General features: G+C 73.1%; 54 protein-coding genes (2 of these 54 only partly in view). 29 read left to right on the top strand and 25 right to left on the bottom strand.

The window, feature by feature from the left end; all coding sequences use genetic code 11:
* Window positions 1–1,467: the 3' portion of an alpha/beta hydrolase gene (locus tag AB0F77_RS24995; RefSeq protein ID WP_361952750.1), read on the top strand. The gene continues 129 nt to the left of window position 1, outside the view; only the last 1,467 of its 1,596 coding nucleotides appear in the window; the start codon falls outside the window, past its left edge; the stop codon is at window positions 1,465–1,467.
* A 67-nt stretch (window positions 1,468–1,534) separates the two neighbouring features.
* On the opposite strand, the gene AB0F77_RS24990 is transcribed toward AB0F77_RS24995, so the two are convergent.
* Together AB0F77_RS24990 and AB0F77_RS24985 are read right to left on the bottom strand one after the other, a co-directional pair.
* Window positions 1,535–2,563 carry an NAD(P)-dependent oxidoreductase gene (locus tag AB0F77_RS24990; protein ID WP_361952747.1) on the bottom strand — a complete coding sequence of 343 codons (1,029 nt, stop codon included), beginning with the start codon at window positions 2,561–2,563 and terminating at the stop codon, window positions 1,535–1,537.
* A gap of 90 nt (window positions 2,564–2,653) precedes the next feature.
* Window positions 2,654–3,379 (bottom strand): lysophospholipid acyltransferase family protein, encoded by a 726-nt coding sequence (locus AB0F77_RS24985; RefSeq protein WP_361952744.1) that lies wholly within the window; start codon window positions 3,377–3,379, stop codon window positions 2,654–2,656.
* A gap of 142 nt (window positions 3,380–3,521) precedes the next feature.
* Here AB0F77_RS24985 and AB0F77_RS24980 point away from each other — a divergent pair, with 142 nt between their 5' ends.
* Window positions 3,522–3,914: a DUF6153 family protein gene (locus AB0F77_RS24980; protein ID WP_361952741.1), complete on the top strand. Its 393-nt coding sequence runs from the start codon at window positions 3,522–3,524 to the stop codon at window positions 3,912–3,914.
* 91 nt (window positions 3,915–4,005) lie between these two features.
* The gene (locus AB0F77_RS24975; RefSeq protein ID WP_361952738.1) at window positions 4,006–4,677 is read left to right on the top strand and encodes a DUF305 domain-containing protein; all 672 of its coding nucleotides are present in this window, start codon (window positions 4,006–4,008) and stop codon (window positions 4,675–4,677) included.
* Here AB0F77_RS24975 and AB0F77_RS24970 read toward each other — a convergent pair.
* From AB0F77_RS24970 to AB0F77_RS24955, 4 genes are all read right to left on the bottom strand, one after another.
* Entirely contained in the window at window positions 4,622–5,263 is a 642-nt protein-coding gene (locus AB0F77_RS24970) for a GNAT family N-acetyltransferase (RefSeq protein ID WP_361952735.1), read from the bottom strand. The two genes, AB0F77_RS24975 and AB0F77_RS24970, sit on opposite strands and share 56 nt — an antisense overlap.
* Before the next feature lie 20 nt (window positions 5,264–5,283).
* Window positions 5,284–6,510, bottom strand: a complete 1,227-nt coding sequence (gene rocD / locus AB0F77_RS24965) for an ornithine--oxo-acid transaminase (RefSeq protein ID WP_361952732.1) — start codon at window positions 6,508–6,510, stop codon at window positions 5,284–5,286.
* On the bottom strand, window positions 6,507–7,319 hold the full coding sequence (ddaH, locus tag AB0F77_RS24960; protein WP_361952729.1) for a dimethylargininase: 813 nt from the start codon (window positions 7,317–7,319) through the stop codon (window positions 6,507–6,509). The genes rocD and ddaH overlap by 4 nt, the downstream gene beginning before the upstream one ends.
* 178 nt (window positions 7,320–7,497) lie before the next feature.
* The gene (locus AB0F77_RS24955; RefSeq protein ID WP_361952727.1) at window positions 7,498–7,983 is read right to left on the bottom strand and encodes an Lrp/AsnC family transcriptional regulator; all 486 of its coding nucleotides are present in this window, start codon (window positions 7,981–7,983) and stop codon (window positions 7,498–7,500) included.
* A 77-nt stretch (window positions 7,984–8,060) separates the two neighbouring features.
* Between AB0F77_RS24955 and AB0F77_RS24950 the strand changes: the two genes are divergently transcribed.
* The 4 genes from AB0F77_RS24950 to AB0F77_RS24935 are packed head-to-tail and all read left to right on the top strand — an operon-like array spanning window position 8,061 to window position 12,158.
* A complete protein-coding gene (locus tag AB0F77_RS24950) occupies window positions 8,061–8,816 on the top strand; it encodes a LytTR family DNA-binding domain-containing protein (protein WP_361952724.1) in 756 nt (251 codons plus the stop codon).
* A 9-nt stretch (window positions 8,817–8,825) separates the two neighbouring features.
* Window positions 8,826–9,179: a hypothetical protein gene (locus tag AB0F77_RS24945; protein WP_361952721.1), complete on the top strand. Its 354-nt coding sequence runs from the start codon at window positions 8,826–8,828 to the stop codon at window positions 9,177–9,179.
* Window positions 9,180–9,184: 5 nt separating this feature from the next.
* The gene (locus AB0F77_RS24940; protein WP_361952719.1) at window positions 9,185–10,894 is read left to right on the top strand and encodes a cation acetate symporter; all 1,710 of its coding nucleotides are present in this window, start codon (window positions 9,185–9,187) and stop codon (window positions 10,892–10,894) included.
* Between the two features lie 58 nt (window positions 10,895–10,952).
* On the top strand, window positions 10,953–12,158 hold the full coding sequence (locus AB0F77_RS24935; RefSeq protein WP_361952716.1) for a histidine kinase: 1,206 nt from the start codon (window positions 10,953–10,955) through the stop codon (window positions 12,156–12,158).
* Window positions 12,159–12,161: 3 nt separating this feature from the next.
* Here the strand turns inward: AB0F77_RS24935 and AB0F77_RS24930 are convergent, their stop codons facing one another.
* The 5 genes from AB0F77_RS24930 to AB0F77_RS24910 form a co-directional block, all read right to left on the bottom strand.
* Window positions 12,162–12,332 (bottom strand): hypothetical protein, encoded by a 171-nt coding sequence (locus tag AB0F77_RS24930; RefSeq protein ID WP_361952713.1) that lies wholly within the window; start codon window positions 12,330–12,332, stop codon window positions 12,162–12,164.
* A 124-nt stretch (window positions 12,333–12,456) separates the two neighbouring features.
* On the bottom strand, window positions 12,457–13,407 hold the full coding sequence (locus AB0F77_RS24925) for a cytochrome c oxidase assembly protein (protein WP_361952710.1): 951 nt from the start codon (window positions 13,405–13,407) through the stop codon (window positions 12,457–12,459).
* A gap of 126 nt (window positions 13,408–13,533) precedes the next feature.
* Window positions 13,534–14,559, bottom strand: a complete 1,026-nt coding sequence (locus AB0F77_RS24920; protein WP_361952707.1) for a 6-phosphofructokinase — start codon at window positions 14,557–14,559, stop codon at window positions 13,534–13,536.
* 212 nt (window positions 14,560–14,771) lie between these two features.
* Window positions 14,772–15,500 (bottom strand): glutamine amidotransferase, encoded by a 729-nt coding sequence (locus AB0F77_RS24915; RefSeq protein ID WP_361952704.1) that lies wholly within the window; start codon window positions 15,498–15,500, stop codon window positions 14,772–14,774.
* Between the two features lie 20 nt (window positions 15,501–15,520).
* Window positions 15,521–16,759: a MurT ligase domain-containing protein gene (locus AB0F77_RS24910; RefSeq protein ID WP_361952701.1), complete on the bottom strand. Its 1,239-nt coding sequence runs from the start codon at window positions 16,757–16,759 to the stop codon at window positions 15,521–15,523.
* Between the two features lie 150 nt (window positions 16,760–16,909).
* Here AB0F77_RS24910 and def point away from each other — a divergent pair, with 150 nt between their 5' ends.
* Window positions 16,910–17,446, top strand: a complete 537-nt coding sequence (gene def / locus AB0F77_RS24905; RefSeq protein ID WP_361952698.1) for a peptide deformylase — start codon at window positions 16,910–16,912, stop codon at window positions 17,444–17,446.
* Between the two features lie 43 nt (window positions 17,447–17,489).
* Here the strand turns inward: def and AB0F77_RS24900 are convergent, their stop codons facing one another.
* Window positions 17,490–18,131, bottom strand: a complete 642-nt coding sequence (locus AB0F77_RS24900; protein WP_361952695.1) for a TetR family transcriptional regulator — start codon at window positions 18,129–18,131, stop codon at window positions 17,490–17,492.
* 169 nt (window positions 18,132–18,300) lie between these two features.
* On the opposite strand from AB0F77_RS24900, the gene AB0F77_RS24895 reads away from it, so the two are divergent.
* Window positions 18,301–19,527: an acyl-CoA dehydrogenase family protein gene (locus AB0F77_RS24895; RefSeq protein ID WP_361952692.1), complete on the top strand. Its 1,227-nt coding sequence runs from the start codon at window positions 18,301–18,303 to the stop codon at window positions 19,525–19,527.
* 79 nt (window positions 19,528–19,606) lie between these two features.
* Here the strand turns inward: AB0F77_RS24895 and AB0F77_RS24890 are convergent, their stop codons facing one another.
* From AB0F77_RS24890 to AB0F77_RS24855, 8 genes are all read right to left on the bottom strand, one after another.
* Window positions 19,607–20,128 carry a cupin domain-containing protein gene (locus tag AB0F77_RS24890; RefSeq protein WP_361952689.1) on the bottom strand — a complete coding sequence of 174 codons (522 nt, stop codon included), beginning with the start codon at window positions 20,126–20,128 and terminating at the stop codon, window positions 19,607–19,609.
* A gap of 7 nt (window positions 20,129–20,135) precedes the next feature.
* Window positions 20,136–21,350 carry a cytochrome P450 gene (locus tag AB0F77_RS24885; protein WP_361952686.1) on the bottom strand — a complete coding sequence of 405 codons (1,215 nt, stop codon included), beginning with the start codon at window positions 21,348–21,350 and terminating at the stop codon, window positions 20,136–20,138.
* A 7-nt stretch (window positions 21,351–21,357) separates the two neighbouring features.
* Window positions 21,358–22,410, bottom strand: coding sequence for a type III polyketide synthase (locus AB0F77_RS24880; protein ID WP_361952683.1), 1,053 nt, complete (start codon window positions 22,408–22,410; stop codon window positions 21,358–21,360).
* A gap of 157 nt (window positions 22,411–22,567) precedes the next feature.
* On the bottom strand, window positions 22,568–22,801 hold the full coding sequence (locus tag AB0F77_RS24875; protein ID WP_361952680.1) for a DUF6213 family protein: 234 nt from the start codon (window positions 22,799–22,801) through the stop codon (window positions 22,568–22,570).
* A gap of 25 nt (window positions 22,802–22,826) precedes the next feature.
* Window positions 22,827–24,212, bottom strand: a complete 1,386-nt coding sequence (locus AB0F77_RS24870; RefSeq protein ID WP_361952677.1) for an NADP-dependent succinic semialdehyde dehydrogenase — start codon at window positions 24,210–24,212, stop codon at window positions 22,827–22,829.
* A 75-nt stretch (window positions 24,213–24,287) separates the two neighbouring features.
* The gene (locus tag AB0F77_RS24865; RefSeq protein WP_361952674.1) at window positions 24,288–24,755 is read right to left on the bottom strand and encodes an NUDIX domain-containing protein; all 468 of its coding nucleotides are present in this window, start codon (window positions 24,753–24,755) and stop codon (window positions 24,288–24,290) included.
* A complete protein-coding gene (locus tag AB0F77_RS24860; protein ID WP_361952671.1) occupies window positions 24,752–26,290 on the bottom strand; it encodes an ATP-dependent DNA ligase in 1,539 nt (512 codons plus the stop codon). The genes AB0F77_RS24865 and AB0F77_RS24860 overlap by 4 nt, the downstream gene beginning before the upstream one ends.
* 26 nt (window positions 26,291–26,316) lie before the next feature.
* A complete protein-coding gene (locus tag AB0F77_RS24855) occupies window positions 26,317–27,258 on the bottom strand; it encodes an NAD(P)/FAD-dependent oxidoreductase (RefSeq protein WP_361952668.1) in 942 nt (313 codons plus the stop codon).
* A 79-nt stretch (window positions 27,259–27,337) separates the two neighbouring features.
* On the opposite strand from AB0F77_RS24855, the gene AB0F77_RS24850 reads away from it, so the two are divergent.
* The 6 genes from AB0F77_RS24850 (at window position 27,338) to AB0F77_RS24825 (ending at window position 32,560) form a co-directional block, all read left to right on the top strand.
* Entirely contained in the window at window positions 27,338–27,910 is a 573-nt protein-coding gene (locus tag AB0F77_RS24850; protein WP_361952665.1) for an XRE family transcriptional regulator, read from the top strand.
* A gap of 78 nt (window positions 27,911–27,988) precedes the next feature.
* Window positions 27,989–28,957 (top strand): NADPH:quinone oxidoreductase family protein, encoded by a 969-nt coding sequence (locus AB0F77_RS24845; RefSeq protein WP_361952662.1) that lies wholly within the window; start codon window positions 27,989–27,991, stop codon window positions 28,955–28,957.
* Entirely contained in the window at window positions 28,954–30,135 is a 1,182-nt protein-coding gene (locus tag AB0F77_RS24840) for an acyl-CoA dehydrogenase family protein (RefSeq protein ID WP_361952659.1), read from the top strand. The genes AB0F77_RS24845 and AB0F77_RS24840 overlap by 4 nt, the downstream gene beginning before the upstream one ends.
* Window positions 30,132–31,205 (top strand): acyl-CoA dehydrogenase family protein, encoded by a 1,074-nt coding sequence (locus AB0F77_RS24835; RefSeq protein ID WP_361952656.1) that lies wholly within the window; start codon window positions 30,132–30,134, stop codon window positions 31,203–31,205. The genes AB0F77_RS24840 and AB0F77_RS24835 overlap by 4 nt, the downstream gene beginning before the upstream one ends.
* 183 nt (window positions 31,206–31,388) lie before the next feature.
* A complete protein-coding gene (locus AB0F77_RS24830) occupies window positions 31,389–32,252 on the top strand; it encodes a phosphatidylinositol-specific phospholipase C/glycerophosphodiester phosphodiesterase family protein (protein ID WP_361952653.1) in 864 nt (287 codons plus the stop codon).
* A 113-nt stretch (window positions 32,253–32,365) separates the two neighbouring features.
* On the top strand, window positions 32,366–32,560 hold the full coding sequence (locus AB0F77_RS24825) for a hypothetical protein (protein WP_361952650.1): 195 nt from the start codon (window positions 32,366–32,368) through the stop codon (window positions 32,558–32,560).
* 47 nt (window positions 32,561–32,607) lie between these two features.
* Here AB0F77_RS24825 and AB0F77_RS24820 read toward each other — a convergent pair whose 3' ends face one another.
* Both AB0F77_RS24820 and AB0F77_RS24815 read right to left on the bottom strand, forming a co-directional pair.
* Complete coding sequence (locus tag AB0F77_RS24820; protein WP_361952647.1) at window positions 32,608–33,846, bottom strand: phosphodiester glycosidase family protein; 1,239 nt, start codon at window positions 33,844–33,846, stop codon at window positions 32,608–32,610.
* A 154-nt stretch (window positions 33,847–34,000) separates the two neighbouring features.
* Entirely contained in the window at window positions 34,001–34,453 is a 453-nt protein-coding gene (locus AB0F77_RS24815) for a PaaI family thioesterase (protein ID WP_361952644.1), read from the bottom strand.
* A gap of 66 nt (window positions 34,454–34,519) precedes the next feature.
* Here AB0F77_RS24815 and AB0F77_RS24810 point away from each other — a divergent pair, with 66 nt between their 5' ends.
* The 5 genes from AB0F77_RS24810 (at window position 34,520) to AB0F77_RS24790 (ending at window position 42,845) form a co-directional block, all read left to right on the top strand.
* Window positions 34,520–34,948: a MarR family transcriptional regulator gene (locus tag AB0F77_RS24810; protein ID WP_361952641.1), complete on the top strand. Its 429-nt coding sequence runs from the start codon at window positions 34,520–34,522 to the stop codon at window positions 34,946–34,948.
* A gap of 797 nt (window positions 34,949–35,745) precedes the next feature.
* The gene (locus tag AB0F77_RS24805) at window positions 35,746–37,824 is read left to right on the top strand and encodes a SpoIIE family protein phosphatase (protein ID WP_361952638.1); all 2,079 of its coding nucleotides are present in this window, start codon (window positions 35,746–35,748) and stop codon (window positions 37,822–37,824) included.
* 88 nt (window positions 37,825–37,912) lie between these two features.
* Window positions 37,913–40,372, top strand: a complete 2,460-nt coding sequence (locus AB0F77_RS24800; protein WP_361952635.1) for a SpoIIE family protein phosphatase — start codon at window positions 37,913–37,915, stop codon at window positions 40,370–40,372.
* Window positions 40,373–40,735: 363 nt separating this feature from the next.
* Window positions 40,736–41,494, top strand: a complete 759-nt coding sequence (locus AB0F77_RS24795) for an IclR family transcriptional regulator (RefSeq protein ID WP_361952632.1) — start codon at window positions 40,736–40,738, stop codon at window positions 41,492–41,494.
* An 88-nt stretch (window positions 41,495–41,582) separates the two neighbouring features.
* Window positions 41,583–42,845, top strand: a complete 1,263-nt coding sequence (locus AB0F77_RS24790) for a PP2C family protein-serine/threonine phosphatase (RefSeq protein ID WP_361952629.1) — start codon at window positions 41,583–41,585, stop codon at window positions 42,843–42,845.
* Here the strand turns inward: AB0F77_RS24790 and AB0F77_RS24785 are convergent.
* Window positions 42,814–43,227: an ATP-binding protein gene (locus AB0F77_RS24785; protein ID WP_361952626.1), complete on the bottom strand. Its 414-nt coding sequence runs from the start codon at window positions 43,225–43,227 to the stop codon at window positions 42,814–42,816. The genes AB0F77_RS24790 and AB0F77_RS24785 overlap by 32 nt on opposite strands.
* Window positions 43,228–43,407: 180 nt before the next feature.
* Between AB0F77_RS24785 and AB0F77_RS24780 the strand changes: the two genes are divergently transcribed.
* From AB0F77_RS24780 to fdhD, 4 genes are all read left to right on the top strand, one after another.
* The gene (locus tag AB0F77_RS24780) at window positions 43,408–44,175 is read left to right on the top strand and encodes an IclR family transcriptional regulator (protein WP_361952623.1); all 768 of its coding nucleotides are present in this window, start codon (window positions 43,408–43,410) and stop codon (window positions 44,173–44,175) included.
* A 38-nt stretch (window positions 44,176–44,213) separates the two neighbouring features.
* Window positions 44,214–45,728, top strand: a complete 1,515-nt coding sequence (gene glpK, locus AB0F77_RS24775) for a glycerol kinase GlpK (RefSeq protein WP_361952620.1) — start codon at window positions 44,214–44,216, stop codon at window positions 45,726–45,728.
* 247 nt (window positions 45,729–45,975) lie between these two features.
* A complete protein-coding gene (locus AB0F77_RS24770; protein ID WP_361952617.1) occupies window positions 45,976–48,264 on the top strand; it encodes an FdhF/YdeP family oxidoreductase in 2,289 nt (762 codons plus the stop codon).
* A gap of 152 nt (window positions 48,265–48,416) precedes the next feature.
* Window positions 48,417–49,259, top strand: coding sequence for a formate dehydrogenase accessory sulfurtransferase FdhD (gene fdhD, locus AB0F77_RS24765; RefSeq protein ID WP_361952614.1), 843 nt, complete (start codon window positions 48,417–48,419; stop codon window positions 49,257–49,259).
* Window positions 49,260–49,290: 31 nt separating this feature from the next.
* Here fdhD and AB0F77_RS24760 read toward each other — a convergent pair whose 3' ends face one another.
* Window positions 49,291–50,211, bottom strand: coding sequence for a LysR family transcriptional regulator (locus tag AB0F77_RS24760; RefSeq protein WP_361952611.1), 921 nt, complete (start codon window positions 50,209–50,211; stop codon window positions 49,291–49,293).
* A gap of 162 nt (window positions 50,212–50,373) precedes the next feature.
* Here AB0F77_RS24760 and AB0F77_RS24755 point away from each other — a divergent pair, with 162 nt between their 5' ends.
* From AB0F77_RS24755 to AB0F77_RS24735, 5 genes are all read left to right on the top strand, one after another.
* Window positions 50,374–51,360 carry a Dyp-type peroxidase gene (locus AB0F77_RS24755; RefSeq protein ID WP_361952608.1) on the top strand — a complete coding sequence of 329 codons (987 nt, stop codon included), beginning with the start codon at window positions 50,374–50,376 and terminating at the stop codon, window positions 51,358–51,360.
* Window positions 51,357–52,187, top strand: coding sequence for a family 1 encapsulin nanocompartment shell protein (locus AB0F77_RS24750; RefSeq protein ID WP_361952605.1), 831 nt, complete (start codon window positions 51,357–51,359; stop codon window positions 52,185–52,187). The genes AB0F77_RS24755 and AB0F77_RS24750 overlap by 4 nt, the downstream gene beginning before the upstream one ends.
* 73 nt (window positions 52,188–52,260) lie before the next feature.
* The gene (locus tag AB0F77_RS24745; protein ID WP_361952602.1) at window positions 52,261–52,452 is read left to right on the top strand and encodes a hypothetical protein; all 192 of its coding nucleotides are present in this window, start codon (window positions 52,261–52,263) and stop codon (window positions 52,450–52,452) included.
* 305 nt (window positions 52,453–52,757) lie between these two features.
* A complete protein-coding gene (locus AB0F77_RS24740) occupies window positions 52,758–53,168 on the top strand; it encodes a VOC family protein (protein WP_361952599.1) in 411 nt (136 codons plus the stop codon).
* A 121-nt stretch (window positions 53,169–53,289) separates the two neighbouring features.
* Complete coding sequence (locus tag AB0F77_RS24735) at window positions 53,290–55,671, top strand: excinuclease ABC subunit UvrA (protein WP_361952596.1); 2,382 nt, start codon at window positions 53,290–53,292, stop codon at window positions 55,669–55,671.
* A gap of 70 nt (window positions 55,672–55,741) precedes the next feature.
* On the opposite strand, the gene AB0F77_RS24730 is transcribed toward AB0F77_RS24735, so the two are convergent.
* Window positions 55,742–55,932, bottom strand: the 3' end of a protein-coding gene (locus tag AB0F77_RS24730; RefSeq protein WP_361952593.1) for a sigma-70 family RNA polymerase sigma factor. Its footprint extends 823 nt past the window's final position; the window shows 191 of its 1,014 coding nt (coding positions 824–1,014); the start codon falls outside the window, past its right edge; its stop codon occupies window positions 55,742–55,744.

Genomic DNA, 55,932 nt, shown 5'->3' with positions numbered 1-55,932 from the left:
CGCGAGGCCCGCGGCGCGGCGATCGCCGCCGACCGGGCGTCGAAGGCCGGCATCAACTGGCAGGACTGCCCCGCGGACTGGGGACTGGTCAAGCCGATCCAGTGCGGCTGGGTCAGCGTGCCGCTCGACTACGCCAAGCCGAACGGCAAGCAGATCAAGCTCGCCGTCGACCGCATCGGCAACACCGGCACCCCGCAGGAGCGCCAGGGCGCGCTCGTCTACAACCCCGGCGGTCCCGGCGGCTCCGGCCTCCGCTTCCCGACCCGGGTCACCGGCAAGAACCCCGTCTGGGCGAACACCGCGAAGGCGTACGACTTCGTCGGCTTCGACCCCCGCGGCGTCGGCCACTCCGCGCCCATCTCCTGCATCGATCCGCAGGAGTTCGTGAAGGCGCCCAAGGCCGACCCGGTGCCGGACGACGAGGCCGACAAGCGCGCGCAGCGCAAGCTGGCCAGGGAGTACGCCGACGGCTGCTACGAGCGCAGCGGCGACATGCTGCCCCAGATGACCACGCCGAACACCGCCCGCGACCTGGACGTCATCCGTGCCGCGCTCGGCGAGAAGAAGATCAACTACCTGGGCGTGTCCTACGGCACCTACCTCGGCGCCGTCTACGGCACCCTCTTCCCGGGCCACGTCCGCCGCATGGTCGTCGACAGCGTCGTCGGCCCTTCGCGCGACAACATCTGGTACGAGGCCAACCTCAACCAGGACATCGCCTTCGAGGGCCGCTGGAAGGACTGGGAGGACTGGGTCGCCACCAACGACGCGACCTTCCACCTCGGCACCACCCGCGCCGCCGTCCAGGCCCAGTGGCTGAAGCTGCGCGCCACCGCCAAGAAGAGCCCCATCGGCGGGGTCGTCGGCCCGGCCGAGCTGATCGGCTTCTTCCAGAGCGCCCCGTACTACGACTCCTCGTGGGTGCCGGTCGCCACGGTGTTCAGCCAGTACGTCGCCGGTGACACCCAGGCGCTGGTCGACGCGGCCGCCCCCGACCTCTCCGACACCGCGGGCAACGCGGCCTCGGAGAACGGCAACGCCGTGTACACCGCAGTCGAGTGCACCGACGCCAAGTGGCCCACCAGCTGGCAGAAGTGGGACCGGGACAACTCCCGGCTGCACAAGGACTACCCGTTCATGACCTGGGCGAACGCCTGGCTGAACCTGCCGTGCGCCACCTGGCCGGTCAAGCAGCGCACCCCCGTCGAGGTCAAGACCGGCAAGGGTCTGCCGCCGGTGCTGATCGTGCAGTCCACCCGTGACGCCGCCACGCCGTACGCCGGCGCCGTCGACCTGCACAAGCGCTTCAAGGGCTCCCGCCTCATCACCGAGCGCGACGCCGGTTCCCACGGTGTGACCGGCCTGGTCAACCCGTGCATCAACAACCGGGTCGACACCTATCTGCTCACCGGTCGGGTGGACCGCGCGGACGTCACCTGCGCCCCGCACGCCACGCCCAAGCCGTAGCAGCCACCACCGGGTACGACACCCGAAGGGCGGCCGGGACCTCACGGTCCCGGCCGCCCCGTCGTGTTCAGCGGGCGGCCAGCCAGGCGTCCTCCGCCGCGTAGTCGAAGACACCGGGGTAGGACCTGACCAGGGCGGGGAAGCGCTCGCGCCAGTCCCGCCCGGTCAGTTCGGCGGTCAGCCACTCGACCGTCCCCGGCAGGCTCCCGGCGTAGGACACCACCGGCTGGTAGCCCAACTCCCGTGCGGCGGCGGCCATGTCGAGGACGACGGGCAGCGGTACCGCCCACGGTGTGTCGCCCACGCCGGACTCCGTCGGCGGACCGTCCAGCAGGACCGTCCGCGTCCGTACGCCCATCACCTCGTCGACCGCCGCGCCGATCTCCGCCGTCGTCGGGGCCTCGGGATCGACGGCGTTGAGGACCCGCGACCCCGGCCGGGCCGCCGCCAGCCGCACCAGTTCGGCGATGTTGCGGGCACTCGCGGTGTGGAACCGGCTGCGCCCGCCGTACGCCAGCACCCGCGTTCCGCGCCCGTCCAGGTTCCGCTTGACGAAGTACAGCTCGCGGGGCGAGGGGCTGTGCGGGCCGTGGACGGCGCCCGCGCGCAGCAGGGTCGCCGGCAACCGGTCGCCCGCGCCGAGGAGTTCACGCTCCAGGGCCACCTTGCCCGTGCTGTACGTGGCCTCGCCCGGGGCCACCGTCGGCTGGGTCTCCGGGACGGGCACCGGGTACTCGGGGAACCCGTTCGGCTCTTGCTGGGTGTCGAAGCCCCGACCCTTCCCGTCCTCGTACACCGCGGCGCTGGAGATCGCCACCGCCGAGCCGATCCGGCCGGCCAGGCCGGTCAACTGCCGTGCGTGCGCGGCGCCGTAGGCGACCACGTCCACCACCACGTCACAGCCGTCGCCGATCACCGCGGCCAGCGCGGCGTCGTCCGACCGGTCCAGCTTCACCGCCCGGACCTCCGCGGGCCAGCCCGCGTCCCGGCCGCCGCCGCGCGAGGCGGCCGTCACCTCCCAGCCGTCCCCGGCCAGCGCGTCCACCACCGGACGGCCGATCTGGCCCGTCGCCCCGATCACCACAGCACGTCTCATACGGCGACCCTAGGCGGCGCAGCCGCCGGGGCGGCCGTCGTTCTGCCGACGGGAGACACGGCTCGACGACACGGACGGCTCGACACCGGTTCAGCTCAGCGGCGTCCGCGGGAACCGGCGCTCCTTGGTGCCGCTCGCCCCGGCTTCCTCCGCCTTGACGACCGCCGCGTACCGGTCCACGTACTCCTGCTCCGACAGCGTCAGGATGGCGTACATGATCTCGTCGGTGATCGCGCGCAGCACGGCCTTCTCGCTCTCCATCCCGGCGTAGCGGGAGAAGTCCAGGGGCTCGCCGAAGCGGATGACGACCGGGTGGACGTTCGGGATGACCTTGCCCGGCGGCTGGGCCTCGAAGGTGCCGATCATCGCGCACGGCACGACCGGGACGCCGGCCCTGAGGGCCATGACCGCGACGCCGACCTTGCCCTTGTAGAGGCGGCCGTCGTGCGAGCGGGTGCCCTCCGGGTAGATGCCGAGCAGTTCGCCCTTGCGGAGCACACCGAGACCTTCGCGGATGGCCGCCTGCCCGGCATCCTTGCCGGAGCGGTCCACCGGGATCTGCCCGGCGCTGCGGAAGAAGAACGCGGTGAGCCGGCCCTTGACCCCCGGTCCGGTGAAGTACTCCGCCTTGGCGAGGAACGTGATCCGCCGTCTGAGGATCGCCGGCATCAGGAAGTGGTCCGAGAAGGACAGGTGGTTCCCGGCGACGATGGCCGCGCCTGTCATCGGAACGTGCTCCAGGCCCTCGATACGGGGCCGGAAGACCAGTCTCAGCAGCGGTCCCAGCAGCACATATTTGAGCAGGTAGTAGAACAAGACAGGTCGCTCCTCGCTAGGGCGGGCCGGCCAAACCGCCGCGTTCTCGCAGCTCAACGGATGTGTCGCGGGCTGCCAGTGTAGATCCGCCCCCGCCCCCGCGATACGTCTCGAACAGGGTGCGTCATCTACGATGAGGACGATGATCCGAGCCGAGCAGTCGCCGGGGGTGCCGTCCGTGGGGCGGTGGCGCGGCACGCTGGTGCTCGGGTTGCTGCTCGGGCTGCTCGGCATGCACGCCCTCGCCCCCGGTGGCGGTGCCATGGGAGCCGTGCCGCACCCGCCCGCGCACACCGCCGCCCTGTCCGCGGTCGACGACTGCCCCGACGGGCACTGCGGCGGGGACCATCTGCGGCACGCCGACGCGACCTGCGCCTCCGCCGCCGTGGGCGGGGGACCGAACCTGCCCGGTCCGGCGCCCGGCCCGGTCGGTGCCCCCGTACCGGCCGACCGCGCCGGGTCCCCGCCGGCCACCACGCCGGACGGCGCCCGTGCGCCGCCCTCCCTCGCCGAACTCCAGCTCCTGCGGATCTAGAGGCACCCGCCGCACCCGGCCGCCGAACGTCGCCGGTGCGGTCCTCGACGTGCCCCGGATCGAGCACCCTTCACCCAGCAGGAGCAGACGCATGACCATCCGTACCCTGACCCGCGCCGCCCTCGCGGCGGTCACCGCGACGACCGCCGCGCTCGTCCTCACCGCGTGCGGCGGCGACGGCGCGGCCCAAGCCGGGCGTACCGGGCCCGCCGCCTCGGCCGACCCCTCCGTCACCGCCACGGGCGCCGCGCACAACGCCCAGGACGTGTCCTTCGCGCAGGGCATGATCCCGCACCACCGGCAGGCCCTGGAGATGGCCCGGCTGGCCGCCGACCGCGCCTCCTCCCCGCAGGTCAAGGACCTCGCGTCCCGCATCGAGAAGGCGCAGGACCCGGAGATCACCGAGATGACCGGCTGGCTGCGCTCCTGGGGCGAGGACGTGACCGTGCCCGGCACGGACCACTCCGGTCACGCGGGCGCGAAGGACATGAAGGACATGAAGGACATGAAGGGCGGCGGTACGGCGGGCATGAAGGGCATGATGTCCGCCGGTGACATGGACGCCCTGGAGAAGGCCGAGGGCGAGGACTTCGACCGGCGGTTCCTCACCATGATGGTCGGCCACCACCGCGGCGCCGTGGAGATGGCCACCACGGAGCGGCGGAAGGGCGCCTACGCCCCCGCCACGGCCCTCGCCGACGCCGTCGTCACCGGCCAGAGCGCCGAGATCGCGGAGATGCGGAAGCTGCTCGACCGGGGCTGACCACCAGGCCGGGGCCCGGCCGCTCGTGGAGGTGCCCCTCCAGCGGGAGGCCGGGCGGCACCGGGGGCAGGACGGCGGTCAGGCCGTAGCCGCACTTGTGCGCGACGCGGCAGGACGCCGTGTTGTCGACCTGGTGCACCAGCCGCAGCCGGGACGGCCCGCCGCCGGGGAACGCGCCGGAGACGCCGGACCCGGCCGGGGCGGTGAACGCCCAGACGCTCACCGCCTCCAGGGCCCGCGGCGCCACCCCCCGGCCGCGCGCGTGGGCGGCGGTCCAGTACCCCACCTCCGCGGTGGTGGTGCCGGGCCCGCCGCCCTTGAGCACCACGTGCCCGGCGAGCCGGGGACCGTCCGGTCCGTCGGCGCCCTCCAGCACCGCGAACGCCCGCCGGTCCCCGTCCCGCCAGCCGCGCATCTGCTCCCGCACCCAGTGCCGCGCGTCCGCGAGGTCGGCCACGCCCGTGCTCGTCCACCGGCGCATGGCCTCGTCCTCGCCCAGTCCGGCCAGGGCGGGCGCGTCGGACGGCCGCCACGGGCGCAGCAGCAGGGCCGGTGCGGTCGCGGTCGCGGGGGCGGTGAGTTCCACGGGCGGTGGCCTCCGTGCGGTCAGTTCTCCTCGGTCAGCACCTTCTCCAACGCGCCGAGCGCCGACCGGAGTTCCTCGGCCGTGATCGTCAGGGGCGGGGCCAGCCGGATCGTGGAGCCGTGGGTGTCCTTGACCAGGACGCCCTCGCGCATCAGCCGCTCGCCGATCGCGCGGCCGGTGCCGACGGTCGGGTCGACGTCCACGCCCGCCCACAACCCGCGCGAGCGGAAACCGACCACACCCTTGCCGATCAGCGCCGTGAGCCCGTCCCGCAGGACGACGCCCAGCTCGGCCGCCCGGCGCTGGAACTCGCCCGTCTCCAGCAGCTCGACCACCGCCGTGCCGACCGCGGCGGCCAGCGGATTGCCGCCGAACGTCGAGCCGTGCTCGCCCGGCCGCAGCACACCCAGCACCTCGCGCCGGGCCACCACCGCCGACACCGGCACGATGCCGCCGCCCAGCGCCTTGCCCAGCAGGACGACGTCCGGGACGACCCCCTCGTGGTCGACGGCGAGCGTGGCACCCGTACGGCCGAGGCCCGACTGGATCTCGTCCGCGACGAACAGACAGCCCGCCCGCCGGGTCAGCTCGCGCACCCCGGTCAGATAGCCCTCGTCCGGGACGATCACGCCCGCCTCGCCCTGGATCGGCTCGATCAGCACGGCGGCCGTCGTCTCGTCGACCGCCGCCTCCAGCGCGGCCAGGTCGTTGTACGGCACGATCCGGAAGCCCGGGGTGAAGGGGCCGAAGCCCGCGCGGGCGGTCTCGTCCGTGGAGAAGCTGACGATCGTCGTCGTACGGCCGTGGAAGTTGTCCGCCGCGACCACGATCGTGGCCCGGTCGGCGGGGACGCCCTTCACCTCGTACGCCCACTTGCGGGCCACCTTGACGGCGCTCTCCACCGCCTCGGCGCCGGTGTTCATCGGCAGCACCATGTCGAGACCGGTCAGCGCGGCCAGCCGCTCCGCGAAGCCGGCGAGCCGGTCGTTGTGGAAGGCGCGCGAGGTGAGCGTGAGCAGGTCGAGCTGGTGGTGCGCGGCCTCGACCAGCGCCGGATGGCGGTGGCCGAAGTTGAGGGCCGAGTAGCCGGCCAGCATGTCGAGGTAGCGGCGGCCCTCGACGTCCTCCACCCAGGCGCCCTCCGCGCGGGCGACGACGACGGGCAGCGGATGGTAGTTGTGGGCCAGGACCGGTTCCTCCGCCGCGATCAGGTCGGCGGACGTACGGGTGCGCGCGGGTGCGGTCATCGGCGGATCTCCTGGGTGCAGCACTTGATGCCCCCGCCGGCCTTGTGGAACTCCGACAGGTCGACGGGGACGGGGACGTAACCGCGGCCGGCGAGCCGGTCGGCGAGCGCCTCGGCCCGCGGCGCGATGAAGACGTGGCGTCCGTCGGAGACGGAGTTCAGGCCCCAGGCCAGCGCGTCGTCACGGGTGGCGAGCACCGCGTCCGGGTACAGCCGCGCGAGCACCTCGCGGCTGCCCGGCGAGAACGCCTCCGGGTAGTACACGATGTCGGTGTCGTCCAGGACGAACAGCGCTGTGTCCAGGTGGTAGAAGTACGGGTCCACCAGCGTCAGGCTGATCACCGGATGGCCGAAGAACTCCTGCGCCTCGTGGTGCGCCTCCCGGGTGGTGCGGAACCCGGTGCCGGCGAGCAGATGGCGGCCCGTCCACACCAGGTCGCCCTCGCCCTCGCTGACCGACTCGGGGCGGTGCACGTCGTAGCCCGCGGTCTTGAACCACAGGTCGTAGTGGGTCGACTCGGGGCGTCGCTCCGGGGCCCGGAACAGCGAGCCGAAGACCCGGCCGCCGACCACCACGGCCGAGTTCGCGGCGAAGACCATGTCCGGCAGGCCGGGGACCGGCTCGACGGACTCCACGGTGTGACCGTGCTCCCGGTAGGCGTCGATCAGGGCCCGCCACTGCCGGTGGGCCAGGTCGACGTCGACCCGGGTGTCGGGATGCATCCAGGGATTGATCGCGTACTGCACGGCGAAGTGTCTGGGTTCGCAGACGAGGAATCGCCGGGAGCGCGGCACACGGCTGTCGGACACAGAGGGGTTCCTCCGCTTTCCTGCGGTGTCACTGGGGATGGGCACCAAGGTAGGAAACGACCGATACGCGCGACAAGTGCGAATGACTGCGCGTTCACGCAGGAACACTGCGTCCTGACCAGGCAGGACGCACGAGTGCTGCGCCCGGAACCGTTTATTCCGGCACCGGCGCCACATGTCATTCGGGTGCCGCGTGGGTCGCTCCCGCCTCCGGAGCCTCCGGCAGCAGGTGCGACAGCACCATCACGCTGATCGTCTTGCGGATGAACGGCTCCGTACGGATGCGCTCCAGCACCTCCTCGAAGTGCTCCACGTCCCGCGCCCGCACGTGCAGCAGCGCGTCCGCGCCGCCCGTCACCGTCATCGCCGCCGTGATCTCCGGATGGTTGCGCACCACCTCCGCCAGCCGCCGGGGCGGCGCCGCACCCTCGCAGTACACCTCCACGTACGCCTCCGTGCGCCAGCCCAGCGCCGACGGCCGCACCGTGGCCGTGAACCCCGTGATCACACCCGTCTCCCGCAACCGGTCCACCCGCCGCTTCACCGCGGTGGCCGACAGGCCGATCGCCGCGCCGATCTCGGCGAAACTGCTCCTGGCGTTGGCCACCAGCGCGGTGGTGATCTTCCGGTCGAGGTCGTCGAACGACGCGGTCCTGCTGTGCATGCGGGCACTGTATCCAGCGCGAACGTCCACGCCCGGCACATGTCCAGACGTACGGATTCCTCCTACACTCCACCTTCATGCTGCGCGCCCTCGCCGTCGACGACGAACGCCCCTCCCTGGAGGAGCTCTTGTACCTGCTGAACGCGGATCCGCGCATCGGCAGCGTCGAGGGTGCCGGGGACGCGACCGAGGCGCTGCGGCGCATCACCCGCGCCCTGGAGTCCGGCCCCGACGGGCCCGAGGCCATCGACGTCGTCTTCCTCGACGTCCAGATGCCGGGCCTCGACGGCCTGGAGATGGCCCGCCTCCTCACCGGCTTCGCCCGGCCCCCGCTCGTCGTCTTCGTCACCGCCCACGAGGACTTCGCCGTCCGCGCCTTCGACCTCAAGGCCGTCGACTACGTCCTCAAACCCGTCCGCAAGGAACGCCTCGCCGAAGCCGTGCGCCGGGCCGCCGAACAGCGCGGCACCGGACCCCGGATACCGGTGCACGAACCCGACCCCGACCACATCCCCGTCGAACTCGGCGGCGTCACCCGGTTCGTGGCCGTCGACGACATCACCCATGTGGAGGCCCGGGGCGACTACGCCCGGCTGCACACCGAGCGCGGCAGCCACCTCGTCCGCATCCCGCTGTCCACCCTGGAGGAGCGCTGGCGCTCCCGCGGCTTCGTCCGCATCCACCGCCGCCATCTCGTCGCCCTGCGCCACATAGCCGAACTCCGCCTGGACGCGGGCACCGTGAGCGTCCTGGTCGGCGCGGAGGAACTCCAGGTCAGCCGGCGCCACGCCCGCGAACTGCGCGACCTGCTGATGCGCCGGACCGCGGGATAGGGGGCCGCCGTGGAACCCACCGAACGCCGCGTCGTCGTCACCGGACCGCCCCGCCGCACCCGCCGGACCTCCGGCTACTACCGGCCGCGCACCGAGATCGACGAGCAGACCACCCTCGGCCACACCTACGTCCGCTCCCTCATGCGCACCCAACTGCGCGCCGCCCTCGCCGTGTTCGCGGTCCTCGTCCTCCTCGTCGGCCCGCTCCCGCTGGTCTTCGCCGCCGCCCCCGACGCCCGCCGCCTCGAATGGCTCGTGCTCGGCTTCTGCCTCTACCCGCCCCTCATCCTGCTCGCCCGCTGGTACGTGCGCCGCGCCGAACGCAACGAACGCGACTTCGTCCGCCTCGTCGAGGACCGCTGACGGCCGTGAACTCCAGCTACGCCGTCCCCGCCGTCGCCCTGGTCGTCGTCGCCACCGTCCTCGTCGGCGCCTTCGGCCTGCGCATCTCCCGCACCACCTCCGACTTCTACGTCGCCTCGCGCACTGTCGGCCCCCGCCTCAACGCCGCCGCCATCAGCGGCGAATACCTCTCCGCCGCCTCCTTCCTCGGCATCGCGGGACTCGTCCTCGTCCAGGGCCCCGACATGCTCTGGTACCCGGTCGGCTACACCGCCGGCTACCTCGTGCTGCTGCTGTTCGTCGCCGCCCCGCTGCGCCGCTCCGGCGCCTACACGCTGCCCGACTTCGCCGAGGCCCGCCTCGCCTCCCCGGCCGTGCGCCGGCTCGCCGGGGCCTTCGTCGTCGGCGTCGGCTGGCTCTATCTGCTGCCCCAACTCCAGGGCGCCGGGCTGACCCTGGCCGTCCTCACCGACGCGCCCGACCCGCTCGGCGGGATCATCGTCGCCGTCGTCGTGGTCGCCACCGTCGCCGCCGGCGGCATGCGCAGCATCACCTTCGTCCAGGCCTTCCAGTACTGGCTCAAACTCACCGCCCTCCTCGTCCCCGCCCTCTTCCTCGTCCTCGCCTGGCAGGGCGACGGGGCACCCCGCCACGCCTTCGACGAACCGGCCACCTTCCGCGAGCAGCGCAGCGTCCGCATCGAGGACACCGTCGACCTCCGCATCGACCGGCCGCTGACCGCCACCGTCACCGGCACCGTCGACGGCCGCCCCCACCACGGCGTCCGCGTCGCCCTCCCGGCCGGCGTCCACCACATCGAGCGCGGCACCCGCCTCACCTTCGGCCCCGGCAGCGCCGTCCCGGTCGCCGAGGGCAGCGGCGGCGGCATGTCCGGCTCGCTCGCCGAGGGCCGCGAGGACCGCCCGCTGTACGCCACGTACGGACTGATCCTCGCCACCTTCCTCGGCACCATGGGCCTGCCGCACGTCGTCGTCCGCTTCTACACCAGCCCGCACGGCGTCGCCGCCCGCCGCACCACCGTCGCCGTCCTCGCCCTGATCGGCGGCTTCTACCTGCTGCCACCCGTCTACGGCGCCCTCGGCCGGCTCTACGCCCCCGAACTCACCATCAGCGGCGACGCCGACGCGGCCGTCCTGCTGCTGCCCGACCGGATGATCGGCGGCCTCGGCGGCGACCTGCTCGGGGCACTGGTGGCGGGCGGCGCCTTCGCCGCGTTCCTGTCCACCGCCTCCGGACTGACCATGGCCGTGGCCGGCGTCCTCACCCAGGACGTGCTGCCCTCGCGCGGCGTACGGCACTTCAGGCTCGGCACCGTCCTCGCCATGGCCGTGCCGCTGGCCGCCAGCGTGCTCGTCGGGGGACTGCCGGTGGCCGACGCGGTGGGGCTCGCCTTCGCCGTCTCCGCCTCGTCGTTCTGCCCGCTGCTCGTTCTCGGCATCTGGTGGCGCCGGCTCACCCCGCCCGGGGCCGCCGCCGGGATGCTGGTCGGCGGCGGCTCCGCGTTCGTCGCCGTCGCCGCGACCATGGCGGGCTTCCCCGGCAGGGGCCCGTTGCACTCCCTGCTCGCCTGGCCCGCCCTGTGGTCCGTCCCGCTCGGCTTCCTCACGATGATCCTGGTGTCCCTGGCCACCGCGGCCCGCGTCCCGCCCGGAACAGCCGCGATCCTGGCGCGGTTCCACCTCCCGGAGGAACTGCGGGCGGAGGCCAAGGCATGACCGGGGGAAGCCGAGGCGCGAGCGGCGCAGGACAGGACACCAACGGCGGGGGGACGGTTTGAGCGGGTTCCTCGCCGGGCTGTGCGTCGCCGTGCTGCCCCTGCTCGCCGCCGGGTTCTGGCTCGGCCGCCGCACCGCGCGGCCCGAGAGCCTGGGCGGGCTCGGCACCGCCGTCGAGCACGCCACCTTCCGGACCCTGCACACCGCCTCCCTCGCCGCGCCCCCGCTGCGCGCCGGGCTCACCGAGGAGACCGCGCGCAAGTCCGCCCGCAGACTGCGCACCCTGCTCGGCACCGACGCCCTGTGCCTCACCGACCAGAAGGAGGTGCTGGTCTGGGACGGCGTCGGCGGGCACCACCGCACCGAGATCATGGAACTGCTCGCAGGACCCCTGGAGACCGGACGCGGCGAGGCGTTCCGGCTGAGCTGCGCGACCCCCGACTGCCCGGTCCGCTGGGCCGTGGTCGCCCCGCTCACGGTGGACGACCGGGTGCACGGCGCCCTCGTCGCCTGCGCCCCGCGCGAGTCCGCCGTGCTGGTCCGCGCGGCCGGCGAGGTGGCCCGCTGGGTGAGCGTCCAACTGGAGCTGACCGACCTCGACCGGTCCCGCACCAGGCTGATCGAGGCGGAGATCAAGGCCCTGCGCGCCCAGATCTCCCCGCACTTCATCTTCAACTCGCTCGCGGTGATCGCCAGCTTCGTGCGCACCGACCCCGAGCGCGCCCGTGAACTCCTCCTGGAGTTCGCCGACTTCACCCGCTACTCGTTCCGCAGGCACGGCGACTTCACCACCCTGGCCGACGAACTCCACGCCATCGACCACTATCTGGCCCTCGTGCGCGCCCGCTTCGGCGAGCGCCTGGCCGTCACCCTCCAGATCGCCCCCGAGGTGCTGCCGGTCGCCCTGCCCTTCCTGTGCCTCCAGCCCCTCGTGGAGAACGCCGTCAAGCACGGCCTGGAGGGCAAGTCCGGTGCCTGCCACATCCAGATCACCGCACAGGACGCGGGCGCCGAGGCCCTGGTTGTCATCGAGGACGACGGCGCCGGCATGGACCCCGAGCAGCTGCGCCGCATCCTCGCGGGCGGCACCAGTCCCTCCGGCGGCATCGGCCTGTCCAACGTGGACGACCGGCTCCGCCAGGTCTACGGCGACGACCACGGCCTCGTGATCGAGACCGCCGTGGGGGCGGGCATGAAGATCACCGCCCGGCTGCCGAAGTACCAGCCGGGCGTGCACTCGGCCGGGCGCCTCACGACCGGGTGAGCGTCACGGGTTCTGGGTGACCACCATGGCGAGCGTGAGCAGCCCCAGGACGACCCAGCCGAACCACAGCCAGCCGTTGCTGCCGAGCGCCACCGTGTACGCCGTCACCACGACGAGTCCGCCGACGGTGAGCACCCCCATGGCCTTCGTGGAACCGTTCGTGGAACCGGGCATCGCGACACCCTCCTCATGGTTCGTCCCTCACCATGGTGCCCTGTCGCGTCCCGGAACGGCAGTCGCGGGAGGGCGGACGGCTCCCCGGGGTCACGGACGGCCCCCCGGGGTGTCCGGCGCCCGGTCAGCCCTCGCGGGCGTTCAGCGAGGCCAGATAGGCGTTGTACGCCGCCAGCTCCTTGTCGCCGTCCCGGTCGGCGGCCCGGTCCGTGCGGCGGGCCTGGCGCTGCTCGGAGCCGTACCACTGGAACAGCAGGGCGATCAGCACCAGCACGGAGGGGATCTCGCTGAACGCCCAGGCGATGCCGCCCGCCGCGTTCTGGTCCGCGAGCGCGTCGATGCCCAGCGAGGCCGGCGGGTGTGCGAACGTCCCGACCATCGGCGAGGACCCCATCATCAGCGCGATGCCGAAGAACGCGTGGAACGGCATGCCCGCGAACAGTTCCAGCATCCGCATCAGATGGCCCGGCCGGTGCGGGCCCGGGTCCACGCCGATGATCGGCCAGAAGAACACCACGCCCACGGCGAGGAAGTGCACCATCATCGCCACATGCCCGGTCCTGGAGCCCATGAGGAAGTCGAACAGCGGGGTGAAGTACAGCGCGTACAGGCTCGCCACGAACATCGGGATCGTGAACGCCGGGTGCGTGATCACCCGCATGTAGCGGCTGTGCAGCAGCATCAGCAGCAGTTCGCGGGGTCCCTTGCGGCCCCTCGGGGCCGTCGGCAGCGCCCGCAGCGCCAGGGTCACCGGGGCGCCGAGCAGGAGCAGGATGGGCGACAGCATGCTGATCACCATGTGCTGCACCATGTGCACGCTGAACATGACCATGCCGTAGTCGTTCAGCCGGGTGCACATCACCAGCCCGATGGTCAGCACGCCCACGACGTACGACACGGTCCGCGCCACCGGCCACGCGTCACCGCGCCGCCGCAGCCGCACGACGCCCCACCCGTACAGCGCGAGCCCCAGCAGGCAGGCGACGAGGAAGAACGGATCCGCCGACCACTGGAGCCCCCGCCCGAGCGTGAAGGGCGCCAGATCCATGGTCGAACCATGCCCGCCGTGATCCATTCCGCAGGCTCCTGTTTCGTGGGGGTAACGCGCTTTCTGTCCCCACACAGACTAGAACCGCCCCGGCCCGCTCCTGCGACCGGGGTCGGTGTCAGCGCCCCGAAAGGGCCCCTACGGCAGGGCCTCCTACAGCACGCACTCCGCCTCGGCGTACCGCTCCGCGGGCACCGTCTTCAGCGTCTCCACGGCCTCCGCGAGGGACACCATCACTATGTCGGTCCCCCGCAGCGCGGTCATCATCCCGAACTCCCCGCGGTGCACCGCCTCCACCGCGTGCCACCCGAACCGCGTGGCCAGCACCCGGTCGTACGCCGTGGGCGTCCCGCCCCGCTGCACATGCCCGAGGATCACCGGCCGCGCCTCCTTGCCGAGCCGCTCCTCCAGCTCGATGGAGAGCTGCCGGGCGATCCCCGCGAAGCGCTCGTGGCCGTAGACGTCCTTGCCGCCCTCGTCGAACGTCATGGACCCCGGCCGCGGCTTCGCGCCCTCCGCGGCGACGACGATCGCGAACCGCTTGCCCGCCTCGAAGCGCTCGCCGACCCGGGCCGCCAGCTCGTCGATGTCGAAGGGCCGCTCCGGCACGACGATGGCGTGCGCGCCGGCCGCCATGCCGGAGTGCAGCGCGATCCAGCCGGTGTGGCGGCCCATGACCTCCACGATCAGCACCCGCTGGTGGGACTCGGCGGTGGTCTTGAGCCGGTCGAGGGCGTCGGTGGCGACACCGACGGCCGTGTCGAAGCCGAAGGTGACGTCCGTGACGGCGATGTCGTTGTCGATCGTCTTCGGCACGCCCACGATCGGCAGGCCGCCGTCCGACAGCAGCCGGGCCGCCTTCAGGGTGCCCTCGCCGCCGATCGGGATGATCGCGTCGAGCCCCAGCTCCTCGACGTGGCCCAGGGCGCGCTCCACGCCGTCCCGCAGGTGCTCGGGACGCACCCGGGAGGAGCCGAGGATGGTGCCGCCGCGGGCCAGGATGCCGCTCACGGCGTCGAGGTCGAGTTTGAGGTAGTCGCACTCCAGGAGGCCCTTCCAGCCGTCCCGGAAGCCGATGACCTCGTCGCCGTGGTCGACGACGGCGCGGTGCACGACGGACCGGATGACGGCATTCAGACCGGGGCAGTCGCCGCCGGACGTGAGGACACCAATGCGCATAGCCCGAATACCTTCTCGACGTGGGCCGGGGGCCGGACCTCTTCGTCCGGCTTGATCCCGGCCAGCCTACCGGCGTCAGGGGGTCCTTCCGCAGCAGGCGTCCGCCTGCTGGACCAGCCCGCACATGTGAGCGGACAGGCTGTCAGGCGGGCCCGTGGACGACCGTGCCGGAGCACGCTTGGAGGCGGCTTCGGCGCCGCTGGACGGCGGCTCTACGCGGGCTGCTGCGCGGCGGCGATGCGCTCGCCCCGCAGCGCCTCGTACCAGCGGTCGTCGATCGGCGGCAGGGCTTTGACGTCCAGCGCCAGCTTCAGCAGTAGATCGGCGATCAGCGGGTTGCGGGCGAGCACCGGCCCGTGCATGTACGTGCCGAAGACGGTGTCGTTGTACGCGCCCTCCGTGCCGTCCCCGGTGCCGTTGCCGCGGCCCAGCTGGACCTTCGCGAACGGGCGTGCCGTCGGGCCCAGCTGGGTGACGCCCTGGTGGTTCTCGAAGCCGGTCAGCTGGGGCAGGCCCAGACGGGGGTCGATGTCGCCGAGGACGTCGCCGACGCACCGCTCGCCCGTGCCGCGCACCGTCGTCACGTCGAGCAGGCCGAGGCCCGGCTCGCGCTGCCCGAGGTCGTTGACGAACTCGTGGCCGAGGATCTGGTAGCCCGCGCACACGGAGAAGACGATCGCGCCGTTCTCCACGGCCCGGTAGAGGTGGCCGTCCCGGCGTAGCCGCTCGGCCGCGAGCCGCTGCGGACGGTCCTCGCCGCCGCCGATCAGGTAGATGTCGCCGGAGGTCGGGATCGGCTGGTCGCTGCGCACGTCCAGCCGGGCCACGTCCAGACCGCGCTGCCGCGCCCGGCGCTCCACCACGAGGGCGTTGCCCTGGTCGCCGTAGGTGCTCAGCAGGTCGGGGTAGATCCACACCAGCCGCAGTTGGTTGTCGCTCATGAAGTGATCGTCCTTCGGGGTCAGTTGCCGACGCGGCGGCGCAGGTCCTGGAACGCGGTGTAGTTCGCGATGACCTCGATGCGGCCGGGCGGTGCCTGCTGCACGGCCTCGTCGAGGCTGTCGCAGACCTCGAAGTGCTGGTTCGCGACCTCGAGACGCACCGCGAGGTCCAGCTTCCGGTCACCGAGAACGAAGATCGGGTGGCCGGTCAGCCGGGTGTAGTCGACGTCCCACAGCCAGGAGGTGTCGGTGCCGTCGGCGCCGCGGGCGTTCACGGAGAGGATGACCGGGGTGGGCGGCGGGTCGATCAGGGAGAAGGTCTCCAGCCAGCCCGCGGGGTTCTTCGCCAGCAGCAGGCGCAGGTCGCGGCCCTGGAACTGGACGACGTCGTAGCGGCCGGCGACGGCCTGCACCTGGTACATGCGCTCCAGGGCGACCTGCGGCGGCACCCCGAAGACGGCGGCGACGGCGGCGGAGCTCGCGGCGTTGGCCTTGTTGGCGCGGCCGGGCAGCTGGAGGTGGATCGGCCAGGCGGAGCCGTGCGGGTCGATGACGTGGTCGCCGGACAGGGCCCAGCTCGGCGTGGGCCGGCGGAAACCGCACTCGCCGCAGAACCAGTCGTCGCCGGGGCGCTGCATCACACCGCCGCAGGACGGGCAGGACCAGGCGTCGTCCTTCCACATCTGACCCGCGGCGACCCAGACGACGTTGGGGGAGGAGGAGGCGGCCCACACCACCAGCGGGTCGTCGCAGTTGGCGACGACCACGGCCTTGGAGCCGGCCAGGCCCTCGCGCCAGTTCTCGGCGAGCATCCGGGTCTCGGCGGCGCGGTCGAGCTGGTCGCGGGAGAGGTTGAGCAGCGCGATGCACTTGGGCGCGGTGTCCCGGGCGACCCCGGCGAGGTATTTCTCGTCGACCTCGATGACACCGAACTTGGCGTCCGAGCCGCCCGCGAGCGCCGAGGTGATGCCGGCCGGCATGTTGGCGCCTAGCGCGTTCGACACGACGGGGCCCGCGGCGCGCAGCGCCTCGGCGATGAGCCGGGTGGTCGTGGTCTTGCCGTTGGTCGCCGAGACCAGCGTCACGTCCAGGTGCTGGGCGAGGCGGGCGAGCAGGTCGGGGTCGAGTCTGAGGGCCACCTTGCCGCCGATCACCGATCCGCTGCCGCGTCCCGCCGCACGTGACGCAGCCGCGACCGCCTTGCCCGCGGTCACGGCCAGCTTGGCCCGTGGCGTGAGCGGGTCCGAGTTGCCTGCCATCAGTTCTCGATCCTCCTTGCGAACGCGCCGCGCCCGAACCGTCCGGCAACGTAATGTGAACCTCAGCCTATCCAGATCCATTCGCACACCCGAATCCCGGCCCACGGCTGCGCGGCGGTGGTGGGCCGAGGGAACCGTACCCTTGCGGCCATGCGACACGGTTCGATTCCGGGCGCCCGCGGGCGGGTCCGGCCCCTCACCCTGCTCGGCGACGCGTCCCTGCGCGAGCGATGCGCCGACGTGACCGACTTCGGCCCCGCACTGGCGGAGCTCGTGGAGGACCTGTTCGCCACGATGTACGCGGCCCGGGGCGTGGGCCTGGCGGCCAATCAGATCGGCGTGCCGCTGCGGGTGTTCGTCTACGACTGCCCCGACGACGAGGACGTGCGCCGGCTGGGCCACGTGGTGAACCCGCGGCTGGTGGAGGCGGACGGCGTGGTGGTCCGCGGCCCGGAGGGCTGTCTCTCCCTGCCGGGCCTGGAGGCGGGCACGGAACGGTACGACCACACGGTGATCGAGGGCCGCACGGTCACCGGCGACCCCGTCACGGTCCACGGCACGGGCTTCTTCGCCCGCTGCCTCCAGCACGAGTACGACCACGTCGAGGGCCTGCTGTACGTGGACCGCGTCACGGGGTGGCGTCGACGCAGGGTGATGCGGCAGGCCGCGCGAGCGCCGTGGGCGTGACGGTTCGTGCGCGGCCGCGCCCCCGGGCCGGCTTCACGGCCCTTCAGAAACCGGGGCCCCCGACCCGGTCGCCCGCCGCGGCAAGGCGGCCCCACAGCAGATCCGCCAGACTCTTCACCAGTTCCGCACGTGGGCAGGGCCGTTCGCCGAGCCACCAGTCGCCCGCCGCGTGCATCATGCCGACGATCCCGTGGCCCCACACCCGCGCGAGCTGCTGGCTGCCGGGCCCGAGGTCCAGCCGGTCCTCGATGACCTGGGCCAGTTCCTCGCCCATCCGGCGCAGCAGGGGCGCGCTGTGCTTGCCGACGTCGAACTCCTGGTCGCTCTGCGAGCCCTCCGCCGGATGCATCAGGAAGCGGTACACCTGTGGACGTGCCTCGATGGCGGCCAGATAGGTGTCGAGGGTGGACTCGACGCGTTCCCGTCGTTCGGCCGGGGCGTCCAGTGCCGCCCGCAGCGAGTCGAGGAGCGCGTCCGTGTGCCGCTTGGCCAGGGCGGCGTACAGACCGCCCTTGTCGCCGAAGTGGCGGTAGAGGATGGGCTTCGTGATGCCCGCCTCCGCGGCGATCGCGTTCATCGACGCCTTCGGGCCGTCACGCAGCACCACTCTGTCCGCGGCCTCCAGCAGCTCGCGCCGTCGGCGGTCGGCGGACCGCTGCTGATCGGTCCGCTGCGTGGTGTCCATGTGATCTCCCCACCCGTGCTGTTTCGGTGACGCCTACGCAAAGTAACACTGACCGCGCCCCGGACATCGAACGGGATACCGACCCGACGTCGGGAGTTGACTTTTCCTACTGACTGGTAACAGACTCGGGTTACCGCAAGTAACACGTACGTGCCGCGCTGGAGGGGACATGGCCGAGTTCACCATGGAGCTCAACGACGAACAGAAGGAGGTCAGGGACTGGCTGCACGGCTTCGCCGCCGACGTGATCCGCCCCGCGGCCGCCGAATGGGACGAGCGTGAGGAGACTCCCTGGCCGGTCATCCAGGAGGCGGCCAAGCTCGGCATCTACTCGCTCGACTTCTACGCCCAGCAGTACTTCGACCCCACCGGCCTCGGCATCCCCATGACCATGGAGGAGCTGTTCTGGGGCGACGCGGGCATCGCGCTGTCCATCGTCGGCACCGGCCTCGCCGCCGTGGGCGTCCTCGCCAACGGCACCGAGGAGCAGATCGGCACCTGGATCCCCCAGATGTACGGCGACGCGAACGACGTCAAGGTCGCCGCCTTCTGCTCCTCCGAGCCCGACGCCGGCTCCGACGTCTCCTCCATGCGCACCCGCGCCGTGTACGACGAGGCCAAGGACGAGTGGGTGATCGACGGCACCAAGACCTGGGCGACCAACGGCGGCATCGCGGGCGTCCACGTGGTCGTCGCCGTGGTGGACCCGGAGCTGGGCTCCAAGGGCCACGCCTCCTTCATCGTCCCGCCGGGCACCCGGGGCCTGTCCCAGGGGCAGAAGTTCAAGAAGCACGGCATCCGCGCCTCGCACACCGCCGAGGTCGTCCTCGACGACGTGCGGGTCCCCGGCTCCTGTCTGCTCGGCGGCAAGGAGAAGCTCGACCAGCGCCTCGCCCGCGCCCGGGAGAAGGCGAGGGCGGGCGACGAGCGGGTGAAGAACGCGGCGATGGCGACCTTCGAGGCGAGCCGCCCCGCGGTCGGCGCCATGGCGGTGGGCACGGCCCGGGCCGCCTACGAGGTCGCCCTCGACTACGCCACGACCCGCGAGCAGTTCGGGCGGCCCATCGTCGACAACCAGGGCGTCGCCTTCCAGCTCGCCGACATGCGCACGGCCGTCGACGCGGCGCGGCTGCTGGTGTGGCGGGCGTCGTGGATGGCGGTCAACGGCAGGCCGTTCACCGCGGCCGAGGGGTCCATGTCCAAGCTGTTCGCCAGTGAGACCGCCAAGCAGGTGACCGCGCAGGCCATCCAGATCCTGGGCGGCAACGGGTACACGCGGGAGTACCCGGTCGAGCGGATGCACCGGGACGCCGCGATCTACACGATCTTCGAGGGCACCAGTGAGATTCAGCGGTTGGTGATCGCCCGCACGCTGACGGGGGTGCCGATCCGGTAGCGCCGTTCGGGGCGCGGGTGCGTCGCGGTCTGCCGTCCGCGTGTTGGCCGGTCGCGCAGTTCCTCGCGCCCCTGGGAGATCACCTGTGCCTGAGTGGAGTCAGTTGCCGGATGTCATATTTCTCCCTCAGGGCCTCGATGGCCTCCTGGTCGGGCGGACCACCGTCCCGGAGGATCTCCAGGAGTTCCTCGAAGTAGCGTTCGTGGTCGGGGGGCGGGGACGCCTGGAAGAACATGCGTGCCGGGGCGTCCGTCGGGTTCGCGAAGGCGTGGGGGCAGCCGGGGGGTACGACGATCAGGGTGCCCGGTGTCGCCCGTACCACCCTGTTGCCCGAACTCGACTCCCAGCACTGCCAGTTGTCGGGGGTGCGGATGCGCGGCTCGAAGGCGAGCACGTCCAGCTCGCCGTCGAGCACGTAGAACAGCTCCTCGCTGCGCGTGTGCACATGGGCGCCGACGTCGAAGCCCGGCGGGACCTCCACCTCGAAGGTGGAGGCCGTCCGCGAGTGCGCGCCGGTGACCTTGAACGTCACGCGCTGGGCGGGAGTCTGCACCACCCGGCCGTGGCCGGGCGGTACGAGCAGGCCCTCCGTCGCCGTCATCGTGGCCTCACCACGTCACCGGCAGGGCCTCGGGTCCCCGGATCAAGGCGCCCTTGCGGAAGGGCACCTGATCCGGGGACACGGCGAGCCGCAGGCCCGGCACCCGGTCGAGCAGGGTGTCCACCAGCAGCTCGGACTCCAGCCGGGCCAGCATGCCGCCGGGGCAGTAGTGCGGGCCGAAGCCGAACGCCACGTGCGGGTTGGGGCTGCGGTCGAGGTCGATCGTCTCCGGGTCGGGGAAGACGTCCGGATCGCGGTTGGCGGCCAGGTACGACACGTAGACCGAGTCTCCCGCGCGGATCCGCACGCCCCGGATCTCCACGTCCTCCAGGGCGATCCGGGAGAGGCCGACCGCGTTGCGGTGCGGGATGTAGCGCAGCAGCTCGTCGATGGCCCGCGGTCTGATCCCCGGTTCCGTGCGCAGCCGTTGGACCAGGTCAGGGCGGGTCAGCAGCAGGTAGAACAGCTGCCCGCTGTTGTTGGTGACCGCCTCGCCGCCGATCTGGAGGAGCACGGCCAGGCCGACGGCCTCCTCCGGCGTGACCTCGCCGCGGCCCACGGCGGCCCCGAGCAGCGAGGCGACGTCCTCGCCCGTGGCGCCCTCGCGCAGGGCGATCAGATCGGAGAAGTAGGCGCCCATCTCGTGCTTGGCCCGCTCGCTGACCTCCTTGCCGTGCGAGGACGACAGGATGAACTGGGTCCAGGTGTGCATGCGGTGCCGGTCGGCGGCCGGGACGCCCATCAGCTCGCAGATCACCGCGATGGGAAAGGGGCCGAGCAGCGCACTTGTGAGGTCGGCGGGCGGACCGTCCCGCAGGAGCCCGTCCACCAGTTCGTCCAGCATGCCGCGGGCCTTCTCGCGGACGCGCTCCACGCCCTTCGAGGTGAACGCGGCGGCGACCGAGCGGCGCAGCCGGGTGTGGTCGGGCGGGTCCAGGAAGCCGACCGCGCCGCGCTCCGGGACGAAGTGCGGGGCGAGCCGGGTGACCGGCCGGTCCATGACCGCCGCACGGCCGAACCGGGGGTCGTTGGCCACCGTGCGCACGTCGTCGTACCGGGTGACCAGCCAGGCCCAGCCCTCTCCGTTGGGCAGCTGGATGCGGGTGACCGGGCCCTCCTCCATCAGCTCGGTCAGGACCGGGTCGAAGTCCGTCCCGGCCAGGTCGAGCGCCGGCCAGTGCCGGACCGGGGGCAGGGTCTCGGTGAGCGTCCTGTCGGTCATGGTGTCGTCACCGCCCCTCGGTCCAGCTGCCGACGGTCATCTCGGCGGTGATGCCGGGACCGAACCCGGCGAGCAGCCCGCGCGCCCGGTCCTCGGCGCCGCCCTCGTCGAACAGCCGGCGCAGCGCGTCCAGGACGACGGCGCTCGCGATGTTGCCGTACTCGGTGAGCGTGGCCCGGCTGAACCGGAACGCGTGCGGCTCGACCTTCAGGAACTTGCTGAGGTCGTCGAGTATGCGGGGGCCGCCCGCGTGGATGACGTAGAAGTCCAGGTCGGCGGCGTTCCAGCCGTGCGTCCCCGCGAGTTCCTGGAGGGCCGGGGCCAGCGGCTCCATCGTGGCGGGCACCCGCTTGTCCAGCAGGAAGTGGAAGCCGGTGGCCCGGACGTCGTACGCGATCCAGTCCTCCGTCTTGGGGATCAGATACGACCCGTTGCGCTCCAGGCTCACGCCCCGGCCGCCCCGGCCGCGGACCACGGCGGCCGCGATGCCGTCGCCGAACAGGCCGTTGGACAGGAGCGAGCCGACGCCGAGGTCGGTGGGCTGGTAGCACAGCGAGCAGAACTCGCAGGCCACGATGAGGACGTTGGCCTCCGGGTAGGCCGTGCAGAAGTCGTGCGCCCGGTTGATCGCCGCACCGCCGGCCGCGCAGCCCAGCTGGGCGATGGGCAGCTGCCGGGTGGTGCTGGAGAAGTCCATCTCGTTGATCAGCCACGCGGTGAGCGAGGGCATCATGAAGCCCGTGCACGACACGTAGACGATGACATCGATGTCGGTGGTCAGGAGTTCGGCGTCGTCGAGCGCGTGCTGGATGACCGCGGGAACCCTGGCCTTGGCCTCCGACTCGTAGAGCTTGTTGCGCTCCTCGAAGCCGGGGTGCTTCAGGGTCTCCTCGATGGGCTGCACGATGTGCCGGGTGCGCACTCCGGTGTTCTCGATCAGCCGGAGGGCCAGCGGGAGCTGTGGGTGGCCCTCGTGGTGCGAGCGCGCGAGCTCCAGCGTCTCCTCCATCGTGATCACGTGCTCCGGTACGGACACCGAGGGTCTGCACAAAGTCGCCATGAGCCGTCCCTGCTTTCTGCCGTGCGGCAGGCGTGCGCCCGCCGGTCAGAAGGTGGTCCATTCAGGCTCACCCGACAGGGCGACGATCTCGCGCGGGACTACTCCGAATCGGGGACGTCACGGGCTGTGACGAGGGGGCGGAGCGGTGCCGGTGCCCTTACGGCGCACCGCTGCTGTGGGCGATGCACGCCACGTCGATGCGGTCGGCCAGCTTCGCCAGCTCGATGGTCAGCGCGGCGACCGTGTCCTCGTCGAGCCCGTCCTCTCCGGCCTCGACGAGCGACAGCCAGCGGCCTCCCACCGTGCGGAGCAGCTTGCTCACGTCGGCCGCGGCCACCCGCAAGGACCCGCGGTCGTCGACGATCAGAGGCAGAGTCACTTCGCGGTTCACACAGCGGATGGTAGTCGCGCGGTGCTCACGCGCCGTGCCACACGGTGGTGATGTTGCAGAACTCCCGGATTCCGTGCCCCGACAGCTCACGCCCGTACCCGGACCGCTTCACCCCGCCGAAGGGGAACGCCGGGTGCGAGGCCGTCATGCCGTTGAAGAACACCCCGCCCGCCTCCAGGTCCCGTGCGAACCGGTCCACCTCGGCCTCGTCCCGGGTCCACACGTTCGAACTCAGGCCGAACGGCGAGTCGTTGGCGATCAGCACCGCCTCGTCGACGTCGGCCGCCCGGTACACCGTCGCCACCGGCCCGAACGCCTCCTCGCGGTGGATCCGCATCTCGCGCGTCACGCCGGACAGGACGGTCGGCGGATAGAACCAGCCCGGCCCGTCGGGCCGTTCACCGCCGCACAGCACGGCCGCCCCGCTGCGCCGCGCGTCGTCGACCAGCTCCTCCAGGTCGGCGCGGCCCTGTTCGGTGGCGAGCGGGCCGACGTCGGTGGCCGCCAGCAGCGGGTCGCCCACCTCCAGCGCGCGCATGCCCGCGACGAACCGCTCGGCGAAGGCGTCGTGGACGTCCGTGTGCACGATGAACCGCTTGGCGGCGATGCAGGACTGACCGTTGTTCTGCACCCGCGCGGTCACCGCGACCTTCGCCGCCCGGTCCAGGTCGGCGGAGGGCATCACGATGTACGGGTCGCTGCCGCCCAGCTCCAGCACCGTCTTCTTGATCATCTCCCCGGCGACGGAGGCCACGGCCCGGCCGGCGGGCTCGCTGCCGGTGAGGGTCGCCGCCCTGACCCGCTCGTCGCGCAGGACCTCCTCGACCGCGCCCGAGCCGATCAGCAGGGTCTGGAAGCAGCCTTCCGGGAAGCCCGCCCGGTGGAAGAGGTCCTCCAGGTACAGCGCGGTCTGCGGCACGTTGGAGGCGTGCTTGAGCAGTCCGACGTTGCCCGCCATCAGGGCCGGCGCCGCGAAGCGGACCACCTGCCACAGCGGGAAGTTCCAGGGCATCACCGCGAGCACGGGCCCGAGCGGCCGGTGGCGCACGGTGACCCGGGAGGCCCCGGAGTCCCGCACGTCCGCCTCGGCGGGCTCCTCGTCGGCGAGCAGCGCCTCGGCGTGCCCGGCGTACCAGCGCATCGCCCTCGCGCACTTCGCGGCCTCGGCGCGCGCCTGCTCGATCGGCTTGCCCATCTCCGTGGTCATGACCCGGCCGATGTCGTCCCGGTCTTCGTCGAGGAGGTCGGCGGCCCGGTTCAGCAGCCGGGCGCGTTCGGCGAACGGCGTGGTCCGGTACGTGCGGAACGTCGCCTCGGCGAGCTGGAGCCGGCGCTCGATCTCCTCGTCGCCCATGGCCTCGTACGTCTTGAGCGTCTCGCCGTTCGCCGGGTTCACCGTCGCGATGGGCATGGCTGACCTCCCTGGGAGCGGGCTTGCTACGACCTTCCCGCGCGCCGCCGTCGACCGCAACGCGTGTGCGGCTGTTCAGCCGTGGTGTGCGGCCAGCCGGTCGAGGAACGCGGTCTGGGCCCTGACGATGAGTGCGGCTGCCCGGTCGAGGCCGAACCATGCCACCCGGTCCAGTTCGGGGAACTCCTGGATCCGGCCGGACCGCGGCGGCCACTCCATGCGGAAGGTGCCGGGCGTGACGTCCGCCGGATCGAGGTCGGCCTCGACCGCCCACGCGGTGACCGTCTTGCCGTTGGTCTGCGTCACCTCGCCCAGCTCCAGGGCCTCGCCGTCGGGCGGTGCCACGCCCAGCTCCTCCCGGAACTCCCGGCGGGCCGCCTCCCAGGCGGTCTCACCGGGCTCGTACTCGCCCTTGGGCACGGTCCACGCCCCGGCGTCCTTCTTCGCGAAGAAGGGGCCGCCCATGTGGCCGAGCAGCACTTCGAGCCCGTCGTCCGCGCGCCGGAACAGGAGCAGTCCCGCGCTCCTCCGCCGCGCCGTCACGCGGTCACCTCCGGGTGGGCGGCCAGCAGGGCCTCGACGGTGTCGGCCTCCTCGGGCCGCTTGTCCTCGCGGTAGCGCACGACCCGGGCGAAGCGGAGGGTGACGCCGGCCGGGTAGCGGGAGGAGCGCTGGAGTCCGTCGTACGCGATCTCGACGACGAGTTCGGGGCGGACGGTGACCACCCGGCCGTCGTCCTCGACCGCCAGTTCCCGCAGCCGTCCGGTCTGCCGGGCCAGCGTCTCGTCGGTCATGCCCTTGAAGGTCTTGCCGAGCATCGCGAAACCGCCGTCGGCGGCACGGGCGCCGAGATGGAGGTTGGAGAGCCTGCCGGTGCGGCGGCCGTGGCCCCACTCGGCGGCCAGCACGACCAGGTCCAGGGTGTGCACGGGCTTGACCTTGAGCCAGGACGCGCCGCGCCGGCCCGCGCTGTAGGGGGCGTCCAGGGCCTTGACGACCACCCCCTCGTGGCCGCGGGCGAGGGTCTGCGCGAGGAACCGTTCCGCCTCGGCGACGTCCCGCTCGCCCGCCACCAGGGTCCGGCGCACCCGCATCGGCCCGGGCACCAGCCGGGCCAGCTCCGCGTGGCGCCGCTCGAAGGGCAGGTCCAGCAGATCGCGTCCGTCGACGGAGAGCGCGTCGAAGAAGACGGGGGAGACCGGCACCTCCCGGGCGGCCCGCGCCACGTCCGTGCGCGAGCCGACCCGCCCTGCCGTCTCCTGGAACGAGCGGGGCCGGCCGGCCGCGTCGAACGAGATCACCTCGCCGTCCAGGACGAACCGCTCGCCCGCCAGCCCCAGCGCGGCGGACGTCACCTCGGGCAGCCGGCCGGTGATGTCGTCCAGGGTGCGGGTGTGGACGCGCACCGTGTCACCGTCGCGGTGCACCTGGACGCGGATGCCGTCCAGCTTCTCCTCGACCGCGCAGGCGCCGAGCCGGGCGACCGCCTCCGCGACGGAGGAGGCGGTGCGCGCCAGCATCGGCTGGACCGGGCGGCCGACGGTGAGCCGGAACCGGACGAGCGCCCCGGGCCCTTCCGCCAGCAACGCCTCGGCCACCGCCGTCGTCGAACCGGCCAGCATCACCGCCCGCCGGACGTCCGCCGCGTCCGCGCCGGTGGCCAGGGCCAGGCCCTCCACGGCGACCGCGTCCAGGGCGCCCTGGCGGACCTCGCCGGTGAGCAGCCCGAACAGGAACCGCTGTTCGTCCTCGGTGGCCGCGCCCATCAGCTCGCCCACCAGCCGGGCCCGTTCCGCCTGGGAGCCGGGGCCCGAGACCTTGCCGAGGGCCGAGAGCAGGGCGTCCGTCCCGCGCACCGTGAGCGACGGCCGCGGCGCGGGCGGGACCCCTCTGCCCAGCACCTTCCAGCCGATGCCGAGCCGGCCCTGCGGCAGCCGCCCGGCCAGGTAGGGGATGACGACGGGCACGTCGTCCGGCTCCGTCTCGCGGAACAGCTCGGCGAGCAGCGCCGTCTTGCGGGAACGGGCCGTGGTGGCCGCGACCTCCCGGGACACCTCGGCGAGCCGGCTCAGCAGCATGCAGCCATGGTGCACCGCGCCCGCGGCTACGACACCCGCACGGCCGCGTCGAGATCGACGAACAGGAGTTCGCCGTTGATCGCGGCCCCGGCGCGGTAGCCCCGGCTCGCCGCGTTGACCACCTGCTCGGCGAAGCCGCTCGCGTTGCCCGCCGCCCACAGGCCGGGCACGCTCGTCAGCCCCCGTTCGTCGGTCACCGGGTAGGTGCCGAAGGGGGTCTCGCGCATCTCGGCGCCCAGGCGGGTCAGCAGGTCGGTGCGGGGCAGCGGGCGCGGCGCGACGAACAGCACCTCCCGCGCGTGGACCGTGCCGTCCGCCAGCCGCACCCCGGTCAGCCGGTCGCCCCCGGTCTCCAGACCCGCGACCCGTCCCGGTACGACACGGACGCCCGCCGCCGCCAGCCGGCGCAGGTCGTCGTCGGCGAGGTCGGCCTCGGCGACCTCGTGCAGGAACAGGGTCACGTCCTTGGACCACTGGGTCACCATCAGCGCCTGGTGCGCGCTCGCCACGGTGCCGGCGAGCACGCCGAACGCCCGGTCGCGCACCTCCCAGCCGTGGCAGTACGGGCAGTGCAGCACGTCCCGCCCGAAGCGTTCGGCGACGCCCGGCACGGCGGGCAGCTCGTCCTCCAGGCCGGTCGCGACGACCAGGTGCCGGGCGCGCACGGTCCGCCCGCTCTCCAGCGTCACCGCGAAGTCCGTGTCCCGGGCCGCGTCCACCGCCCGGTCCCGGACCAGTTCCACGCCGTAGCGCGCGATCTCCTCGCGTCCGGCGGCGAGGAACTCGGCGGGCGGCATGCCGTCCCGTGTCAGATAGCCCTGAAGACGCGCGGCCGGTGCGTTGCGCGGCTCGCCCGCGTCGACGACCAGGGTGCGGCGCCGGGCGCGGCCCAGCACCAGCGCGGCCGACAGTCCCGCCGCGCCGCCCCCGACGACGACGGCCTCGTGGTTTCCGCTGTTCTCGGTCATGGTGACCACCTCCGGGGGAGACGGTCGCCCGGGACGGTCGGGATTGACAAGTGCGTTTGCCGAACCTGCAATATCGGTCATGACCACCGACGACGTGCTCGCGGGTGTCGGCCCGCGGCTGAGACGTATCCGCAAGGACCGGGAGGTGACGCTCGCCGGACTGTCCGAGGCGACCGGCATCTCCGTCAGCACCCTCTCCCGCCTGGAGTCCGGGCTGCGCAGGCCGAGCCTGGAACTGCTGCTGCCGATCGCCCGAGCCCACCAGGTGCCCCTGGACGAACTCGTCGGGGCGCCGCCGGTCGGCGACCCCCGGGTGCGGTCCCGGCCGATCGTGCGGCACGGGCGCACCTATCTGCCGCTGACCCGCCAGCCCGGTGGACTCCAGGCGTTCAAGGTGCTGGAACCCCGGCGCGCCGAGGAGCCGGAGCCGCGTGTGCACGAGGGGTACGAGTGGTTGTACGTGCTGTCCGGGAAGCTGCGGCTGGTGCTCGGGGAGCACGACGTGGTGCTGGTGGCGGGGGAGGCCGCCGAGTTCGACACCCGGGTGCCGCACTGGTTCGGCTCGACGGGCGAGGGCCCGGCGGAGTTCCTGAGCCTGTTCGGGCCGCAGGGCGAGCGGATGCACGTGCGGGCCAGGCCCAGCAGGGACTGACGGTTCCCTGATCGGCAAGCGACCGCTTAGTATGCGGTTCGACCCCGGTCAGACGAAGCAGTCCCGTGGAGGCACCGCATGCAGGCATGGCACGTGCACGAGAACGGCGAGCCGAGCGAGGTGATGCGGCTCCAGGACGTCGAGCGCCCCTCACCCGGCGAGGGCCAGGTGCTGCTGCGGGTGCGGGCCGCCAACGTCAACTTCCCGGACGTGCTGATGTGCCGGGGCCAGTACCAGGTCCGCCCGCCGCTGCCCTTCACCCCGGGCGTGGAGATCTGCGGCGAGACCGAGGACGGCCGGCGCGTGATCGCCAACCCCGCGCTGCCGTACGGCGGCTTCGCCGAGTACGCGGTCGCCGACGCGGCCGGCCTGCTGCCCGCCCCCGAGACCCTGGACGACGCCGAGGCCGCCGCGCTGCACATCGGCTACCAGACCGGCTGGTTCGGGCTGCACCGCCGGGCCCGGCTGGAGGCCGGCGAGACCCTGCTCGTGCACGCCGCCGCCGGCGGGGTCGGCAGCGCGGCCGTCCAGCTCGGCAAGGCGGCCGGGGCCAGGGTGATCGGCGTCGTGGGCGGCGCCGGGAAGGCCGCCGTCGCCCGCGAGGCGGGCTGCGACGTGGTCATCGACCGACGGGCCGAGGACGTCGTCGCGGCCGTCAAGGAGGCCACCGGCGGGCGAGGCGTCGACGTGGTCTACGACCCGGTCGGCGGCGACGCCTACACCCAGTCCACCAAGGTCGTCGCCTTCGAGGGCCGGATCGTGGTCGTCGGCTTCGCCGGCGGCACGATCCCCAGCCCGGTGCTGAGCCACGCACTTGTGAAGAACTACTCGATCCTCGGCCTGCACTGGGGTCTCTACAACACCCGGAACCCCAAGCTGGTCCAGCACTGCCACGAACAGCTCACCGGACTCGCCGCCCGCGGCGCGATCAAGCCGCTGGTGAGCGAGCGCGTCCCGCTGGAAGGGGCCGCGGCGGCCGTGCAGCGGGTCGGCGACGGTCTGACCACCGGCCGGATCGCCGTCCTGCCGAACGGAGCCGCAGCGTGACCGACGCCGACGAACTCAAGCGCCGCACAGCCGAGTTGCTGGCGGCCCATCCGCCGGCCGACACCGACCGGACGGACTTCCTCAGAGCCCGCTTCGACGCCGGACTGGCCTGGGTGCACTACCCGGAGGGGCTCGGCGGACTCGGCGCCCCGCGCTCCCTCCAGGCCGTCGTGGACGCCGAGCTGGAAGCCGCGGGAGCGCCCGACAACGACCCGCGGCGCATCGGCATCGGCCTCGGCATGGCCGCGCCGACGATCCTCCAGTACGGCACCGAGGAGCAGAAGCGCCGCTTCCTGCGCCCCCTGTGGACCGGCGAGGAGGTCTGGTGCCAGCTGTTCAGCGAGCCCGGCGCCGGCTCCGACCTGGCCGCCCTCGGCACCCGCGCCGTCCGGGAGGGCGAGGACTGGGTGGTCGACGGGCAGAAGGTGTGGACCTCCAGCGCCCATCTCGCCCGCTGGGCCATCCTCATCGCCCGCACCGACCCGGACGTGCCCAAGCACCGGGGCATCACCTACTTCGTCTGCGACATGACCGACCCGGGCGTCGAGGTGCGGCCGCTGCGCCAGATCACCGGCGAGGCCGAGTTCAACGAGGTCTTCCTCACCGGTGTCCGCGTCCCCGACTCCCGCCGCCTCGGCGGGACCGGCGACGGCTGGCGGGTCGCCCGGACCACGCTGATGAACGAACGCGTCTCCATCGGCGGCATGCGGCAGCCCCGCGAGGGCGGCATGATCGGCCCCGTCGCGCGGACCTGGCGCGAGCGCCCCGAACTGCGCACCCACGACCTGCACCAGCGGCTGCTGACCCTGTGGGTGGAGTCCGAGGTCTCCCGCCTCACCGCCGAACGGCTGCGCCAGCAGCTCGTGGCGGGACAGCCCGGTCCCGAGGGCTCCGGCATGAAACTCGCCTTCGCCCGCCTCAACCAGGAGATCAGCGGCCTGGAGGTCGAACTCCTCGGCGAGGAGGGCCTGTTGTACGACGACTGGACCATGCGCCGCCCCGAACTGGTCGACTTCACCGGACGCGAGGCCGGCTACCGCTATCTGCGTGCCAAGGGCAACAGCATCGAGGGCGGCACCAGCGAGGTCCTGCTCAACATCGTCGCCGAACGCGTCCTCGGCCTGCCCGCCGAACCGCGCACCGACAAGGACGCCGCCTGGAAGGACCTCGCCCGATGACCGATCTTCTCTACGCGGAGGAGGAAGAGGACCTCCGCTCCGCCGTCCGCGACCTGCTCACCGACCGCTGCGCCCCGGCCGAGGTGATCGCCCGCACCGAGACGGACACACCGCACGACCTGGCCCTGTGGAAGGCGCTCGCCGACGGCATGGGCCTCGCCGGTCTGCTGGTGCCCGAGGAGTTCGGCGGCCAGGGCGCCTCCCACCGCGAAGCCGCCGTCGTCCTGGAGGAGCTGGGGCGGGCGGTCGCGCCCGTGCCGTACCTGACGAGCGCCGTCGTCGCCACCGAGGCACTGCTGGAGTGCGGTGCCGCCGAACTGCTCGGCCGGCTCGCGTCCGCGACGGCGATCGGGGTGCTCGCGGTCGGCCTGCACACCGCCCCCGGCGGCCCGTTGCGCACGGTGCGTGTCGAAGGCGGCGCCCTGCACGGCGAGTTGACCGGCATAGCGGACGCCGCCGTCGCCGACGTGCTGCTGGTCCCGGCCGACGACGGCGGCCTGTACGCGGTCGACGCCGGCGCGGTCACCGTCACCCCGCAGGTCTCCCTCGACCTCACCCGGCCGCTCGCCACCGTCACCCTCGACGCCGCTCCGGGACACCGCCTCGGCGCGGCCGCACCCGCCGTACGGCGTGCCCTGCGCGCCGGGGCCGGACTGCTCGCCTCCGAGCAACTCGGGGTCGCCGACCGGTCGTTGGCCGAGACGGTCCGGTACCTGAAGGAGCGGAGGCAGTTCAACCGGCCGGTCGGCGGCTTCCAGGCGCTCAAGCACCGGCTCGCCCAGCTCTGGCTGGAGGTCGTCAACCTCCGCGCCGCGGCCCGCGCCGCCGCCGACGCGCTCGCCACCGGCGACGACACCGACGTCACCGTGGCCGTCGCCCAGGCGTACGCCGCCCCCGTCGCCGTGCACGCCGCCGAGGAGGCCCTGCAACTGCACGGCGGCATCGGCATGACCTGGGAGCACCCCGCCCACCTGTACCTCAAGCGGGCCAAGGCCGACTCGATCGCCCACGGCACGGCCGGCGCCCACCGCGCGGAACTGGCCGAACTCGTCGACCTGCGCGCCCCCTGAGCCACCGGTCCGGCATCCGGCGCGAAGCCCGTCCCACCCGGGGCGGGCTTCTCCGCGTCCCCGCCCGCACGAGGTGAACTCCCGACGGCGGTCCGGCCAACTCACCGCGGCCCGGGGCCACTCGGCGCCGCGGCACCCGCATACTCCCTTCGGTCCCGTACGGCCTCACAAGGGAGGAAGAGCATGGCCCGCACCACCCGTCGCAGAGCCCTCACCACCCTCGGCGCCGCCCTCGCCGGAGCGGTCGCCCTGCCCGCCGCACCGTCCTGGGCGAGCGGCGGCCACCAGCGCCCGCGCCCGCTGTGGCGCGCCCACGCCCACAACGACTACGACCACCCGCGCCCCCTGTTCGACGCCCTCGACCACCGCTTCGGCAGCGTCGAGGCGGACATCTTCCTCGTCGGCGACCAACTCCTCGTCGCCCACGACGCCACCGACCTCGACCCCGCCCGCACCCTGGAGTCTCTGTACCTCGACCCGCTTGCCGACCGGGTCCGGGCCGGCCACGGCTCGGTGTATCGGGGGTGGCGCAGGCCCCTGCAACTCCTCGTCGACATCAAGACCGAGGGCGCCTCGACGTACCTCGAACTCGACCGCCATCTGCGGCGCCACCCGCACCTGTTCACGACCTGCGCGCACGGCCGGGTGCGCCAGGGGCCGGTCACGGTGGTCGTCTCCGGCGACCGTGCCGCCCGCGTCCCCATGGAGGCGCAGCCCGTCCGCCACGCCTTCTACGACGGCCGTCTCGGTGACCTCGGCACCTCGGCGCGCGCCTCGTTCCTCCCGCTGATCAGCGACAACTGGACGACCAACTTCACCTGGACGGGCGACGGACCCTTCCCCGAGGCCGAGCGGCGCAAGCTGCGCGACATCGTCGCGACCGCGCACGCCCACGGGCAGCAGGTCCGGCTGTGGGCCACCCCGGACACACCGGGCCCGGCCCGGGACGCCCTGTGGTCGCAACTCCTCGCCGCCGGTGTCGACTACCTCAACACCGACGACCTCGCGGGCCTCGAAGCGTTCCTGGACGCCCGCCCGGTCGGCTGACCCTCCGCGAACACCACTCGATCGGGGGACACGTCTGTCGCCCGGACGAACCCTCCGCTACGCCACACTTGCGGCCGAACGCCGCGAAATGGGCGTAGCGGAGGAGGTTCGCGATGGCCGTTTCCATCTCAGTGGTGCTGCTGCTCCTGATCATTGCCGTGATCTTCATGCGCAACGGAGCGCTGAAGATCTCCCACGCCTTGGTCTGCATGATGCTCGGCTTCTACCTGGCCGGCACGAGCATGGCCCCCACCATCCACAGCGGGCTCACCGCGACCGCGGACCTCGTCAGCAGCCTGCGGCCCTGAACCGGCGCCCCGCGAGCCCCGGTTCAGCGCCCCGGGCCGACCCCGGTTCAGCGCCCCGAGAACACCCCGATGCCCTCGGGCACCGGGCGCTCGGCGTCACCGCTCGGGTGGTTGCGCACGGTCACCGCGCTCGCGCCGGGCTTCCGGGCGACCAGCGTCGTCGAACCGCCGCCGTCCAGGCTGAAGGCGTCCCGCGAGCCCAACGTCCGCATCTCGGCGGCGACTTCGGCGATGGTCAGCCCGGTGCGGTGGGCGGGGGCGCCGTCCACGGCGAGCAGCACCAGACGCCGTCCGCCGTCCGCGATCCCCACGGCGGTGCGCACGGCCGCGGTGTTCGCGTCCAGGCCCGGCAGCGGCTCACCGCCGCGCAGCACCGGGTAGCCGCCGAGGGCGAAGCGGTAGGGGACGCGCGAGGAGGCCGCCACCAGCCGGTGCCGTACCGTGACCCGCTCGCCCACGGACAGCTTCCGCAGCTGCCGCGCGCCCTCCTCCCGGCCCACCAGGACCGTGCTGCCGGCCGCGACGGGACCGCTGCCGGGGGCGCCGGAGACGGCGGCGACCCGGCCGCCGCGGACCGTCACCTCGTAGGTGTCCGTGCTGCACGGGGCCGCACGGTCGGTGTCCGTGCCGCAGGTCGCGCGCAGCCGGGAGACCGCGCCCCAGGCGGGGGTGAACGCGCCGACCGAGTCCTCCGGCAGCGCGTACTGGTTGAACCCGCCGAGCGGCAGCGTCCCCCCGGGCGTGCGGACCGAGCCGAGCAGCGCCAGCCGGTCCAGCCGGGCCCGCCGGTCGTCGCCCACGCCGAAGACCTCCTCGGTGTTCGTGCCGGGCGGCAGGCCGGGACCGAACCGCTGGCCCACCGGCACCGCCGACTTGAGCGCGACACCGTGCGCGACCGCCGGGCCCACCGCGGCGCCGGTGGCCTCCACGCCCGGGTGCTGGGTCTCCGTGATGTTGAAGAAGTCGCCGTTGACGCCGGCGACCGCGCCCGCCGCGTCCGCCATCCGCGAGACGGGCGCCCGGGACGCCACCGTGCCCGGGTACAGCAGGTCGAGGCGGACCCGCCGGTCGCGCAGGTCCACGCGCAGCACGTGCACATGGGTGGGCCCCTTGGCCGCGGCGAGGTCGAACTCCTCGTACGTGACGCCGGGCGCGACGGCCGTGCCCGCCGCACGGGCGCCGGCGGGTGCCGCTCCCGCCAGGGCCGCGCCGGCCAGTACGCCCAGCGCCGTGAGAACCGTCAGTGCCGATCTGCCCGTCGCGAACCGCTCATGACGACGTGTCACTTCGCCCCCTGATGTCTCGTCAACCGTCCCAGGACTCAGGGGAAGTGCACCAGACGGGGGTGTCCACGGCGATGGCCACGCGTCGACCGCACGAGAACGGGTGAGCAAACGCACCCCCACGGGGGTTCCGCCTCGACGTTCGCGTTCCGTTCTGCTACGGCGGGTCCGGGGGCCCCGGCCGACCGGTCACGTGGGGTGCGACCGCGATGGTGCCCTGGGCCACCGCGCACAGGCGCTCCGCGCCGTCGGGGGTGAGCGTGGACAGGTCGCAGCGGCAGACGGCGAGGGTGCGGCCGGCGCGGACGACGTGGGCGTGGGCGCGCAGCAGCGTGCCGCTCGCCGGGCGCAGATGGTCGATGGTGTAGCCGGCGGTGATCAGACGGGGGCCGAGGACGGAACCGGCGGCGAAGGTCAGGGTGTTGTCCGCCGCGTAGCCGAGGACGCCGCCGTGCAGGAAGCCGTACTGCTGGAGCAGTTCCTCGCGGACGTCGAGTTCGAGCGTCGCCGCGCCGTCGCCGAAGGCGGTGAGGCGGGCGCCGAGCAGTGTGCTGAAGGGCTGGGCCGCCAGGGTCCTGCGGGCCCCTTCCAGATCCGGGACGTCCGTCACGGGATACCTCACTTCACTAGTGAAGTGAGAGTGGCGCCGAACTGGGCCCTCTGTCAAGATCGGCCCATGTCCGAGCCTGCCGACCAGCGTCTCTACTTCCTGTTGCAGCGGGCCGCGCACCAGCTGCGCACGGCCGCGGACCGGCGCTGCCTGGCCGCCGCCGGGATCACCACGGCCCAGCTCGGCGCGCTGTACGCGGTGCGTGACCGGGCGGGTCTTACCCAGGCGGAGCTGGCCCGCGCGCTCGGGCTGCGGGAGTCCGCGGTGACCGGACTGGTCCGCCGCCTGACCGCGGCCGGACTGCTCACGAGGAACCCGCACCCCCGGGAGCACCGCGCGGTGGTCCTGGAGCTGACCGCAGCCGGGAGCGCCGCCCTGACCGCGGCCCAGCCGGAGGTCGACCGCTTCAACACGGAACTGCGGACCCTGCTCGGCGACACCGAGTTCACCCACACGTCGGAAACCCTGCACCGCCTCACCCTCTGGGATGCCTGAACCGGGCCTGCCGGGAGCGGGGGGCTGCCGCCCTGACGGGGAGGGCTGAAATCGGGCCCACCCGGAGCAGGGCTGGCGCCCTGACGGGGGGAGTCTGGACCGTGCTCGTCCGAAGCGGGGGTTGCCGCCGGGCGGGGGAGTCTGGACCGCGCCCGTCCGGGGCGGGGGGCCTGTGCCGCGTCTGCCCAGGGCAGAGGCTCTGCCACCGCGATGGGGGGAGTCTGGACCGTGCTCGTTTGAAGCGGGGGTTGCGCCGGGGCGGGGGAGCCTTGACCGCGCCCGTCCAGGGCGGGGGGCTTGGACCGCGTCTGCCCAGGGCAGGGGCTGCCACCGCGATGGGGGGGAGTCTGGACCGCGTCCGTCCGAAGCAGGGGTCGCCGCCCCGACTGGGGAAGCCCTGACCCGGCTCACCCGGAGCGGGCGCTGCCGTCCCCGGCAGGGCCGGGCGCGCGGCACGGGGGCGGCGTGCGCGCTCGCGTCGCAGGGGGTGTGTCCGGGGTTCCGACGCCGGGTCGGGCCGGGAGTGGTTTTGGGCGGCGGCCGGGGGCGGGTGCGCGTCCCGCGCCGTGGGACGTGTCCGGGGTTCGGTGTCCGGTCGGGGCGGCGCCCGGTCGGGTCGGGTCGGTCGGGGGAGGGGGTGTGCCCTGTCGCTCCTGCGCATTCTCTGTCCCCCAGCTCGTTCCCGTCCCGTCCCGGTGGCTCCGGGGCTGCGGGGCTTGGGGCGGGGGAGGGACCATGGAGGGGTGGGGACTCGTCCGGGGCGGGTGATGCCCGTCGGCGGTGGAAGGAGCACCGGGATGGCGACCGAATCCTTCCGGGCCGACGGGGTCCTGCGGCAGGCCGGGTCGACCGACCGGCACGGGCTGCTCGACGTCCTCGGCGTGGCCGCCGTGGTCCTGGACGCCAAAGGCCGGATCGTGTTCTGGAGCGTGCAGGCCGAGCACCTGTTCGGCTACAGCGCGGGCGAGGCGCTGGGCCGGTACGCCGCCCGCGTCTTCGTCCACGAGGAACACTTCGACCTGGTCAAGGACCTGTTCGCCGAGGTCATGCTGACCGGCGCGAGCTGGGCCGGAGCCTTCCCGATCCGGCACAAGGACGGCAGCACCCGCCTCGTCGAGTTCCGCAGCATGCGCCTGATGGACGACCTCGGTGACGTCTACGCCCTTGGCATCGCCGCGGACCACACCGTCCTCCAGCGCGTCGAGACCGACCTCGCGCTGTCCGAGCGCCTGGTCTCCCAGTCGCCCATCGGCCTGTCCGTCAAGGACACCGACCTGCGCTACGTCAGCGTCAACCCCGCGCTGGAGCGGATCAACGGCGTCCCCGCGGCCGAGTGCGTCGGCCGCACCCTGCGCGAGGTGCTGCCCGGCCTGGACGCCGACGCCATCGAGGGCGCCCTGCGCCAGGTGCTGGAGACCGGGCACCCCGTCCTCGACCGGTACACTGTGGGCCGTACCCCCGCCGACCCCGACCACGACCACGCCTGGTCGGTGTCGTACTTCCGACTGGAGGACTCCGGCGGACGGGTCCTCGGCGTCGCCGACTCCGTCGTGGACGTCACCGCACGCCACCGCGCCGCCCAGGAGGCCGAGCGGGCCGGCCGGCGCCTCGCCCTCGTCGCGGAGGCGTCCGCGCGCATCGGCACCACCCTGGACGTGGACCGGATCGCGCACGAACTCGCCGAGGTCGCCGTGCCCGAACTCGCCGACGTCGCTGCCGTCGACGTCCTCGACAGCGTGGTCTCCTGCCAGAGCGGCGCGCAGACCGGCGGACCCGCCCTCTTCCGCGCCCTCGCCCTGGTCGCCGACGGCCCCACCGAGGCCGTCCGTGCCGCCGACCGGCTCGGCGGACTCGCCACCTACGCCGCCGACCGGCTCGTCTCGCAGTGCGTGCACACCGCCCGGCCCGTCCTCGTGCCCCGGGTGACCGACCGCGACCTGGGCCGCATCGCCCGCGACCCCGACGCCGCCGCGCTGCTGGCCCGGGCCGGCGTGCACTCGTACGTCGCCGTCCCGCTCGTCGCGCACGGCGAGATCCTCGGTGTGCTCGACCTCAAACGCACCCGCAACCCGCTGCCCTTCGGCCAGGAGGACGTCGTCCTCGCCGGGGAGCTGGCCGCCCGCGCCGCGGTCGGCATCGACAACGCCCGCTGGTTCCAGAGCGTGCGCAACACCGCCGTCACCCTCCAGCGCAGCCTGCTGCCCGACCACCCGCCCCGGCTCTCCGGCCTGGAGATCGCCTCCCGCTACCGGCCCGCGCACACCGCGAGCGAGGTCGGCGGCGACTGGTTCGACGCCATCGCCCTCGACGACGGCCGCACCGTCCTCGTCGTCGGCGACGTCATGGGCAGCGGCATCGACGCCGCCGCCACGATGGGCCGGCTGCGCACCGCGACCCGCACCCTCGCCGACCTCGACTTCGACCCCGCGCAGGTGCTCCAGCACCTCGACCGGACCGCCGGCGGCCTGGAGCACTACATCGCGACCTGCCTCTACGCCGTCTACGACCCCGAGCACGGCGAGTGCCACCTCGCCAACGCCGGGCACCTCCCGCCCGCCCTGGTCCGCGCCGGACGGGCCCCGCGGCTGCTGCGCCTGCCCACCGGCGCCCCGCTCGGCGTCGGCGGTGTCACCTTCCTCAGCTCCACCGTCGACCTCGCACCCGGCGACCTGCTCGTCCTCTACACCGACGGCCTGGTCGAGACCCGCCACGACCCCATCGACGAACGCCTCGACGTCCTCCTCGGGCTGCTCGCCGAGACCGACACCGACTCCGGCCTGGAGGACACCTGCGACCGGCTCCTCGCCGGGCTGTGCTCCGCAGGCGTCCACGACGACGCCACCCTCCTGCTCGCCCGCACCCCACCCACCGGCTAGCTGTGCAGCTAGCGCCCCGCTCACCCACCGGCCGGCGCCCCTCCGCGCGGCGAGCAGGAACGGGGCGCGGGGGAGAGGATGGGTTCTGATGGCTTCCGGGCGAGACGGCCCCGCCGAGGGACCGCGCGAACTCCTCGACGCGTCGAACGACGCGGCGGCGGTGGTGCGCGGGGACGGCACCGTCATCGGCTGGACCCGCGCCGCGCAGGCCCTGCTCGGCCACCCCGCCCCGGAGGTCGTCGGCACCTCCGTCACCCGGCTGCTCGCGGTACCCGGCGACCCGGCCCGCGCGCACGCCATCGCCGAGCGCTGCCGCGCCGGCATGGGCTGGAGCGGACTGGTCCCGGTGCGGCACCGCGACGGCCACCGCGTCGAGGCCGAACTGCGCGTGTCGGCCGCCTTCCGGATCGGCGACGACGAGTGCTTCCTCCTCTCCGCCCGGACCAGGCGCCCGCAGTGGACGGCGGACCGGTCCGTCCTCGACGGCTTCCTGACCCGCGCACCGGTCGGCATGGCCGTCGTCGACCCCGACCTGCGCTACGTCTGGCTGAACGACACCCTGGAACGCTTCGGCGGCGTCCCCCGCGAACAGCGGCTCGGCCGCCGGATCAGCGAACTGCTGCCCGGCCTCCAGGGGGAGACCATCGAGGGGCTGATGCGCAAGGTCATCGCCACCGGCATCCCGGTCGTCGACTACGAGTACGCCGGCTGGAGCTGGGCCGACCCGCACCGCGAGCACGCCTACTCCTCGTCGTTCTTCCCGCTGGTCGACACCGCCGACGCGGTCACCGGCGTCTGCTACATGGTCACGGACGTCACCGAACGCTGGCACGCCCGCAAACTGCTCACCCTGGTCAACGAGGCGGGCAGCGCCGTCGGCAGCACCCTCGACGTGCTGCGCACCGCCCAGGAACTCGCCGACTTCGCCGTACCCCGGTTCGCGGACCTCGTCGTGGTCGACCTGCTGGAGCCCGTCCTCAGCTCTGAGGGGCACGGGGCCTGGCTGTCCGACGCCGGACCCGCCGCCGCCCGGCCCGTGATGCGCCGGGCCGGCCTCAGCTCCGTGCGCGAGGGCTGTCCCGAGGCGGTCGCGCAGGTGGGCGACGCGGTCGACTCCGTCCCGCCGCCGCACGACCTGGGCAGGCTCATGGACGGAGAGCCGATCTTCACCCCGGTCCTCGACCCCGACGACCCCGCGTGGGCGGCCGGGCAGCCCTTGCGCGCCGCCCGCATCAGGGAGTTCGGGATGCACTCCCTGATCTCCGTGCCGATGCTGGCCCGCAACACGGTCCTCGGCCTCACCACGTTCGTACGGTCCGCCAACCCCATCGCCTTCCAGCAGGACGACGTCCTGCTCGCCCGGGAACTGGTGGCCCGCGCCGCGCTCTGCGTCGACAACGCCCGCCGCTACACCCGCGAGCACACCGCCGCCGTCACCCTGCAACGCAGCCTGCTGCCCCAGGCCCTCAGCGGCGGCACCGCGCTGGAGGTCGCCTCCTCCTACCAGCCGGCCGACCCCACCGGCGGGGTCGGCGGCGACTGGTTCGACGTGATCCCGCTGTCCGGCGCCCGGGTCGGCCTGGTCGTCGGCGACGTCGTCGGCCACGGCATCTCCGCCGCCGCGACCATGGGACGGCTGCGCACCGCCGTGCAGACCCTCGCCGACATGGAGATGCCGCCCGACGAACTCCTCGCCCATCTCGACGACCTCGTGCTCCGGCTGAGCGAGGGCGAGACCGACGACTCGCCGCAGGGCCCCACCCTCACCTCCTTCCAGGGCGCGACCTGCCTCTACGCCGTCTACGACCCTGTCACCCGGCGCTGCACCATGGCCCGGGCGGGACACCCGCCGCCCGTCGTCGTCGAGCCCGACGGCCGGGTCGTCTTCCCCGACCTGCCCGCCGGGCCCCCGCTCGGCCTCGGCGGGGTGGCCTTCGAGGCCGCCGAGCTCGAACTCGCCGAGAACAGCCTGCTCGGCCTCTACACCGACGGTCTCGTGGAGGGCCCCGACCGGGACATGGAACAGGGCCTGGCGCGGCTCGGGGAGGTTCTGTCCCGGCCCGAACCCGACCTGGAGAGACGGTGCTCGGCGGCCGTACGGCACCTCGTGCCCGTGCCCCAGCCCGACGACATCGCGCTGCTGCTCGCCCGCACCCACGCGCTGGGCGCCGACCGGGTCGCCTCCTGGGACGTGCCCGTGGACCCCGCCGCCGTGGGCGAGCTGCGGACCGAGGCCACCCGGCGGATCGTCTCGTGGGGCCTCGCCGAGCTGACCATGACGACGGAGCTCGTGGTGAGCGAACTCGTCACCAACGCCATCCGCCACGCCACCCCGCCCATCCGGCTGCGCCTCATCCGCGACACCCGGCTGACCTGCGAGGTCTCCGACGCCAGCAGTACCGCCCCGCGCCTGCGGCACGCCCGCAGCACGGACGAGGGCGGCCGGGGACTGTTCCTGGTCGCCCAGCTCGCCCACCGCTGGGGCGCCCGCTACGACGCCGAAGGAAAGATCATCTGGGCGGAACAGGAACTCCCGCACCCACCGTGAGCCGGACCCGGGCGACCGGCGGCCTCGGCAGGCCGCACCGCCTCCTACGAGCGACCGCCCCGGGGTCATCCCTGCGCGTCGAACACGGCGACGAAGCGGTTGTCATGGGGCCGCCCCGTCCGGACCGGCATGCCGTGGACTTCGTACTCGACGACCACCGACGTCTCGGGGTCCCCGGCGTACGCGGAGGTCGTCCGCGCCGTGCAGCTCCACGTGGTCGCCGTGGTCGCTGTAACAGGCCGACGATCGCCCGTCGTTCCTCGACCCGCCGGGGGCACCCCGGCACGGCGACCATGTACGCGAAGACGTGGAAGCCCGGGGACGCGTCTTGCCGCCGTGGGGGACCCGGCGCAGGCTGGTGCTATGGCTGCCGAAGACGGCCCCACGCTCATCACCTCCGTGCAGCGTGCCTTCCGCCTGCTGGAGACGGTGGGCGCGCACGACAACGGAGCGCCCGCCAAACAGCTCGCCCGCGAGACGGGCCTGCCCCTGGCCACCGCCTACCACCTGCTGCGCACCCTCGCCCACGACGGATACGTGCGGAAGCTGGACGACGGCGGCTACGTCCTCGGCGACAAGCTCCAGACCCTGCGGTCCACCGGGCGCGGACAGGCCCTGCTCAGCCGGGTCAGGCCCACCCTCTCCGCCCTGCGCGACCAGCTCGCCGGCGCCGCCTACCTGACCTTCTACGAGGACGGCGAGATCCGGGTCGCCGAGATCGTCGACGGCCCCCGCACCCCCAGGGTCGACCTCTGGGTGGGGTTCGAGGACGCCGCCCACGCCACCGCGCTCGGCAAGTCCGTGCTGCGGGAGATGGACGAGGACACCCGCAGGGAGTACCTCTCCCGCCACCAGCTCGCCGACCTCACCCCGCGGACCATCACCAGCACCCCGGAGCTGCTGCGGCGCATCGACACCTCACCGGTGGCCCCCGCCGTGACCGACATCGAGGAGTACGCGCTCGGCACGGTCTGCGTCGCCGTCCCCGTCTACAGCGGCGACACCCTCGGCTCCCTCGGGGTGTCCCTGCCCGTCGACCGGCGGGTGCGGCTGGACGAGGTCCGCGCACGGCTGCTGCCGACCGCCGGCCGGGTCACCAGGCGGCTGTCGCTCACTATCTGAAAATCCTCGCCTTGTGACATCCCTGGTCGAACGCGTTTGCTGGTCGCGTACGAAGAGTCCGGCAACAGACGAGGATCGCGGAACACAGATGCGTCAGGTCCGACACGTCGGCGGCGGCGACCGCTCGAAACGGCCGGTCGGGAACCCGACGGCGAGGCTGAGGACGGCACTGCGCAGGCGGGCCGCCGCGCACCTGGCCGCCGGGGCTCCCGTACTGCCCGTGCTGGTCGTCACCGTGATCGTCCTGGTCGACCACGCCGACGGGGCCGGCACGGTCTGGATGCCGCTGCTCGCCGTCGGGCCCGCCCTCGCCGCCACCACCAAAGGGCCGCGCGGAGTGCTCTGTGTCGGCCTCTTCGCCGTGGCGTGCGGCGCGCTGCTCGGCGCCTCGGACGACGTCGCCGGCCGGGAACTGGTGGCCGTCCTGTCCGCGCTGCTCGCCGTCACCCTGGCGAGCGCCCTGGCCAGCGCGCTGCGCGGCCGCCGCGAACGGGTCCTCGCCGCCGTGCGCTCGGTCGCCGAGGCCGCCCAGCACGCGCTGCTCAAGCCCGTGCCGGAACGCGTCGGCCCGTTCCGCGTCGCCGTGCGCTACAGCGCCGCCGCGGCGGAGGCCCGCATCGGCGGCGACCTCTACGCCCTGGTGGCCACGCCCCACGGCGTCCGGCTGATCGTCGGCGACGTCCGCGGCAAGGGGCTCGCGGCCGTGGAGACCGCCGCCCTGGTGCTCGGCGTGTTCCGCGAGGCGGCGTACGACGAGCCCGACCTCCTCGCGGTCGTCCGCCGCATCGAACGCAGCCTCGCCCGCAACCTCGGCCACGACGACTTCGTGACCGCCGTGGTCGCCGGGCATCCCCACGACGGGCAGCTGGAGGTGGTCAACTGCGGCCACGCCCCGCCGCTGCTGGTCCGCGCCACCGGGGGCGTCGTCCCCGTCGAGTGCGCCGACCCGGCCCCGCCCCTCGGGCTGAGCGCGCTGTCCGAGGGCACGCCCGCCCTCCAGGTGCTGCCCTTCGCCGACGGCGACCAGCTGCTGCTCTACACCGACGGCGTCACCGAGGCGCGCAACCACGCCCGGGAGTTCTACCCCCTGGCCGAGGGCCTGGCCCGGCACGCCTGCGACGAACCGGACCGCACCCTCACCGCCCTCCACGACGAACTGCTCGCGCACGTCGGCGGACGGCTGCACGACGACGCGGCGCTGCTCCTGCTGCACAAGCCGCCCGCCGCGGCCCGGGTCGCCGGGGACCGGGTGCCCGGGCCCGCCGAGACGCGCGAACGGCGCCTCACGGGCGCCGTCGTGGGGATCGAGCCGTGCACGCTCATGCCGCGACGAGATCCGCCCATCGGGTGATCCCGCCGCGGTGGGCGCGGATGCCGTGCCGCGCCGCCAGCGCGTGCACGATCAGCTCGCCCCGGCCGTGCTCGTCGGGGTCGCCCTCGCACGAGCGCGCGCCCGGGATGCAGGATCCCGCGTCGGTCACCTCGACCCGCAGGGTGTCCGCCCGGTCCCAGGACAGCCGCAGCTCGGCCGGGGGCAGCGCGTGGATGATCGCGTTGGTCAGCAGCTCCGACACCACCAGCAGGGCGTTCTCCGCGATCTCCGGGCACACGCCCCAGCCGGCGAGCACCGCCTCCACGCGGTGCCGCAGGGCCGAGACGGCCTCGGTGATGTGCGGCAGCGGCCACACGTGCTCCACTGCCCCCCGAGGCGTCGTATTGAGCTGTAGCGCCATCTGGGTCTCCTCCGGATCAGCCCCGCCTGCGGGTGACAGGACTCCAGGGCACGTTAGGGAGTCGTACGGGCCGGGTCAATGAACCGGGGTCGGCATTACCGAACGGCCCCCCGCGACCGCCGACGACCTGTTGCGTCCGCCCGTACGGCGGATGCGGGACGGCCGCACTACGCTCGTTCCATGGCCGGTCCGGTCCAGTCGATCGAACGGGCGGCGGCGATCCTGCGGCTGCTCGCCGGCGGCCCCCGTCGGCTCGGGCTCGGCGAGGTGGCGGCCTCCCTGGGGCTGGCCAAGGGCACCGCCCACGGCATCCTGCGCACCCTCCAGCACGTGGACTTCGTCGAGCAGGACGCGGCGACCGGGAAGTACCAGCTCGGAGCCGCGCTGCTGCACCTCGGCACCAGCTATCTGGACGTCAACGAACTGCGCTCGCGCTCCATCAACTGGGCCGACGCCCTCGCCGCCCGCAGCGGTGAGGCCGTCCGGCTCGGCACCCCGCTGGAGGGCCGCGTCCTCGTCGTCCACCACGTGTTCCGGCCGGACGACACCCTCCAGACCCTGGACGTGGGCACCCTGCTGCCCCTGCACGCCTCCTCGCTCGGCAAGGTCCTCCTCGCCTACGGCGCGGCCCCCCTCGAACCCGTCCTCGACGCCGGCCCGGAGACCTACACCCGGCACACCCTGACCGCGCCCGAGCAGCTGACCCGCGCGCTCACCGAGATCCGGGAGCTGGGCTGGGCCGCCGAGGTGCAGGAGATGAGCATGGGCGAGGCCGGGGTCGCCGCGCCGATCCGCGGGCAGGGCGGCCTCGTCGTGGGCGCGCTCGGCGTGTCCGGGCCGGTGGAGCGGATCTGCGACGGCCGCGGCCGGCCCCGGCCGAGCCTGATCACCCTGCTCCGGGAGGCCGCGCGGGCGATCTCCAGAGACCTGGGAGCCGCCCGCTGGTGAGAGCGCCGGGCCCCCGACGTCGGAAGGCAGACCCGATCATGGTTGAACGCTATGTCATGTCCATCGACCAGGGCACCAACTCCACCCGCTGCATCCTCTTCGACCACCAGGGGCGCCTGGTGTCGGTCGCGCAGCGGGAGCACCAGCAGCACTTCCCGAAGCCCGGCTGGGTCGAGCACGACGCCGTGGAGATCTGGCGCAGCCTGCTGCGGGTGGTGCCCGAGGCGCTGGCGGAGGCGGGCGCCGGCGCCGAGGAGGTCGCCGCCATGGGCATCGCCAACCAGCGCGAGACGACCGTGCTCTGGGATCGGCGCACCGGCGCGCCCCTGGGCCGGGCCATCGTCTGGCAGGACACGCGAACGGCACGGCTCGTCGACGAACTGCGGGCCCGCCCCGGCGACGAGTTCTTCCTGGAACGGTGCGGACTGCCCCCGTCCACCTACTTCTCCGCGCTGCGGCTGCGCTGGATGTTCGACCACGACGACGGGCTGCGCCGGCGGGCCCGGGACGGCGAGGTGCTGTTCGGCACGATGGAGAGCTGGCTGATCTGGAACCTCACCGGCGGCGCGGACGGCGGACTGCACGTCACCGACCCCACCAACGCCAGCCGCACCATGCTCATGAACATCCGCACGCTCTCCTGGGACGAGGACCTGCTGGAGTTCTTCGGCGTGCCCCACGCCATGCTCCCGCGGATCCGCTCCTCCGCCGAGAGCTACGGCGAGGCCAGCGCCCTGCTGCCCGGCGTCCGCATCACCGCCGCCCTCGGCGACCAGCAGGCCGCCCTGTTCGGCCAGACCTGCTTCTCCCCGGGCGACGCCAAGTGCACGTACGGGACGGGCAGTTTCCTGCTGCTCAACACCGGCGCCGACGTCGTGCGCTCCCGGCACGGGCTGCTGACGACCGTGGCCTACCAGATCGGCGACCTCCCGCCCGCCTATGCCCTGGAGGGCTCGATCGCCGTCACCGGCTCCCTCGTCCAGTGGTTCCGCGACCGGCTCGGGCTGATCAGCAGCGCCCCCGAGATCGAGACCCTGGCCCGCACGGTCGACGACAACGGCGGCTGCTACATCGTCCCCGCGTTCTCCGGCCTGTTCGCACCGCGCTGGCGCAGCGACGCGCGCGGGGTCGTCGTCGGCCTCACCTCGTACATCACCAAGGGACACCTCGCGCGGGCCGTCCTGGAGGCCACCGGCTGGCAGACGCGCGAGGTCGTGGACGCCATGAACGCCGACTCCTCCGTCGCCCTCCGGGAGTTGAAGGTGGACGGCGGCATGACCTCGGACAACCTGCTCATGCAGTTCGTCGCCGACGTCCTCGACGTCCCCGTGGTACGGCCCCTGGTCGCCGAGACCGTCTCCCTCGGCGCCGCCTACGCCGCGGGACTCGCCGCCGGTTACTGGTCCGACCTGGAGGTCCTGCGCCGCAACTGGCACCGGGCCGCCCAGTGGCTGCCCGACATGGACCCCGCGCACCGGGACCAGGAGTACGGCAACTGGCAGGCGGCCGTGGAACGTTCCCTCGGCTGGATCAGACCCCCGAGGTCCCCCTGAACCGCCGTACGAGGGGCGCTTCCCTTTCCACCGGACGGCCGCCGGGAATTCCCGAGAGAGGTGGATAAGGGATTTCCGATGGCGTGATAGGCGGCGGTTATTTCTTCCGTCTTAGCAGGTCAGAGCCTGTGGAATAAGGGAGATAAGTGCCGCCTATCAAGCAATCGGAGACGCCTCTTTGACATATTCCATGGGGTGGGCGGAAGCTTCACCGGTCGTGTTGTGACCGGCAGAGAAGAGGCACACGATGAGCGTCGTCGAGGACCCGAGCGACGATCTGTCCGTCACCCCGCCCAAGCGGTGGGCGACGGGCGTTCCCGCGGTGACGCACGCACTGGAGTACTCCCTGGGGCAGACGTCCGTCCGCCGCACCGCCCTGACGCTCCTCAACATCAACCAGGCCAAGGGCTTCGACTGCCCCGGCTGCGCCTGGCCCGAACCCGGCGGCAAGCGGCACATCAACGAGTACTGCGAGAACGGCGCCAAGCACATCAGCGACGAGGCGACCTCACGCAGGATCACCGCGGACTTCTTCCGCCGGCACTCGATCGCCGAACTCGACACCAAGTCCGACTACTGGCTCAACCAGCAGGGCCGGCTGACCGAGCCCATGGTCAAGCGCCCCGGCGCCACGCACTACCAACCCATCGGCTGGGACGAGGCGTTCGACCTGCTCGCCGGCGAACTGCGCGCGCTGGCCTCCCCCGACGAGGCCCTCTTCTACACCTCAGGCCGCCTCAACAACGAAGCCGCCTTCCTGCTCCAGCTGTTCGCCCGCGCCTACGGCACCAACAACCTGCCCGACTGCTCCAACATGTGCCACGAGTCCAGCGGCAGCGCCCTCTCGGAGACCCTCGGCATCGGCAAGGGCAGCGTCTCCCTCGACGACATCCACCACAGCGACCTGATCCTCGTCGTCGGCCAGAACCCGGGCACCAACCACCCGCGCATGCTCTCCGCGCTGGAGGAGACCAAGCGCAACGGCGGCCGCGTCGTGGCCGTCAACCCGCTGCCCGAGGCCGGACTCATCCGCTTCAAGCACCCCCAGAAGGCCCGTGGGATCATCGGCCGCGGCACCGAGATCGCCGACGAGTTCCTCCAGATCCGCCCCGGCGGCGACCTCGCCCTCTTCCAGGCCCTCAACCTGCTGCTCCTGGAGGCCGAGGACGCCGCCCCCGGCACCGTGCTCGACCACTCCTTCATCGACGCATCCACCACCGGCTACGACGAGTTCGCCCGGCTCACCCGCAAGACCGACTGGGACGACGTCCGCACCGCGACCGGCCTCACCCGCGAGCAGATCGAGCGCGTCCACGGCATGGTCATGCAGAGCCGCAGCGTCATCGTGTGCTGGGCCATGGGCCTCACCCAGCACAAGCACGGCGTGCCCACCATCCGCGAGATCGTCAACTTCCTCATGCTGCGCGGCAACCTCGGCCGCCCCGGCGCGGGCGTCTGCCCCGTGCGCGGACACAGCAACGTCCAGGGCGACCGCACCATGGGCATCTGGGAGCGGATGCCGCAGTCCTTCCTCGACGCGCTCGGCACCGAGTTCGGCTTCACCCCGCCCACCCGGCACGGACTCGACTCGGTCGACGCCATCCGCGCCATGCGCGACGGCGCCGCCAAGGTCTTCCTCGGTGTCGCGGGCAACTTCGTGCGCGCCACCCCCGACAGCGCCGTCACCGAGGCGGCCATGCGCCGCTGCCGGCTCACCGCGCACATCTCCACCAAGCTCAACCGGTCCCACACCGTGTGCGGCGACACCGCGCTGATCCTGCCCACCCTCGGCCGCAGCGACCGTGACGTCCAGGCGGGCGGTGTGCAGTTCTTCACCATCGAGGACTCGATGAGCGAGGTCCACGCCTCGCGCGGCACGCTGCCGCCCGCCTCCCCGCACCTGCTCAGCGAGGTCGCCATCATCGGCCGCCTCGCCCGCAGGACCCTCGGCGCCACGCCCGACATCCCCTGGGAGGACTTCGAGGCCGACTACGGCACCGTCCGCGACCGCATCTCCCGCGTGGTGCCCGGCTTCGAGGACTTCAACGCCCGCGTCGCCCGGCCCGGCGGCTTCCGGCTGCCCAACCCCGTCAACGAGGGCGTGTTCCGCACCCCGAGCGGCAAGGCCGTCTTCACCTGCAACGAGTTCACCATGCCGCACGTCCCCGAGGGACAGCTGCTGCTCCAGACGCTGCGCTCGCACGACCAGTGGAACACCATCCCCTATGCGATGGACGACCGCTACCGCGGCATCCACGGCGCCCGCCGCGTGGTCCTCGTCAACCCGGCCGACCTCGACACCCTCGGTGTCGCCGACCGCGACCTGGTCGACCTCGTGACCACCTGGCACGACGGCATCGAACGCCGCGCCGAGGACTTCCGGGTCGTCGCCTACCCCACCACGCGCGGTTCGGCGGCCTCCTACTACCCCGAGACCAATGTGCTGGTGCCGCTCGACAGCGTCGCCGACATCAGCAACACCCCGACGTCCAAGAGCGTCCTGATCCGCCTGGAACGGGCAGGCTCCGCCGGCTGAGCACTCCGCGGGAAGTGCCACGACGGGCTGTCGGTCGGCCGCGGGCCCGTCGTGGCCGGTCGCGCAGTTCCCCGCGCCCTCCGGGGCGCTGCCGAACCCGCTTGGGGACCGGCCGACGTACGACACGGAAGCGAACGGAAGCGAGGAGCACCATGGGACGAGTGACCGTACGACGACGGGTCCTGCGGATCAGGGACGGTGCCGTCTCCCACCGGCCGGACACCCTGGCCGCCGAGGAGCCGATGGAGATCCGCGTCGGCGGACGTCCCCTGACCGTCACCATGCGCACCCCGGGCGACGACTTCGACCTCGCCGCCGGGTTCCTGGTGGGCGAAGGGGTCGTGCACGCCGCCGACCACATCGCCGGCATCCGCTACTGCCTCGGCGCCACTGCCGACGGCAGCAACACCTACAACGTGGTCGACGTGGGCCTGGCACCGGGCGTGGCCGCGCCCGACACCTCGCTGGAGCGCAACTTCTACACCACGTCGTCGTGCGGACTGTGCGGCAAGGCCAGCCTGGACGCGGTGCGCACGGCCGCCACCTGGTCCGTGGCCGAGGACCCGCTGCGGCTCGCGCCGGAACGGCTCGCCGAACTGCCGGACCGGCTGCGGGCCGCGCAGAAGGTGTTCGACAGCACCGGCGGACTGCACGCGGCCGGGCTGTTCACCGCCGACGGCGAGCTGCTGTGCCTGCGCGAGGACGTGGGCCGGCACAACGCCGTCGACAAGGTCGTCGGACACGCCCTGCGCACCGGGCTGCTGCCCCTGCGCGAGACCGTGCTGATGGTCAGCGGGCGGGCCTCCTTCGAGCTGGTGCAGAAGGCGGTCACCGCGGGCATCCCCGTGCTGGCGGCCGTCTCCGCGCCGTCCTCGCTGGCCGCGGACCTCGCGGAGGAGAGCGGACTGACCCTGGTCGGGTTCCTGCGCGGAACGTCGATGAACGTGTACGCGGGCGCGCAGCGGCTGGAGCCGGAGCCGGTCGGCGCCCGCTGACCGCCCGCCGACGGCCCCCGCGCACCGGGGCTCAGCGGGCCCCGGGGAGCCGTTCCAGGGCGGCGGCGACATCGGTCGTACGGGCCAGCTCGGTCAGGGCACGGGCCATGACCGACCCCGGTTCCCGGGCCGTGGTCACCAGCCCGACCGGCACCGTGCGTGCGGGCTCCACCAGGGGGAGGGCCCGCATGCCGTGCGGTACGCCGAACACGTGCAGCCAGGCGTGCGGCACGACGCTCGCCCAGTGGCCCGTGCGCACATGCGCGAACAGGGTGCCGACCGAGTCCGTCTCGACGCGCGGGGAGGGACGCAGGCCCGCCTCCGCGAACAGGCCGTCGACCGTCCTGCGGCCCTGCATCGTGCCGGTCAGCAGGCACAGGGGGAGCCGGGAGGCGTCCGCCCAGGTCGCCGTCGACCGCTGGCCCAGACTGTCGCCCGCCGTGGTCAGCAGCACGTACCGCTCCTCGTACAGCGGCACCGTCCGGAAGCCCTCCGGCAGGTCGTCGCGCAGATACGTGATCCCGGCGTCGATCTCGAAGTTCTGCACCTGGCGCAGGATGTCCTCCGCTTGGAGGTCCGCCATGACCTCCACGGTGACCATCGGGTGCGCCGCGCAGAACGGGCCCGTGAGCAGGGAGACGGCGCCGGACGCGGTGGGCACGGAGCCGATGCGCAGCCGGCCGCTCAGCCCCGTGCGCAGGGCGCCGACCTCGTCCTTCAGGGCGTCCCGGTCGGCGAGGATGCGCTGCGCCCAGACCACGATCCGCTCGCCCTCGGGCGTCAGCCCCTCGTACTTGCGGCCCCGCCGCACCAGCGGCACGTCCAGCTCGTCCTCCAGCTTCCGGATCGCCTCGGACAGGGCGGGCTGCGACACGTGACAGGCCTGCGCGGCCCGCGCGAAGTGCCGCTCACGGGAGAGCGCGACCAGGTACTCCAACTGACGAAACAACACGCCACGGGTGTACCCGACGGAGATCGCCCCTGCCAACCCGTACCCACCGGCACCTCCGCCCCGCCTGCCCCCTGCCTCCCCTCCCGCTTCGGTGCTGCCCGCGCGGAATCGGGGTGGGCGAAGCACGATGGTTGGGGGACGTGACCGCGAGGAGGTGGGCGCGTGGGCGTGTCGCAGGATGTGGTCGTGGCGCCCGCGCGGGCCGCCCTGTTCCTCGTGGGGGTCGTCGTCCCCGGCCGGGAGGACGTCGTCCGGGACCTGCTGGAGGACCTGTCCGGACTGCGGCGCTCCGTCTCCTTCCGCGCCCCCGCCGAGGAGCTGACCTGTGTCGTCGGCATCGGATCCGCCGTCTGGGACCGCCTGTTCAGCGGCCCGCGGCCTCAAGGGCTGCACCCCTTCGTGGAGTTGGCGGGCGAACGCCACCGCGCCCCCGCCACCCCGGGGGACCTCCTCTTCCACGTCCGCGCCCGCCGCATGGACCTCTGCTTCGAACTCGCCCGGCTCATCGGCGACCGCCTCGCCCACGCCGTGACGGTCGTCGACGAGGTGCACGCCTTCAAGTACTTCGACGAACGCGACCTCCTCGGCTTCGTCGACGGCAGCGAGAACCCCGAGGGCCGGCTCGCCGCCGACTCCGTGTACGTCGGCGACGAGGACCCCGCCTTCGAGGGCGGCAGCTATGTGATCGTGCAGAAGTACCTGCACGACATGGCCGCCTGGAACGCCCTCCCGGCCGACGAGCAGGACCGGGTCATCGGCCGCACCAAGTTCGCCAACGTCGAACTCCCCGACGACGTCAAGCCCGCCGACTCCCACGTCGCCCTCACCACCGTCACCGACGGCAACGGCGACGAGCGCAAGATCGTACGGGAGAACATGCCGTTCGGCAGCGTCGGGGACGGCGCCCTCGGCACGTACTTCATCGGCTACGCCCGCACCCCCGACGTCACCGAGCAGATGCTCAGGAACATGTTCCTCGGCGACGGCACCGCCTCCCACGACCGCATCCTCGACTTCTCGACCGCGCTCACCGGATGCCTCTTCCACGTGCCCACCGCCACCTTCCTCGACGACCTGCCCCCGGCCCCCGACGGCTCCGTGGCGACCGGCGGCCTCGGCATCGGCAGCCTCAAAGGAGCCCGGCCATGACGACTCCCGACGGCCTCACCAACCTCCACCGCGCGCTCGCCCCGATCACCCCCGCCGCCTGGGCCGAGATCGAGGACGAGGCCGGCCGCACCTTCCGCCGCAACGTGGCCGGCCGGCGGGCCGTGGACGTCTCGGACCCCGACGGCCCCGCCCTCGCCGCCGTCGGCACCGGCCACCTCACCGGCATCGCGGGACCCGCCCCCGGCGTCACCGCCCGGCTGCGCCTGGCCCGCCCCCTGGTCGAGCTGACCGTGCCGTTCACGGTGCGCCGCGACGCCGTGGACGACGTCGACCGCGGCGCCCGGGACTCCGACTGGCAGCCGGTCAAGGACGCCGCCCGCACGATGGCCCTCGCCGAGGACCGGGCGATCTTCCACGGCTACGCGGCCGCGGGCATCGACGGACTGCGCGCCCGCACCTCGAACCCGGTCCCACGCCTGCCCGACAAGGCCCGCGACCTCCCCGACACCGTCAGCGGCGCCCTGACCACCCTCCGGCTCGCCGGGGTGCAGGGGCCGTACTCCCTGCTGCTGGGCGCCGAGGCGTACACGGCGGTCAGCGAGACCTCCGACCACGGCTACCCGGTCGCCGCCCACCTCGCCCGCATCCTCGACGGCGACCTGATCTGGGCGCCCGCCGTCGAGGGCGCCTTCCTGCTCACCACCCGCGGCGGCGACTACGAGCTGCGGCTCGGCGAGGACCTCGCCATCGGCTACACCGCCCACGACGCCACCGGCATCGAGCTGTACCTGCGCCAGACCCTCACCTTCCTCGTCCACACGGACGAGGCGGTCGTGGTGCTCGACCCCGCCGAGGGCACCCCCTGACGCCCAGCGCTTGCGCGGCGCCCGGCACCGCGTTTTCGTGGAAGGACCCGTTTCGCACGGGAGGAGAGCGCACATGTCGCGCCACCACCATCACAAGTCCAACAGCGCCGTCGAGGGCGACCCGGACCACGGCCACAGCAGGGGCATGCCCCGGCGGCCCGACGACGACGAACTCGCCCGCCGGACGGCGTACGCGCGGCGCGAGGCGGGCCTGGAGGGACCGCCCGAGGAGGAGTCCGAGGCCGGGTACCGCGACGAGTGGTGAGCCCTCGGGCAGCGCCGATCCCGGGGAGCCGCGTGACAGGGCGCGGGACACCCGCGCGACTCGACGAGCCTCGATGCGCATGGTCCGTCTCCCCGCCGGTACGGAGCGCCGCCCTCCCGGCACCTGCTCTCCGAACCCGCGATCACGGCCGGGACGGCCCCGCGGTCCCGCCCGGCGCCACCACCCCCCCCGGGAGTGGTACGTCGAGGGCTTCGACCACCGGGTGCGCCTGCCGCTCGGCTGCCTCCGGAACCGGTCAGGATCGGAGAAGCGCCGGCCGGGGGTGCGTGCCTAGCCTGGCGGACATGGACATCACCCTGCACTGGACCTTCCTCCCGCACACCGACCCCGACGCCTCCCTGGCCTTCTACCGCGACGTCCTCGGCTTCGAGGTCCGCGCCGACCACGGGAGCGGCACCATGCGCTGGATCACCGTCGGCCCCGCCGGCCGGCCCGGGACGTCCCTCGTCCTGGAGCCGCCCGCCCTCGACCCCGGCCTCACCGACGACGAGCGCGCCGCCGTCGCCTCGATGATGGCCAAGGGCGGCTACGCCCGCATCGTCCTCGGCACCCACGACCTCGACGGCGTCTTCGCACGGGTGCGGGCGTCCGGCGCCGAGGTCGTCCAGGAGCCGACCGAGCAGCCGTACGGTGTGCGGGACTGCGCGTTCCGCGACCCGGCGGGCAACGTGGTCCGCTTCCACGAACTGCACTGAGCCGAGCCGGGCGCGTGCCGGCCGGGGACGTACCGCTCCGGCCGGGCCCGCCGATCGGGTAGACAGGGACGAACCGCCATGCCGGCGGCCGGTGGGACCGAGGGACGGAGACACGGACACGATGGCCAGGACGACGGAGGCGCGGTCGGCCGAGCCGCACATCGCCGACAGCCACGACCTGATCCGCGTGCACGGCGCGCGGGAGAACAACCTCAAGGACGTCAGCATCCAGATCCCCAAGCGCCGGCTCACGGTGTTCACGGGCGTCTCCGGCTCCGGCAAGAGCTCCCTGGTGTTCAACACCATCGCCGCCGAGTCGCAGCGGCTGATCAACGAGACCTACAGCGCGTTCGTCCAGGGCTTCATGCCGACGCTCGCGCGCCCCGAGGTCGACGTCCTCGACGGGCTGACCACCGTCATCACCGTCGACCAGCAGCGCATGGGCGGTGACACCCGCTCCACGGTCGGCACCGCGACCGACGCCAACGCGATGCTGCGCATCCTCTTCAGCCGCCTCGGCGAGCCGCACATCGGGCCGCCCGGCGCCTACGCGTTCAACGTCCCCTCGGTGCGGGGCAGCGGCGCGATCACCGTCGAGCGCGGCGAGCGCAAGGCCGTGAAGGCGACGTACAGCCGCACCGGCGGCATGTGCCCGCGCTGCGAGGGCCGGGGCACGGTCACCGACCTCGACCTCACCCAGCTCTACGACGCCTCCAAGTCGCTCGACGAGGGCGCCCTCATGGTCCCCGGCTACAAGACCGGCGGCTGGAACCACCGCCTCTACACCGAGTCCGGCCTCTACGACCCCGGCAAGCCGATCGGCGCGTACACCGAGCGGGAACTGCACGACTTCCTGCACCGCGAGCCGACTCGCATGAAGATCGCGGGCATCAACATGACGTACGAGGGTCTGGTCCCGCGGATCCAGAAGTCGATGCTCACCAAGGACCGCGAGTCGATGCAGCCGCACATCCGCGAGTTCGTGGACCGCGCGGTCACCTTCACCACCTGTCCCGAGTGCGACGGCACCCGGCTCGGCGAGGGCGCCCGCTCCTCGAAGGTCGCCGGTCTGAGCATCGCCGACGCCTGCGCCCTCCAGATCAGCGACCTGGCCGTCTGGGTGCGCGGGCTCGACGAGCCGTCGGTGGCGCCGCTGCTGACCGCGCTCGGCCAGACCTTGGACTCCTTCGTGGAGATCGGCCTCGGCTACCTCTCCCTCGACCGGTCCGCGGGCACCCTGTCGGGCGGCGAGGGGCAGCGCGTCAAGATGATCCGCCACCTCGGCTCCTCGCTGACCGACACCACGTACGTCTTCGACGAGCCGACCACCGGACTCCACCCGCACGACGTCCAGCGGATGAACGACCTGCTGCTGCGGCTGCGGGACAAGGGCAACACGGTGCTCGTCGTGGAGCACAAGCCGGAGGTCATCGCGATCGCCGACCACGTCGTCGACCTCGGCCCCGGCGCCGGCACGGCGGGCGGCACCGTCTGCTACGAGGGCGACGTGGCGGGGCTGCGGGCCGGCGACACCGTCACCGGGCGGCACCTCGACGACCGGGCCTCCCTCAAGGAGACGGTGCGCGAGCCCACGGGCGTGCTGGAGATCCGCGGCGCGAGCACCCACAACCTGCGGGACGTGGATGTCGACGTGCCGCTCGGCGTGCTGACCGTCGTCACGGGGGTCGCGGGCTCCGGGAAGAGCTCGCTGGTGCACGGTTCGGTGCCCCGGGAGGCCGGTGTGGTGTCCGTGGACCAGAGCCCCGTCCGCGGTTCGCGGCGCAGCAACCCGGCGACCTACACCGGGCTGCTCGATCCGATCCGCAAGGCGTTCGCCAAGGCCAACGGGGTCAAGCCCGCGCTGTTCAGCGCCAACTCCGAGGGCGCCTGCCCCACCTGCAACGGCGTCGGCGTCGTCTACACCGACCTGGCGATGATGGCCGGGGTCGCCACCACCTGCGAGGAGTGCGAGGGCAGGCGGTTCCAGGCGTCGGTGCTCGAACACCGGCTCGGCGGGCGGGACATCAGCGAGGTCCTGGCGATGTCCGTGACCGAGGCCGGGGAGTTCTTCGGCACCGGCGAGGCCCACTCGCCCGCCGCGCACCGGATCCTCGGGCGGCTCGCGGACGTCGGGCTCGGCTACCTCACGCTCGGACAGCCGCTGACCACGCTCTCCGGCGGTGAGCGGCAGCGGCTGAAGCTGGCCACGCACATGGGGGAGAAGGGCGGTGTCTACGTCCTCGACGAGCCGACGGCGGGCCTCCACCTCGCCGACGTCGAGCAGCTGCTCGGCCTGCTGGACCGGCTGGTCGACTCCGGGAAGTCCGTCATCGTGGTCGAGCACCACCAGGCGGTCATGGCCCACGCCGACTGGATCATCGACCTCGGTCCGGGTGCCGGGCACGACGGCGGGCGTGTCGTCTTCGAGGGCACGCCCACCGACCTGGTGGCGGCCCGCTCGACGCTCACCGCGGAGCACCTGGCGGCCTACGTCGGGGCCTGACCGACCGGCCACCCCGCCCGTCGTCTCGTCCGTCGCCTCCCGGCCGCCACCTCGGTGGTCCCGCCCCCGTTCACTCCGGCAGTGAGCGGGGGAGCCCGAACGACGGGAGGACGGCGGTGTCGAAGCGGGTGACCGCACGGATGCGGTCGCCGCTCGGCGTGAGGACCACCAGGCCGACGGCGTGCCGGACACCCGACGGCGCCCGTACATAGGTGCCCAGCGCGGGCTGGCCGTTCGCCCGCGTCGGCACGAAGTCGTGGA

The organism is Streptomyces sp. NPDC026672 (genome assembly GCF_040638185.1).
Lineage (GTDB): Bacteria > Actinomycetota > Actinomycetes > Streptomycetales > Streptomycetaceae > Streptomyces.
The sequence above is the reverse complement of the archived record's forward strand: the minus strand, read 5'-3'. Positions and strand labels throughout refer to the sequence as shown.

Bases quoted from the DNA above. Each gene is read 5' to 3' on its own strand.
- AB0F77_RS24785 (WP_361952626.1), bottom strand. From the start codon at position 43,227: ATGGCGCTACAGCTCAATACGACGCCTCGGGGGGCAGTGGAGCACGTG.
- AB0F77_RS24915 (WP_361952704.1), bottom strand. From the start codon at position 15,500: ATGAGCGACAACCAACTGCGGCTGGTGTGGATCTACCCCGACCTGCTG.
- AB0F77_RS24980 (WP_361952741.1), top strand. From the start codon at position 3,522: ATGATCCGAGCCGAGCAGTCGCCGGGGGTGCCGTCCGTGGGGCGGTGG.
- AB0F77_RS24955 (WP_361952727.1), bottom strand. From the start codon at position 7,983: ATGCACAGCAGGACCGCGTCGTTCGACGACCTCGACCGGAAGATCACC.
- AB0F77_RS24770 (WP_361952617.1), top strand. From the start codon at position 45,976: ATGAGCGTCGTCGAGGACCCGAGCGACGATCTGTCCGTCACCCCGCCC.
- AB0F77_RS24990 (WP_361952747.1), bottom strand. From the start codon at position 2,563: ATGAGACGTGCTGTGGTGATCGGGGCGACGGGCCAGATCGGCCGTCCG.
- AB0F77_RS24750 (WP_361952605.1), top strand. From the start codon at position 51,357: ATGACGACTCCCGACGGCCTCACCAACCTCCACCGCGCGCTCGCCCCG.
- AB0F77_RS24950 (WP_361952724.1), top strand. From the start codon at position 8,061: ATGCTGCGCGCCCTCGCCGTCGACGACGAACGCCCCTCCCTGGAGGAG.
- rocD (WP_361952732.1), bottom strand. From the start codon at position 6,510: ATGACCGCACCCGCGCGCACCCGTACGTCCGCCGACCTGATCGCGGCG.
- AB0F77_RS24780 (WP_361952623.1), top strand. From the start codon at position 43,408: ATGGCCGGTCCGGTCCAGTCGATCGAACGGGCGGCGGCGATCCTGCGG.
- AB0F77_RS24900 (WP_361952695.1), bottom strand. From the start codon at position 18,131: ATGGACACCACGCAGCGGACCGATCAGCAGCGGTCCGCCGACCGCCGA.
- AB0F77_RS24790 (WP_361952629.1), top strand. From the start codon at position 41,583: ATGCGTCAGGTCCGACACGTCGGCGGCGGCGACCGCTCGAAACGGCCG.
- AB0F77_RS24925 (WP_361952710.1), bottom strand. From the start codon at position 13,407: ATGGATCACGGCGGGCATGGTTCGACCATGGATCTGGCGCCCTTCACG.
- AB0F77_RS24975 (WP_361952738.1), top strand. From the start codon at position 4,006: ATGACCATCCGTACCCTGACCCGCGCCGCCCTCGCGGCGGTCACCGCG.
- glpK (WP_361952620.1), top strand. From the start codon at position 44,214: ATGGTTGAACGCTATGTCATGTCCATCGACCAGGGCACCAACTCCACC.
- AB0F77_RS24930 (WP_361952713.1), bottom strand. From the start codon at position 12,332: ATGCCCGGTTCCACGAACGGTTCCACGAAGGCCATGGGGGTGCTCACC.
- AB0F77_RS24860 (WP_361952671.1), bottom strand. From the start codon at position 26,290: ATGCTGCTGAGCCGGCTCGCCGAGGTGTCCCGGGAGGTCGCGGCCACC.
- AB0F77_RS24870 (WP_361952677.1), bottom strand. From the start codon at position 24,212: ATGCCCATCGCGACGGTGAACCCGGCGAACGGCGAGACGCTCAAGACG.
- AB0F77_RS24800 (WP_361952635.1), top strand. From the start codon at position 37,913: ATGGCTTCCGGGCGAGACGGCCCCGCCGAGGGACCGCGCGAACTCCTC.
- AB0F77_RS24890 (WP_361952689.1), bottom strand. From the start codon at position 20,128: ATGACGGCGACGGAGGGCCTGCTCGTACCGCCCGGCCACGGCCGGGTG.
- def (WP_361952698.1), top strand. From the start codon at position 16,910: ATGCGACACGGTTCGATTCCGGGCGCCCGCGGGCGGGTCCGGCCCCTC.
- AB0F77_RS24855 (WP_361952668.1), bottom strand. From the start codon at position 27,258: ATGACCGAGAACAGCGGAAACCACGAGGCCGTCGTCGTCGGGGGCGGC.
- AB0F77_RS24880 (WP_361952683.1), bottom strand. From the start codon at position 22,410: ATGGCGACTTTGTGCAGACCCTCGGTGTCCGTACCGGAGCACGTGATC.
- AB0F77_RS24805 (WP_361952638.1), top strand. From the start codon at position 35,746: ATGGCGACCGAATCCTTCCGGGCCGACGGGGTCCTGCGGCAGGCCGGG.
- AB0F77_RS24910 (WP_361952701.1), bottom strand. From the start codon at position 16,759: ATGGCAGGCAACTCGGACCCGCTCACGCCACGGGCCAAGCTGGCCGTG.
- AB0F77_RS24830 (WP_361952653.1), top strand. From the start codon at position 31,389: ATGGCCCGCACCACCCGTCGCAGAGCCCTCACCACCCTCGGCGCCGCC.
- AB0F77_RS24795 (WP_361952632.1), top strand. From the start codon at position 40,736: ATGGCTGCCGAAGACGGCCCCACGCTCATCACCTCCGTGCAGCGTGCC.
- AB0F77_RS24845 (WP_361952662.1), top strand. From the start codon at position 27,989: ATGCAGGCATGGCACGTGCACGAGAACGGCGAGCCGAGCGAGGTGATG.
- AB0F77_RS24895 (WP_361952692.1), top strand. From the start codon at position 18,301: ATGGCCGAGTTCACCATGGAGCTCAACGACGAACAGAAGGAGGTCAGG.
- AB0F77_RS24850 (WP_361952665.1), top strand. From the start codon at position 27,338: ATGACCACCGACGACGTGCTCGCGGGTGTCGGCCCGCGGCTGAGACGT.
- AB0F77_RS24920 (WP_361952707.1), bottom strand. From the start codon at position 14,559: ATGCGCATTGGTGTCCTCACGTCCGGCGGCGACTGCCCCGGTCTGAAT.
- fdhD (WP_361952614.1), top strand. From the start codon at position 48,417: ATGGGACGAGTGACCGTACGACGACGGGTCCTGCGGATCAGGGACGGT.
- AB0F77_RS24810 (WP_361952641.1), top strand. From the start codon at position 34,520: ATGTCCGAGCCTGCCGACCAGCGTCTCTACTTCCTGTTGCAGCGGGCC.
- AB0F77_RS24825 (WP_361952650.1), top strand. From the start codon at position 32,366: ATGGCCGTTTCCATCTCAGTGGTGCTGCTGCTCCTGATCATTGCCGTG.
- AB0F77_RS24885 (WP_361952686.1), bottom strand. From the start codon at position 21,350: ATGACCGACAGGACGCTCACCGAGACCCTGCCCCCGGTCCGGCACTGG.
- AB0F77_RS24735 (WP_361952596.1), top strand. From the start codon at position 53,290: ATGGCCAGGACGACGGAGGCGCGGTCGGCCGAGCCGCACATCGCCGAC.
- AB0F77_RS24740 (WP_361952599.1), top strand. From the start codon at position 52,758: ATGGACATCACCCTGCACTGGACCTTCCTCCCGCACACCGACCCCGAC.
- AB0F77_RS24835 (WP_361952656.1), top strand. From the start codon at position 30,132: ATGACCGATCTTCTCTACGCGGAGGAGGAAGAGGACCTCCGCTCCGCC.
- AB0F77_RS24745 (WP_361952602.1), top strand. From the start codon at position 52,261: ATGTCGCGCCACCACCATCACAAGTCCAACAGCGCCGTCGAGGGCGAC.